The following is a 57,671-nucleotide window of genomic DNA, read 5'->3' as shown; positions in this document are numbered from 1 at the left end:
AGCTGCAGATGATCTTGCGCACACGGCCGGCCTTAAGCAGCGCGGACAAGCCCTTGTCGCCGTTTCCGGCATTGTTGTTAACAACGGTGAGCTCTTTCGCGCCCTGCTCGATCAGCCCGTCGATGAGTTCGCCCGGAATGCCAGCAGTGCCGAAGCCGCCAATCAGCACCGTGGCGCCGTCGTGTGTACCTTCCAGCGCCTCAGCCACCGAGCGCGCGATCTTGTTTATCATGAGTATGCCTACGGTTGAAACAGAAGAGAATTTGTCCCGAACAAGCGTTCGGGCGTTTTGCCGACCCCGTCGAGAACGGATCCCGATGCTGTTTCAGTTTTCGATGAGCACGCAAGAAGCGAGATCCTCGGCTGGTCGGCCAGGCGGCGTCGGCATCAGCTTCGTGCCAGGATCTGTCATTGCCGAAGGCGCGGTTGCCGCCGTTCCCGTTGTGAGATTCGGCGATGGGCAGGACATCGATGGCTGAAACGATCGGATGCTAGGGATTTGTCAGCTCGGCAATCAGCTCGTGTACTCGCGGCCACTCGCCATAGCCGGAGGCGGGGTTGAGGTGCCCCACGGTACCTAGGTCGACAAGGCGGCTGCCCCATTCGGATGCCAGCGTGGCAACACGGTCAAAACTGGCGAGAGGGTCATTTCGGCTCGCCGCCACAATACTTGGAAATGGCAGCGCAGTTCTGGGAACCGGCAGCCATCCGTTCTCGTCCAGAACCTCCATCGATGAATGGCCTGCGGGCATGGGGACCTCGAAATCCGGTGGTGTCGCGAGGAGAGCACCGTGAATTGCACGGTTGTGGCGCTTCGCCCACTGAACGGTGATCATCACGCCCGCACTGTGCGCGACAAGGACAATGGGGCCGCCGATGCGTGCGATTACGGCGTCGAGTGCCGCAACGCGCGCGCCGCAATTGAGTTTGTCCTGCTCCAGCGGTGGTACCGACACCGCATTCGGCAGGCTTGCCTCCAGCAGCGTTTGCCAATGCTGGGGAACGTGATCGCGCAAGCCTGGGACAACGAGGATGGTTGGCTTCATCTTGGCAATGATTGGGAGTTTGGATTGGAATTCGGCACGACGGGCATCGGCCAGCCGGCGCCCCATTGCTGCATAAGCGACTCCTTCTTGCCCTGAGTCCCCCGCGCGGCCACGCTTTTGTTACTCGTTCAAGTTGACATTAAATTGCTTGATAATCTTTCCAATCTTCTCAAAGCCATCTCTTTCGACTTTCTCCAGGGAGTCGATCGATTGCGGCTGCACTGGCTCCAGCCCCAAATCCGTCAACCGCTTTTGCACCGACGCGGCCGACGCGGCCTTGTAGATGGCAGTACGGATCTTCTCTGCCAATTCCATAGGAACACCGGATGGAACGATGGCCACGGCCAGGTTGCTAAAGTTGATCTCCGGGTATCCCAGTTCAGCGAAGGTCGGTACGTTAGGAAGACTTGGCGAGCGGTTGTTGGCGATCACTGCATAGGGCTTCAGCTTGCCGCCGCGAATCAGTGGCAGCGAGGTTGCGATACCGTCAACCATGATAGGAATCTGCCCACCCATGACCTGGATCAGCGCGGGAGGAGAGCCAACGAACGGCACGTGTTGCATCTTGAAGCCGGCATGCTCGCCAAGCATCAACCCGGCGTAGTGCGAAGCCGATCCGATTGCGTAGGAGGCGAACGTATCCTTTTGGGGATTGGCCTTGAGATAGGCGATCAAGCCTTTGAAGTCTGTCGCAGGCAGATCAGGACTTCCGACCAGGACGAAGCCGGACCGGGCAAATGCTGCAACCGGCTTGATGTCCTTGAGGGGCGAAAAGTTCTGTTTGATGACGTGCGGGATCTCCGTGAGAATATTGTCGTAGGCAATCATGATGGTCTGTCCATCCGCTGGCGACGACAGCAAGGATGCAACAGCGACATTGCCGCCAGCGCCGCGCTTGTTGTCCACGAAAAACGGGACACCGACATCCCTGGAGAGCTGATCAGCCAGAACGCGGGCAACTACGTCCATCGAACCGCCCGGGACAGCGGGTACCACCACCCTGACCGGCTTGTTAGTCCAGGCATAAGCACCACCTGCTGCCGTCAGGGTCAACGCAGCGCAGAGCACTGCTCGAGCGCACGCATTTCGGGAAAAGAACATCAACATCCAGGTCTCCTTTGATCTTTGATTTATAACGCCGCGCGCAAATAATCCACAGGTCATCCGGTCCGGGGGCTCCCCATAGGACGACCCGCGTCGACGCCAATCGCGCCTATGCAACGGCCCAGGTCGGCTGACCGCGCTCTTTTTCCCGGCGATTGGGTAGGTAGCCGACCTTCTGCAGCGTTTCGTCGATTGTCTTGTATTGTTCTCCGATTCGGTAGATGCGGCGTGCTTCATCGGCGGTGGCCACGTCCCGATACAGGCTACGAGACATGTTCACCAGGCGCTCGACCTGCTGGACGGAGGTAAGGTGCTCTCCCTTGCGGCCCCACAGCGTGTCCTCGATGCCGCAACGCACATGGAAACCCATGGCAATCGCCATCGTGGTCAGTGGGTGGACGTAGCGCATGAAGGATTCGACGGTGAAGACCGCGTTCTCCGGCAGACGGTTGACCATCTCCAGCAGGTTCCGCGGATTCGGTCCCTCGGATCCACCCCCAAGCTGAACCCAGTTCACCAGCAGCGGTCCCTTGTAGATGCCGCGGCGGATCAGGCGCTCGATGGACTCCAGCTTGCCGATTTGCCCAACCATGAAATGGGGTTGAATGCCGGCGGCCTGCAGCCGCTTGAGGTGCTCCTCCACAAACACAGGGCCAGCCTCATAGGACATGTTGCGATAGGCCTCGTAGAGGGCCGGCTCGGCGAGGGAAGTTCCCGCGAACTCTTCCTTGGGGTGAAGCTCCGTGATGTTCATCGTGGCGCTGTTGACCACGATCGTGACCTGGTCCGGCTTGGGATCAAGTTCGGCCAACATGTGGCGCGTGTCATCCGACAGCCACTTCGCGGCTGAGCCGTCTCCTTCGGGTGCAAACGAAATGGATCCACCCACCTGCAGAATCATTTTGGGCACAGCATCGCGGAGCCGGGCCAGCAGCTCATTGAACATCGAGAGCCGCTTGCTGCCCTTGCCATCTGCTTCGCGCACATGCACGTGCAGCACGGTGGCTCCGGCGTTGTAGCAATCCACGGCCTTCTGGACCTGATCGTCCATGCTAACGGCGATGTCATCCGAATCCCGGGGGAGGAATTGCGGACCGTAGGGAGCGACCTGAATGACCAGCGGCTCCTGGTTCTCGGGCAGCAGGGAGTCGTCAACAAATTGCATCTTCTTTACCTCGTTACGATGACAGGGAGGGCGGCTGCATGGCATGGATGGCTGGCCAAGGCTGCCTGCGCGCCAACAGGAGTGCGGACTTTGCTGAGTGGCTCAGCGGCCCGGAGACTCGACATGAGTGTGACCCCAAATCTTCCGATCTGATGTACATTACGGGACGTCATATATCCAGTTCGGGACATTTAGGGAAAACCAGATGACGTACCTCGTACGAGCCACGGCGCTAACGAACTACGTCCGAGTGGCTCGCGAAGTAGGGCTCGACCCCTACAAGCAGTTGACCAAGGCTGGTATTCGTCGGGCCACGCTGCTGGACCCCGATGCAATGATTGCCGCGGATGCACTGCGCAGTCTGTTGGCTGAGTCGGCGAGCGCTGCCGGTGTGGAAGACTTCGGTCTGCGCATGGCTGAAACTCGCCAGTTGACCGACCTAGGGCCTCTGGGCTTTGCGATCCAGGGTGAGCCTACGCTGCGCAAGGCACTGGAATCGATGATGCGCTACTTGCGGCTGCAGAGTGAGAGCGTCGTTATGGCCATCGAAGAACTCGACGAACTTGTCGTGATTCGTGAAAGTCTCCTGACGGATGGACAGGCGCCCCAGCGGCAGTCGATCGAGTTGGTCGTCGGTGGTGTGTATCGATTGTTGAGACGCTTCTTGGGGGATCCCTGGAAGCCACGCAGCATCTGTTTTTCACATGCACCGCCATCGGGGCCGACAGGACATGCGCGCGTCTTCGGCATGCCGGTGCTGTTCAACCAGGAGTTCGATGGCATCGTGTGTCGTGCCGCCGATCTGGATGCGCCGCTGGCTGCCTACGATCCCCTGATGGCATGGGAAGTGCGGCAGCATCTCGATACATTGCTGGCCGGTTCCAATCTTGCGTTCCCTGATGTCGTTCGTAGACTCGTGCTTGCCCTGCTCCCGTCCGGCAAATGCTCCGTTGATAGCGTCGCCCAGCATCTCAGAGTCGACCGGCGCACCGTACACCGTCGGCTGGCCAAGGACGGCGAGAGCTACTCTGGAATTTACAACGGGGTGCGAGCGGACTTGGCCGCGCGCCTTGCCAGATCGGAGGCTCGTCCCTTGGCCGAATTGGCGGCGCTGCTGGGTTTCGGCACGGCAAGCTCTTTCGCACGATGGTTTGGTGGCCACTTCGGTTGCACGGTGTCCGAATGGAGAGCACGCCATCGCGCGACATCGACAGCCCCCACCAGTCCGGACCAGCCCGAGGCACCGAGGTGAGATCCCGAGTCGCAGCGCTACTTGTGGATGGCTCGTCAAAGCAGAGGCTCTTACCTTGGGCTCTCTTCCCGACATTTGACTTTGCTGGCGGCTTGGTATCGGTCCCTGTCAGTGTTTACGCGTATTGGCACGAAAAATAAAAAATATGGCGCGAAAACTAAAGTCCGTTTTCAGCGTTGCCATATAGTGGTCAACAACTTCTCGATGTGCATTCACTCCCATCCGCAGAGGCCAGAGCGGTGAGGTAGCCAATCCCCGCGGAGGCCGGCTGCAGTCTTTCGCTGGCTCTCTGCACAGGGGGCTTGCGCGAATGCCAGCCATGCATGCGGGGAGCGCTCTTAGAGCGTATCGATAACAGACGTCATTTTCTTGGAGACATTCACATGCCAAAGGCAATCAGACTGTACGAAACCGGTGGTCCGGAAGTCCTGAAGTTCGAAGATGTAGAGGTCGGCGAGCCGGGGCCAGGGCAGGCCCGCGTCCGACATAGTTACATCGCAGTCAACTTCATCGACATCTACCATCGGACAGGCTATTACCCGCTGGCACTACCGAACGGTTTGGGCTCGGATGCTGTAGGTGTGGTTGAGGCTGTCGGGCCAGGCGTGACGGATATCCGCGTTGGGGATCGAGTCGGCTACATGTCGGGGCCACAGGGAGCATACTCAGAGGTTCGCGTGATGCCGGCGGACGTACTGATTCCGCTGCCGGACGGCGTTTCCGATCGCACGGCTTCCACGCTTATCATGAAGGGGATGACGGCGCAGTATCTGTTCCGCCAGGTCTATCCGCTCAAAGGTGGCGAGACGATTCTCTACCACGCCGCTGCCGGCGGCGTCGGCTTGATTGCCTGCCAGTGGGCCCGCGCCCTCGGTGTAACCATGATCGGCACGGTGAGCAGCGACGAGAAGGCAGAGGTTGCCAAGGCGAACGGTTGCACGCATACGATTGTCACAACTCGCGAGGACATCGCTAAGCGCGTACGCGAGCTCACAGACGGGAAAGGCGTTCCGGTCGTATTCGACTCCGTTGGAAAGGACACATTGCAAGCGTCGCTGGACAGTCTGCAAGTGCGCGGAACCCTCGTCACTAACGGAACCAGCTCCGGTCCAGTGTCCTTCGATGCGCTGACCCTCGCGCAGAAGGGCTCGCTGTGGGTCACCCGCCCAGCGATGGCGCACTACGCAAAGCCGCGCTCGCACGTGCAATCCATGGCAAAGGAGCTGTTTGATCTCGTCCTGGCCGGAAAAATCACGAGCGAGCCGAAGCAAACATACGCGCTGGCGGAAGCGGCCAAAGCGCATCGACTGCTGGAGTCGCGTCAGACTACCGGCGCAACTGTATTGGTCCCGTAAATCTCAAGGATCGCCATCCTGCGGGAAATAGAATCTTTGGGAGTTATTGCATCATGCAAGTTGAGCAACTAAATTACGCCCTTGGCGCCGAACTCAAGGGCATCAAGCTGGCTGACGCCATTCACGACGAAGGACTGTTCGCAGAGATTCGCGCTGCGCTGTTCAAGCACCGTGTGCTTTTTCTCCGCAATCAGGAGATGAGCCGCGCCGAGCACGTCGCGTTTGCACGCCGCTTTGGCGATCTGGAAGATCATCCAGTTGTGGGCGGCGATCCCGAGCATCCAGGACTCGCACGCATCTATAAGACGCCGGATCAGTCGCGAGATCGCTACGAAAACTCGTGGCATTCCGACGCGACCTGGCGCGAGGCGCCACCATTTGGCGCCGTGCTGCGCTGTGTCGAATGTCCTTCGATGGGGGGCGACACCATGTGGGCCAACATGGCGCTGGCCTACGAAAGATTGCCCGATTACATCAAGGAGAAGATCGCCGATCTGCGGGCACGCCACAGCATCGAAGCAACTTTCGGAGCGGCCATGCCGACCGAGAAACGCCTGGCACTCAAGGCTCAGTACCCGGACGCCGAACATCCGGTCGTGCGCACACATCCGGAGACCGGCGAGAAGATCCTGTATGTAAATGTGTTTACCACGCATTTCACCAATTTCCACACCGCAGCCCACGTCCGATTCGGCCAGGACGCCAATCCTGGCGCCGCCGACCTGCTGCGCTACCTGATCAGCCAGGCCTACATTCCCGAGTATCAGGTGCGCTGGCGTTGGGCGCCAAACAGCGTTGCAATCTGGGACAACAGTGCCACGCAACATTATGCGGTGATGGACTATCCGCCTTGTTTCCGCAAGATGGAGCGAGCGGGAATCATTGGAAGCAAACCGTTTTGAACACCGCCATGCAAGACAACCTGATCACGCCGACGCCGTCGGCCTACACGTACCCGCTCCTCGTCAAGCAGTTGCTCCTGAACGCGTTGAGCATTCATGGCGACCAGGAAATCACCTATCGCGGGGAATTGCGTTACAGCTTCCGCCAGTTTCGTGAGCGAGTCGGCCAACTCGCATCCATGCTGGCCGGGCTGGATGTCCGGCACGGCGCCACCGTGGCGGTCATGGACTGGGACAGCCATCGTTACCTCGAAAGCTACTTCGCCATCCCGATGATGGGCGCCACGCTCTTCACGGTCAATGTGCGGCTGTCGGCCCAACAGATCCTCTATACCCTGAACGACGCCCGGGCCGAGATCGTGCTGGTGCATGCGGACTTCGTCCCAGTGCTCGAAGAAATCAAGGCGGAGCTCAAGTCGGTGCGCAAGGTGGTCGTGCTGGGCGACGGCGAAGCCGTTCCCGCGAGCAAGTTGCCAGTGGCGGGCGAGTACGAGGAACTGATGGCGCGCGCTGCAGCGGACTTCGCGTTCCCCGACTTCGATGAAAGGACGCGCGCTGCTACGTTCTACACGACGGGCACCACCGGCGACCCGAAGGGCGTAGCCTACAGCCACCGTGACATCGTCATGCACGCCATGGCCACGGCGATGAGCCTGTGCGCGCCGCGCGACGGCCAGCGGCTGCATCGCGAAGATGTCTACATGCCGATCACGCCGATGTTCCACGTTCTTGCCTGGGGCATGCCGTATATCGCGGTCATGCTGGGGCTCAAGACCGTGCTGCCGGGACGTTACATCCCCGAGCGCCTGGTCAGGCTGCGCCAGTCGGAAAAGGTCACCTTCTCCCACTGCGTGCCCACCATCCTCCAGATGGTGCTCCAGGCAGCCGACGCGCAAGGGCAGGACCTGTCGGGCTGGAAGCTCATTACCGGCGGTTCCGCCTTGCCGCCCGCGCTGTGCGAGGCGGCACTCGACCGCGGCATGGATGTCTTCACCGCCTACGGCATGTCGGAGACGGGCCCCATCGTCTCCCTGGCGCAACTGCCGCCGGGATACAAGCCGACGGATCGCCAGGAAGAGGTGCGGCTGCGCTGCTCGACCGGCCGTCCGGTGCCGTTTGTCGACTTCCGGGTTGTCGACGAAAACATGAATGACGTTAAGCGCGACGGAAAGCAGCAAGGCGAGATCGTCCTGCGCTCGCCGTTCCTCACGCAGGGCTACACCGGGAAGCCCGAGGCGTCCGAAGAACTCTGGGCCGGCGGCTATCTGCATACCCAGGACATCGCCGTCATGACGCCCGATGGGTTCGTTCAGATCGTCGACCGCATCAAGGACGTGATCAAGACGGGCGGCGAATGGGTGTCCTCCATCGAGGTTGAGAGCCTGATCATGGACGTGGCCGGCGTGCAAGAGTGCGCGGTGGTCGGCGTGCGGGACGAGAAATGGGGCGAGCGGCCGATGGCATTCGTCGTTCGCACGGCGGACACGAGTGTCGGGGTTGAGGCGATCCGTGACCGGCTAATGCACCACGTCGAACTGAAACGGATCAGCAAGTACGCCGTTCCGGAGCTGAACCGCATCGCTTTCGTCGAGGAGATCCCGAAGACGAGCGTCGGCAAGATCAACAAGAAGCTGTTGCGCGAGCGCGTTGCGCACCTGCTGGACGAACTGGCCGGCACCGGGCAGGAACGTGCCGCAGTCGACCGGGCGGCAGCATGACGAGCCAACCTCAACCGGACGATATGACGAAGCTGGTACCGGTGGCGCAGACGGGCGAACTCCCGCCGGGCCAGCGCAAGCTGGTCTTCATCGACGGCAGGAGCATCGTCCTGTTCAACATTGATGGCGCTCTCCATGCCATCGACAACTCATGCCCCMATAACGGGGCGTCGCTGGCCAACGGTCGCCTTGAGGGAAGCGTATTGCAATGCCCGGCCCATGGCTTGCGCTTTGATCTGGCGAAGTCCTGCGAGCCCGGCTCGGCAAGCCTGTGCCTGCGCAGGTTTCAGCTTCGGGAAGCGGAAGGAAGCCTGATGTTGCTGGTGGAGTCCTCTACTGCGCCATAAAGGTGGCACCGGCGGCGCCGAGGCAGCTCTGCTTGATGTAATGCTCCTCGCGGCATGATTGCCGGCTCGGGCGTTGGTTGGCTTGACGGCGTGAGGGGCAGGGCCGGGAAGCCGTCGATGATGCCTTCACAGATTAAGGCGTACGTCAGTGTTCGGCGTAAGGCCACGGAGCCCGTGTCCCCGGGCAACCGGCCCAACCCGAGACAGCAATCATGCAAAGCCAAAGACAATCCGCTAGCGGGATGTTGTACTCGCTGACCCAACTCCACAGGGAAGTGCGTAGCATGAGCCAGCGATTGCATGAACAGGCGACTGCGCAGGCTCGTGGCGACAACAGCGACTACTTCGCTTATGTATCGGGGTTGGTCGATGATCTGATCTGTCGGGGGGATGCGCGCGAAAGAGTCGTGTGTTTCGCGTCGGCAGCGGAGTTCGGAATATCCATGCAGCACCAGAGCGAGCGCTGCCTGCTGGCCGCTATGCAGACGGGCTCGGATGCCATCAGGGTGTTGTACTGGACTGCAGTTCGTCGCCTGGCCAATTGCTGGACTCGGGTTTCCCAGAGCCCGAACTCGGAGCATTCCGAAACCGGTAACGAGGCGCATCATGCCGGCTCGCACAAGCTCCCTGCTGTCCACAAGAGCGGTGCCAGTATGGAATCGCGGAAAGCAGCTTTGTGCAGGCGGTGCGAAGAGCTTCGCATGGGTTCGCGCAACGCCAGCGGTCACTGCGCGCTGTACCCAATCTCGGAACGATATTTTCAATGCATTGGCGGGAGCGTGTTTTCCGAGGCAATCCAGCATCGATGCAGCATGTGCGCGACAGCGTGGACACAGCATCGGAACGCTGCCAGCCCATTCGTGAACTGGTCACAAGACAGGTAGTTTAACCACAAGCTGCTAGCGAGAAGCCGGTCCGAAATGCCGCCCGGCTCTGCTGCTGCGCTAGCTGGTGGCCGCTGGATACCTCGGCCCCAAGGCGGCGCGTGGCGTGTAGGTGCTCAGCAAACAGGATCGCGCGTGGGGCTGTTAGCCGCCGAGGTGCCGGCGGACAGCTTGAAATCCAAACGATTCGTTACCCCTCACTCACGCAACGCACCTCCGACAGCAAGCCACCACCGAGCCCCATGCAGGCACTGCCCTTGCCGGGGCTTCTGGCGTGACATCCTGCTCCAACCTTCACGGCAATACCCCCGCGCAGCTATGGACAAACTAGCCACATCAGGCTTCCGCGGACGAGAGCCAAAGCGCATCCAGCAGTTGCTGCTACTATGTGGCAACGCAGAAAAATGACTTTAGTTTTAGCGCCATATTCTTTAGTTTTCATGCCGCTGCGCGTAAACACCAAGAGGGCCCTATGCCGATCCGCCAGCGAACTCAGATGCCCGGAAGCGAACCCAAGGCGAGAGCCGCCGCTCTGACGAGCTACCCGCAGGTAGCGCTGCGACTTGGGCTGAATCCCAACGAGCTCATGCGCCGGTTCGGGCTGAATCCGGCCATCTTGATGAACCGGGAACAACGTATCCCGTTTGCGGCTGTGTGTCGCTTGCTCGAGGCGACTGCCCGTGAGGCATCTACACCATCTGTCGGCATTCAAATGGCCGAGGCACGCACGGCCTTCGATTTCGGGGTTGTCGGGCTTCTACTAACGCACAAGCGCACATTGCGTGAAGTATTGCTAGCCATGGTCCAGTACCGGCATTTGTTAAACGATGCCTTGGGGCTCTACATTGAGACTTCGGGCACGCAGGTGATCATCCGCGAAGAGATTCTTGGCGAGATTGGTGAGTGGCCGCAGCAGACCATCGAACTTGCGATAGGGGTCCTGGCGCGTACCTGCGCATCTGTGCTTGGCGCTCACTGGCGACCAGTTAGCGTGCACTTCACACACTCCGCGCCGCCAGACCTGCGCGCTCACCGGCGCCTCTTCGGTTGCCCGCTGGTCTTCAAGAGTGATTTCAACGGATTCATTTGTCTCGTCAGCGATCTCGATCAACCGAATCCGATGGCAGATCCCGCGTTAGTGCGCTATGCGGAGGGCCTCGCGAAATCTCTTGGTGCTGCCGGTCCGCAAGCTATTGCGGCCGAAGTGCGCAACGCGATCTACTTGCTGCTTCCTGTTGAGCAGGCAGCGATAGAACACGTGGCGGGTCAACTCCATACTAGTGTGCGCACTCTGCAGCGGCATCTCGAAGAGGCAGGTACGACTTTCTCGAATCTGGTAGAGGAAGTGCGGCGGGAGCTAGCGATCCGCTACATGAGCAACGAGCGTTACTCGATCGGCCGCGTGGCCACATTGCTGGGTTACACGCAGCAGGCATCCTTCACACAGTGGTTCTCGCGCCATTTTGGAATGGCACCCAGGGCTTGGCGGGCAGGAAGACGGAAGTGACGCGCTCCTATCCTGATCCCATCCCGATCTGCGCAGTCCTGCAGCGAATACAGCTATAGAGCGCTAATCTCTGGGCGTAAAATGCGGCACGCATGCACATGCCTGCCGGTGGGAAGCCGAAGACGCCTTGTCGCGAGCACCGCCGGTCAGTCCTCCCCACCTTTGCCTTCGTTACCCCCATGAGCAATGTCGTCGCCAGGCTAGCGATCAATCAGTCTGAACTCTTTGTCAATTGGCCCGCCGAGGCCATCGCCAGATTGGTCGATGCCGCGGATGTCGTGACGATGGAAGCGCATGCTTGTGTCAAGCGGTCCGGCGAATCTGCGGACTATCTCTACCTTCTCGCGACCGGGTCGATGCAGCTTTCCCGTGTGTCGTCGACGGGGCGGGAGTTCACTGCATGGCTGTATTTCGCAGGCGATTTCCATGGTATCGGGCCCGCCCTGACGGATACGCCCTTCCTATACACCGCAACCTGCAAGGAGCCGACGACGCTTGTCCGGATTCCGGCAACGGTGCTGCGCGAACTCGTCTACAGCGATGGACGGCTTGCAGCCGCGTTTTTCGCCGTGCTGGACCGCCGGTACCGCGAGACACTCGCTCGCCACGAGAGCGCGACCATGCATTCCACGCGGGAGCGGATCGGCACCCTGCTGTGCTCGTTCCTCGCGCGCAACATCCGTTGCTATGCCGCTGGCGAGGTCAACCTGTCGCAGGATGAGATCGCGACGATGCTCGGCACACGCCGACAAGTGGTGAACCGGGCGCTACGAGAGTTGGAGGCCGAGGGCATCGTCCGTGTCCAGTATGGCCGCGTGACAGTGCTGGACATGGCGAAGCTGTCGGGGCTGGCGCAAGAGGGCGAGTGACCCGGCGCCGTCGGCAAGGGGTGCAGCGTGACGTTTCAGAGGTCCAACGTCAGTTCGCGTGACTGTGCGCGCGAGCAACAGATCATCATCGTAGATCCGGCTGCGCGCTCCGCGTCCGAAAGGACGAGGTCCCTATGATCGGGAATGCCGGCGAGAATGCCTGTCTCGCAGGCGCGGCAGACTCCGCTCATGCATGAGTAGGGGACTTCCACGCCCGCGTCGAGCACGGCTTCGAGGATATTGGTGCCGGGTCCAATGACAAGTCTTTTCTGCGTGCGAGAGAGAATGACCGTGAACGCATCGCCGGCCCCGGCACCCGCTTCAGGTGGCGTGACGGGCTGTGGCGCGGCGAAGTATTCGCGATGCACTCGGGCTGGATCGCGGCCCTCGCATGCCGTTTCGAAGGCCCGCAGCATCGGAACGGGACCGCAGCAGTACAAGTCGACGTCGTTGGCGCAGGAAGCGACGATGCCTGGGATATCCAGCATCTTCTCCTTGGCGCCACCATCAGAGTTCAGGTGGACGGCGTTGCCCGTTTCCTTGGCGAGCGCAACAAGTTCGTCGGCGAATGCGGCGTTTTCGCGTGCGCGTACAGCGTAGTACAGCTCCCACGTGCCGCCGCTGTACGCCAGGCGCTGGGCCATGCTCCACAGCGGTGTAATGCCTATGCCGCCCGCGAAGAATACGGTATGCCGGGCCGATTCGCGCAATGGGAAGCTGTTTCGTGGCGCGGAGATGGCGATGGTTGCGCCCACACGCAGCGTTTCATGCAGGTAACGCGAGCCGCCGCGGCCGGCAGGATCCAGGCTCGCCGCGATGACATAGCGGTGACATTCGCCCTGCAGGTTAACGAGAGAATAGCTGCGCACAAGCCCATTCGGCAGGAACAGGTCGATATGCGCGCCCGCGGTGACGGCGGGCCATGTCTGACCGTCGGAAGGCCGCAGTTCGAAGCCATGGATACCTTCGGCAAGCCAGTGGATCGCGTGTAGCCGGGCGTTTAGTCGTTGCATGATGTCTCCGGGATCGGGCGCCCATGTGCAGATGATCTTATGCACGCCCTTGTACGACGATTCTCTGTTCGAGTGACCCACGCAACAAGCGCCGGTGCGCCGGGATTGTCCGCAAAGTTGCACTCCCCCACTCCCAATGTGGCCGGCAGGCGCCGGGAGGGCCGACACCCGCCCGCATCGGAGACCGGGCGCCGGTGAAAGCAACAATCAATACAGTTCGCCGGTTGCGCGCCTCGACTGCGATCGCGGGCAGATCCAGAATTCTCCCAATCGCGTTGACGGTACTGGAGGCAGAAGGATGAACGAAGACTACATCAGGCTTGGACGGTTCCAGGTCGGCAACCGGATCGTGACCGGTTGCGTGGAAGGGGACGAAATCAACATCTTGCACGACGGCGACGCGCTGGCGGCAGTGCTCGCAGCGGGCATTCCTGCCGGCCTGTCGCGCGTGCCATTGCGCGATGCGGTGATGCTGCCGCCGGTCGATCCTGCCGCGCGCATCTTCGCGGTGGCGATCAACTACCAGGCGCATGGCGTCGAGTCGGCGGCCAGGCCGCCGGAGCGCCCGCTCATTTTCTACAAGGCGCCTTCGAATTTCGTAGCGCACGGCGGCGTGCTGAATCCCAACCGGGACGTCACGGCGCAACTCGACTACGAAGGCGAGATCGCGGTGGTCATCGGCCGGCCCTGCAAAGCAGCGAAGCCGGAGACCGCACTTAGCTTTGTCTCCGGCATCTGTGCGTTCAATGACGGGTCGGCCCGCGACCTGGTCAAACTGCCCGCCGGCAACAGCTTCTGGCCGGACTGGACCGCAGCCAAGGGGCTCGACGGCGCTTCCGCGCTTGGTCCGACGATCGCGTGCGGCAAGGGGCTGGTCGATGCCCTGCAACGCAGGACGCTGACCATCACCACCCGGCTCAATGGCGATGTGGTGCAGCAAGGCGCCATGTCGGACATGATCTTTTCGACCGAGCAGATCATCGCCACGCTGTCTTCCTACATGACCTTGCTGCCCGGTGACGTCATCGCGACCGGGACGCCGGCTGGCGTCGGCGCGACCACCAACCGTTTTCTGAATACAGGCGACGCGCTCGACATCGAGGTCAGCGGCATTGATACATTGCGCGTGAAGGTAGGCTAACCATGAATCCACACAACACCAGTCCGGTGGAACACAAAATGATTCGGGAAACCCGGGTAGCGCAACTGGCGCAAACCGGGGCGGGCACCCCCATGGGGCAACTGCTGCGCCGTTTCTGGCATCCGGTGGCGCTGTCGCGCGACGTAGCCACGGGCAGCGCCAAAGCGGTGCGGCTGCTGGGCCAGGACCTCGCTCTCTATCGCGGCGAGAGTGGCGAGCCGCACCTCGTGGCTGGGCGCTGCGCACACCGGCTGACGATGCTGCACACGGGATGGATCGAAGGCGAGGAGATCCGATGCATGTACCACGGCTGGAAGTTCGACGGCAGCGGACGCTGCGTCGAGCGGCCCGCGGAGCGGCATTGCCGCGAGGCGAACATCCGCATCGGGGCATATCCGGTCCATGAATACTGCGGCGTGATCTTCGCGTACCTTGGCGAAGGCGAGACGCCGGCCTTCGACCTGCCCCGCAAGGCAGTATTCGAAACGCCCGGCATGCTGCTGTTCCAGCGCAAGGAGATCTGGCCGTGCAACTGGTTGCAAAACGTCGAGAATTCGCTGGACGCTGTGCATGTCAGCTTCGCGCACCAGATGGGCAAGGTCGGCGCCTTCGGAGAGGCCATCACCACCGAAGTGCCGGCACTCAGCTACCGTGAAACGGAAGCCGGCATCTGCCAGACGGCCGTGCGTGGCGGCTCGCAAGTGAGGGTGAGCGACTGGACGTTTCCCTACGGCAACCACGTCAACATTCCCGGCGTCGACCCCCGTGATCCGTGGACCGAGGTATCGCACTGGATGGTACCCATCGACGACACACGAACGATGCGGCTTGCATTGTTCGCGACACCTTCCACCACGCCCGAGGCGGACAGCAAGCTCGTCAGCTATTACCGCGAATGCGAAGGCTATAACTCCGCGGATCATCACGACGACCTGTTCGCCGGGAGGTATCCTACCGATCCGCTGATCCGACTCACGAGCGCGCAAGACTATGTGGCGCTGATTGGCCAGGGCGTCATCGCGGACCGCATGAACGAGTGCCTGGGCGCTTCCGATGTCGGCATTGCCATGCTGCGACGAATCCTGACGCGAGAGATCGACTTGGTGGCGGCCGGAGCTCCCACCAAGGCATGGCGCCGTCTCGACCGCCCTTCGGCGCTGTTCACCGAGGCCGGCCCCCAAGTCACGGCGTAGCCACCGCTGGAGGCCGTCTAGCGCATCCAGAAGAGCAAGAGGAGACAAAGTGTCCAATAGAAGAAACGTGATGAAGGCGGCGTGTGCCTTGCTGCTGGCCGGTGGCGTCTGGTGGCAAGATGCGCTCTGCACGCCGCTGTATCCCGCCAAGCCGATCACCCTGGTACTGCCGGTTGCCGCCGGCAACGGCGCGGACATCGTGGCTCGCTTGCTCGCGCATCAGATTGGCATGCAGATCGGGCAGGCGGTGGTCGTGGAGAACCGGCCCGGCGCGGGCAGCGTTGCCGCCATCAAGTACGCGGCGAACGCCAGCCCGGACGGCTACACGCTGGTCTTCATTGGTAGCGCTAACGCGCTGAGCCAGTCGCTGTACAAGTCGCCACCCTACGACGTGCTGCACGACCTGGTACCGGTGTCGGATATCGCGAGGACCGACATTGCGATCCTGACTGGCAAGCGGTCGAAGTTCAATAGCGTCAAGGACTTTATCCGCGCGGCGCGCGAGCAACCTGGCCGCCTGACGGCGGGGATCAGCCTGCTGGGCACGACCGGGCACCTGATGGCCGAGCTCTTCAAGGCCAGGGAGAAGCTGGATTTCTCGATCGTGCCGTTCAAGACATCTTCCAATCTCCACACCTCGCTGATGAATGGCGATGTGGATGTGGCGTTCGATCTCGCGCCGCCAGCGCTGGCACAACTGCGCGCCGGCGGGCTGCGCGCGCTGGCCATCGGCTCGGGCACCCGTTCGGACATCCTGCCGGATGTGCCCACGCTGAAGGAACTCGGCTATGAGAACTACGAGATCGTATCGACCATGCAGATCGCCGCGCCAGCACGCACGCCCGTGCCGATCGTCGAACGGCTGAACCTGGAAATCCAGCGCGCACTGAGTCAGCCCGAGTTGCAGAAGCGGTTCAGAGACCAGGGATTCGCCACTGCAGGCGGCACAGCCACGCAAGCGCGCGAGCATGTCGCTGGAGAAGTGGAGAAGTGGCGAAACGTGATTCGAGCGACCCAGATCGAACTGCAATAGGGCAGCGTATTGCGGTGAAGGCGGGGCGCAGCATATCAGGAGCGACGAGTCACAGGCTCTTCATCGCGCCGCTGGCGGGAAGCGTGTGACGCTACCTCCGCCAATCTGATACGAAAGGCGCAGGCCCCAATAAGCGCTACCGTCCCGCCGCTGTCCACCCTCCATCGTGATACCCCACGTGCCTGGCGCACGTGAGGGGGCGCTGCGACTTCTCGCTGGGAGCCGACGGCTCCTGCCACGAGGTACCGGCTTGCTGCCTGCTGTATTTCCGCGCTCCGCGCCCCCACGCAGAGTCTGCCAATCAATCCCCATTACAGGGTTTCAGGCCCGCCAAAGAGATGAATAACGCCCTTGCCCGTACCGGAACAACGCTTGACGACAAGTATCAGGCCCAGGAGGGCTGGCTCTACATGACCGGCATGCAGGCCTTGGTGAGATTGCCCATCCAGCAGCGCCTGCGCGACACGGCAGCGGGATGGAACACCGGTGCCTATATCTCGGGCTATCGCGGATCGCCCGTCGGTCGCTACGACATGGAACTCTGGGCGGCAGAAACACTGCTCAAGGAACACAACATCCAGTTCCGTGCCGGTCTGAACGAAGACCTTGCCGCCACGGCGATCTGGGGTGCCCAGTATGTGGGTAGCTTTCCGGGCGCCAGGGTCGATGGCGTGTTCGGCATCTGGTACGGCAAGGGACCTGGCGTGGACCGCTCGGGCGACGTCTTGCGTCACGCAAATCTCGCTGGCACATCGCCCAAGGGCGGCGTCGTGTGTCTGGCGGGCGACGATCACGGCGCCAAGTCTTCCACGGTGGCGAACTTCTCGGACCAGATATTCATCGCCGTCGGGATGCCGGTGCTCTATCCGTCGAACACGCAAGAACTGCTGGACTATGGCCTGCACGGGATCGCGATGTCACGCTTCAGCGGCTGCTGGGTCGGCATGAAAGTGGTCACCGACGTGGTGGAGGGCGGCGGCTCCGTCTACGTGTCGCCGGATTCGCCGCAGATCCGGATGCCAGAATCAGCACGCGACGCCGCTGACATGCTGGAGAGCGACGGATACCATATCCGCAGCGTCGACGCGCCGCTGCCGCAGGAAGAACGGCTGTATCACCATAAGCACCAGGCGGTGATGGCGTATGCGCGTGCCAATGGGCTCAATCGCGTGACCCTGGACCCGGACCATGCCAAGATCGGCATCGTTTCCGCCGGCAAGTCCTGGCAGGACGTGCTCGAGGCCATGACCAGCCTTGGGCTGGATGAGGCGCGTGCCGCCGAACTGGGCATCCGTCTGCTTAAAATCGGCATGATCTGGCCGCTGGATCCCGCAATCGTCCGCGAGTTCGCGCAAGGCCTCGAAACGATCATCGTGGTCGAAGAGAAGCGGCCGGTGCTCGAGGACCAGTTGCGAGCGGCGCTCTACGGCGGAGCGGCGCCGCACATCGTCGGGAAGCACCAAGCCGGCGGTGTGTTCGATCCGGCGCGCGGTCCCATGGCTTTCCCGAACGCCGGGGAACTGAGCCCACAGCGGATCGCGGCCGTGATCGCTGATACGCTGCGCCTGCACAATCCGGCCTGCGGACTAAATCCCCTTACCGCGGCCGCCGCGAAAGCGGACGCCAGCGGCACGCCGTCGCGCATGCCGGGATTCTGCTCCGGCTGTCCGCACAACCGCTCCACACAATTGCCGGAGGGCAGCCGCGCACTGGCTGGCATCGGTTGCCATACCATCGCCGCCCGCGCCAATCCGCTCCGCACCACGACCGTGTCGCAGATGGGCGGCGAAGGTGTAATGTGGCTGGGCCAGCAGGCGTTCACCGATGAGAAGCACGTCTTCGCCAATATCGGCGACGGAACATTCGCCCACTCCGGGTTCCTGGCGGTGCGCCAAGCCATCTCGGCCGGCGTCCCGATGACCTACAAGATCCTCTACAACGGCTTCGTGTCGATGACAGGCGGGCAACCAGTGGAAACGGAACAGCCGCCCCAGCAAATTCTTCACGGACTGGCGGCGGAAGGCGTGCGCAAGATGGCAGTGGTGACCGACGAGCCGCAGAAGTACCGGGATATTTCCTTGCCTCCGGATACGCCGGTTCACCACCGCAGCCAGATGGACGCGGTGCAGCGCGAGTTCCGGGAATATCCCGGGGTCTCCGTCATCCTGTATGACCAGGCTTGCGCCACGGAGCGCAGGCGCTTGCGCAAGCGTGGCAAGCTGCCCGACCCGGCGAAGCGCGCCTTCATCAACCCTGCCGTGTGCGAGGGGTGCGGCGACTGCGGCAAGGCGTCCAACTGCATGTCGATTGAACCGCTGGAAACCGAGCTCGGTCGCAAGCGTCGGATCAACCAGGGTAGCTGCAATAAGGACTACTCTTGCGTCGACGGCTTCTGCCCGAGCTTCGTGACCGTACATGGAGGCAAGCCCAGGAATCCGAAGGCGGGCGATGGCGGCCCGCGCCAGCCCGAATGGACTCAGGCGCTGCCGGAACCTGACATCGCCTCCTTGACGGACATCCGCAGTGTCATGATCGTCGGCATCGGCGGGACCGGCGTGGTCACGATTGGCCAGACCCTGGCAATGGCCGCTCACTTGCAGGGCTACTACACATCGAACCTCGACATCACCGGCATCAGCCAGAAGTACGGGGCGGTGAATTCCCATGTCCGCATTGCACCGCGCCCGGGCATGCTGCACGCCACCCGTATCGGCGCCGGCGATACCAGCACGCTGGTCGGCTGCGACCTGGTGGTAGCAGCCGGCGACGAAACGGTCTCGACGTTACGCCTGGGCACCAGCCAGGGCGTCATTTGCACGGATCTCATTCCTACGGCGGAGTTCGCCGGTAACCCGGACTGGAACATCGATGCCGACGTACTGATCCAGCGTCTGCGGCATGCCTTGGGCGACGATGTGCTGCTGCTCGAAGGACAGCGCCTGGCGATCGAACTGATGGGCGATGCCATCGCCGCCAACATGCTCATGCTGGGGGCCGCGTGGCAGCGTGGACTGGTGCCCATATCGCTGGCAGCGATGCATCGGGCAATCGAACTCAACGGCGTGGCTGTGGCGATGAACAAGGACGCATTCCTTTGGGGCCGCCGCGCCGCGCATGACTTGCCGGCGGTGGAGCGGTTCGTCCGGGAGACACGTGCGCCCGCGAACCAGGTCATCAATTTCGTGCCGCGGACCAGGCGCAGCGTGGCAGAAATCGTCCGCAGCCGAGGCGAACACCTGAAAGCGCACGGCGGCCAGGGGCCCGTGCGGCGCTACGAGCAACTGGTACAGCGCGTGGCCGATGCGGAACGGCATGCGGGCCTGGGCGATGCGCTCAGTCGTGCTGTGGCGACCAGTTACCACAAGCTGCTGGCAGTGAAAGATGAATGGGAGGTGGCACGTCTCTATAGCCATCCCGACTTCCAGGCGGCGCTGAGGAAAGAGTTCGAAGGAGAGTACACGCTGCGCTTCCACGTTGGCGCGTGGCCCTTCTCCACCACCGACGACGCGGGAAGACCGGTCAAGGGCGAAGTTGGCCCCTGGCTGATGACCGCGTTCCGATGGATGACGAAATTCCGGTTCCTGCGCGGCAGTGTGATGGATCCCTTCCGGAACAACGCCGAGCGCCGCCTGGAGCGCCATCTTGTCTCCCAATACGAGCGCGATATCGATCGTCTGCTCGACGGCATCAATGCACAGACGTATGACGTGGCCACGCGCATTGCCGCGTTGCCGGAGTCAGTGCGCGGCTTCGGGCACGTCAAGGAAGCCAGCGCGGCCAAAGCAGGCGAAGCCCGTGCAGCGCTGATCGCCGAACTGGAGGAGCGACGGGCAGGGCCTGTACCGCTACAGGCGGTACAGGCCAGGGTGTACGCCGTCACCTGAACACCCGTGCCTCGCCGCATCCATTGCGGTAATACACGGGCTGCCTGATGCGTATGGGACCGCGCCGCAGCCTGCGCACGCCACATCTGGAGATCACGGTACGCGCAGCGTCCCGCACCGTGTAGGTACGCCTGCGCGGTGCCGTTCCGTACGGTCCGACTCACCTGCACGATCCGTAACGGTGCGGCGTGGGAGCGCTCGCACCCGACCTGCGCCGGTGAGAAGCAGCGCCAGGCCTGGGATTGCAACAAGCAGGACAATCGCGCGCCTTCTTCGTTCGACTGTTGTCCCGCCCCGACACAGAATCAAGACGCCCTTCAGTGACCGCCCCGACATCACGCACCGCGGCCCCGGCAGACGGCATCACAGCGGCGACCTGACGGACGTCGCCGAGCCACAAAAAAAACTCAACGAGGAGACCATCAGTATGAGAAGGACGCTTTCTATTGCCCTGGTTCTGGGCGCGGCAGGCAGCACGGCAGCCAGCGCGCAATCCGGTGTGACTCTCTATGGTGTCATCGACGCCCCGATCGAGTATGTCAACAAGATTGCACAAGGTGCGCCGTCGGTCGTCAACGGGCAGTTAGTCCAACAGCCTGGTGGCAACCGCTTCGGCATGCCTTCCGGCGGAGGACTGGCGGGCGGACGTTGGGGCCTGCGTGGCACGGAAGACCTCGGAGGTGGAATGTCTTCGTTGTTCGTGCTGGAAAGCGGCTTTGCCGAAGATAGCGGCGCGTCATTGCAGGGCCGGTTGTTCGGGCGGCAGGCCTTCGTTGGCATCCAGAACCGCTTTGGGCAACTGACGCTTGGCAGGCAGTATTCGTCGATGTTCAATGCCTTCTCCAATTTCGCTCCGCTGCGCTATGCGGTGATGTATGAACCGGTTGGCGCCATGCTGGGTGGTAGCGCCCGTTCGGACAACACGGTCAAGTACACCGGTTCGTTCGGCTCGGTGACGGCGGTAGCGCATTACTCATTTGGCGTCGGAACTCCTACCATTGGTGTTTCTCCGCTGCTAAATGGCGGCGCGGGCGAGGTGCCGGGGCATGCGGGAAACAACGCTGGGTGGGGGGCCGGGGCCTATTACCTAAGTAACGGATTCGGCGTGAGCGTGGCCTACGATGAATGGAATCCGACGATGGTCGTCGGCCAGGCCGGCAAGTCGCGCAAGGCTGGCTTGGCGGCCAGCTACAGCATCGGTCCAGGTAGCATCATGGCGGCCTATCGTTGGGGGAACACCGACTACGCCAACCACGTAACGCTGGCGAAAGAGAATTTCTTGTGGGTGGGCGGCACTTACCAGGCCACGCCAGCAATTGGCCTGACGCTGGCCTATTACTACTGGGACATTAGCTCGGTGCGGGTATCGCCGACGGCGACGGCCACGAATCCGGCCAAGCCGTGGCAGGTTGCCTTCGTGTCGACCTACAGCCTTTCAAAGCGTACCGATGTGTACCTGACCTCCGCGTACGCGAGAAATGCCGCGCTGAACTTCGACACATCGCTCACCGGTTTTGGCAGCGGCTACTATCCCACGCCGGGGCAACGCGGCATGCTTGGCGTGGCGTTGGGTGTCCGTCATAGATTCTGAAACACAACGGAGGCGGGCGGGTCATCAGGGACGCCGGAACCTTGCGGTGCGGGCTTCGATCCGCCGGGTCCCGGTCTTTGCGATCTGGCCAGCGCCAGAAAATCCCGGTTAGTTCCAGACAATAAAACGCCGTTTAGCGCCGCCCCAAGCGAGGCCGTAGGCGGCCACGTCTTCGAGTGAAGAAGCCGGCCGCCGATTCAGACCACGAGTATTCGATTTTCCCGACGAGTGGCCTGGCCTTGCCAAAGTAACAACAGTAGCCGCGCGCGCAACTGGTCGCAGACAGGTGTGGACGTCGGATGGGCGTCGCCTTTCATACAGGTTTCCAGCGAATGGATCTATAGTGCAACCCGCTCAAGCAGCAGTCTCTTGTTGGTCTTGCCGACGCTCGTCTCGGTTACCGGCCAGCCGCAGCGCGGTCGCGGGCGAAGCCGGCGAACCAAGCCAGGCTCGCAGGATTGGCCATGGTGTCGGGATTCGCCACGTTCTCCAGCGGCTGTCCCAGCAGCAGCTTCTTGATCGGCAGCTCCATCTTCTTGCCCGACAATGTGCGGGGAATGGCAGCCACCTGGAATACTTCGTTCGGTACGTGCCGGGCCGACAGCGCCACCTTGATACGGTCGCGGATGGTGGCCGTCAGTCCTGGCGTCAGTGCAATATCGGGCCGCAGGACGACAAACAGCGGCATGTAGGATTCGCGCCCGAGGTATTCGAGATCGACGACCATGCTGTCCAGGACTTCAGGCAACGCCTCTACGGCCCGGTAGAGCTCGCTCGTACCCATGCGGATGCCGTGGCGGTTGATGGTGGCGTCCGAGCGGCCATAAATGATGGCACCGCCACGCGGCGTGATGCGCACCCAGTCGCCGTGGCGCCAGATGCCGGGATAGGTATCGAAGTAGCTGTCTCGATACCGCAAGTTGTCCTTGTCGTTCCAGAAATAGAGGGGCATCGATGGCATCGGCGCCGTGCAGACGAGTTCTCCTACCTCGTCAATCACGGATTTTCCGGCGTCGTCGAAGGCCTCTACCCGCGCGCCGAGGCAGCGGCACTGCATTTCCCCGAGGTAGACCGGCAGTGTGGGAACGCCGGCGACGAAACAGCCCGCGAAATCCGTCCCGCCCGACAGCGCATTGATCCACACCGGTCCGACGCGGTCGAGAATCCAGCGGTAGCTCTCGGGCGACAGTGGCGATCCCGTCGACCCGATCGCGCGCAGATGCGCGAGATCGGCTGCCACGCGCGGCTCGACACCGGACTTGAGGCACGACTGGAAATACGCCGCGCCAGCGCCGAAGAAGGCGACCTTCGCCTCGTCGATGAACCGCCAGAGCGTCTCCATGTTCGGGTAGCCCGGATTGCCATCGAACAGGCACACGGTGGCCCCGGCCAGCAATCCGCCGACCTGCAGGTTCCACATGATCCAGCCGGTGCTGGCCTGCCAGCAGAAGCGGTCGCCCGGATGCAGGTCCAGATGGAGCGTGGTGAGCTTGACATGCTCGAGGACGATGCCGCCTTGCGAATGGACAATGGGCTTCGGCAGGCCGGTCGTGCCCGAGGAGTAGACAATCCAGAGCGGATGGTCGAACGGCACATGCTCGGGATCGAGCGGGACGTCCAACGAAATCGCTTCCGCCCACGCGACGCCGCCGCGAAACTCGTAGCACGACGATTCATCGGCGAGCCCGGGCACCAGCACAACCCGCTCCACGCTCGGCAACTGCTCCAACAGCGAGTGCAGGAGCGTGCGGCGGTCGAACGCCTTGCCACCGTAGTGATAGCCGTCGACCGCGATCATCACCTTGGGCTCGATCTGACGGAAGCGATCCAGGACCGCCAACTCGCCCATGTCGGGCGCACATGCCGACCACACCGCACCGATGCTTGCCACCGCCAGGAATGCAACGATGGCCTGCGGCGTATTCGGCAGGTACGCTGCCACGCAGTCGCCGCAGTCCACGCCCATGCCGCGCAGCGATGCCGCCACCGACGCGACCTGCTGTTCGAGTTCGGCCCAGCTCATCTCGCCGGTTTCACCGACCTCATTGCGATAGACGATAGCGGGGTGATCCGTCGTGGCATGGCGAAACACCTGCTCGACGTAGTTCATCTGAACGCCCGGGAACCACGTGGCGCCCGGCATGCTGGCCTCGGCAAGCGCGACTATGGGCATCTGCGGTGACACAATGTCTGCCCATTCCCACAGTGCCAGCCAGAAGTCGCCGATATGGTCGACCGACCATTGCCACAGGGCGTCGTAGTCGGCGAAGGACAGGCCGCGCTCCCGCTCGAGCCACTGCATGAACGCCGTGACGCGTGCGCGGCGGATGGTTTCGGATGACGGTGACCATGCGGGCACGGCCGTTGCTGTGGCGTCCGGCAAGCCGGCAGCAGATATCGAAGTGCTGGAAATGCTCATTGCTGGGTACTCATCTTGGCTGCGTGCTGTAACGACGCAGCCTGGAGGTTTGGATGCTGCGCGAGGTCAGGCGGCGAGGTCAGGCGGATACCGCCGCAGGCGATGCCGCAGTGGAAGCGACATCCAGCCGGATATTGGCGAAATTTGCCAGTTCCGATTCGTAGGTGCGCATGGCGCGCAGGAAGCACAGTGCGGCAAGCAGGCCAAACGCGGGCATGACAGCGAGCGCAGTCTGCAGGCCCCAGGCATCGGATACGAGGCCGCCCACGAAGGGCCCGACAGCGAGGCCAAACAGGTTCTGGAACAGGGACAGCATGGCCGCGCCAGTGGAGCGCACGCCCGGATGGATCACGTTGAACACCACACTCGAAGCCGGCGCTACCGAGCACATCATCATCAGGCCGCCAAGCGCGATCAGCAGGAACTGCTGGTTGGGGGCCATCGAGCTGCCAAACGCGGTCACGAAGACCACCAGCGTCGCCGTGGCGAGCGTGGCCATCATCACGAGCTTGTTGCGAGGCCGGCGTACCGCGACGGCGTCTGCGGCCACGCCCCAGATGAAAGAGCCCGCCGCGCCGCAGAGCACGATGACCGCGGCTTGCATGGCCGCCTTGTCCGCGGCGACGCCATGGTACCGGTGGAAATAGCTGGGCAACCAGGACCATATCGTCGACACGACAATGAGCTGGAACGCGGCGCCGAGGCAAGTCCACCAGACGGCAGGCGAACTGGTCAGGGTCGTGGCGATCTGCCTGGCGAACCCCGTCACCGATTGCCTCGCTTGATCCATGCGCGGGGCGAGCGCAACAGTCTTGTAGTCCGGCACCAGCAGGTACAGAAAAGCCAGGACCAGCCCCGGGATGCCCACCACACCGAACGCCGCCTGCCAGCCCCAGCGGGCTGCGATGACGCCGCCCAGCACCACGCCGAGCACGGAGCCGATCGAAGCAGCAGCGAGAAACGCGCCGAGCAAAGTAGCGCGCAGGCGCTTCGGAAACAGGCTCGCAATCAGGGCGCCGCCCACTGAGCCGTAGCCGGTCTCGCCAGCGCCCACGAGGGCCCGCGCGAGGAAGAGCTGGCTGTAATTGCGCGTGAACATGCAGGAGATCGTGGCCAGGCTCCACACCGTGGCCATGATGAAAATGCTCTTGACCCGGCTGTAGCGGTCAGCAAGCAGCGCGACGGGAAGGCCGCCCACGGCGACGACGATGGAAATGATCGACACCAGGCCGCCGAGCTGCATGTCGGACAAGCCCCAGGCAGCCTTCATGTGGGGGAACAGCGAAACGATGACCTGGCGGTCAATGTAGTCGAACAACATCAGCGCAAAGGTCATCGCGAAGGCGAACCAGGCCTTGGGCCGGCCGACGAGATAGCCATCGTTGCCTTCTGTACCCGAGGCGGCGGAATGCGGGTTCATGGTCTGTGTCTCCAGCGCGGAAGCTTTTTCATGGAAAGCTACCTTTGATGTGTTCCGACTTCGCATCGGCGGGGGCGGCTTCTCAGCCTGAATACGGCCCAGCCCCTTCGGATGCGGGGCCGGGCGACGCCGGGATCAGGCCGCGCGCAACGGAACGCCTCGTACACCGGGCTGGCGGTTGGGCGCCATGCCGTTGGCCGCGAGCGTCTCGTCGATGCTGTCGTACCAGGTACCGATGCGGTAGATCTCCCGCGCTTCCTTGCCGCTGGCGATCTCGCGACCCAGTTCGTTGGCAACGCGCACGCACTGCTGCACTTGCTGGACCGACGTCATGCGATTATCGCGCTGGTCGGTCAGTGTGTCTTCGGTGCCCACGCGTGGATGGAAGCCCATCGCCAAGGACATCATGTTGAGCGGAAGAACGTTCCTGAGAAGGGACTCCGAGGTGATGCAGATGCCGTCAGCGGCGCGCTGTATCAGGTTCATGAAATTGAACGGGTTGGGGCCGTCGGCACCGCCGGCGATACCGATCCAGGTCAGGTTCACCGGGCCCTTGTAGATGCCGCGGCGGATCATTCGCTCCAGCGTGTCATAGGAGTGAATGCCGGCCAACTGAAAATGCGGTTGGATGCCGGCGGCCTGAAGGCGCCGAAGGTGTTCTTCGACCCAGCCCGGACCTGCCGGCACGGTCATCTCACGGTAGGCTTGCGCCAAGGCCGGCTCGGCGAGCGACGTTCCCCTCACTGCCTCAGGCGTCATCAACTCCATGATATTCATCTGCGTGGTGTTGATGGCCACCGTGACCTGGTCCGGCTTGGGATCCAGTTCGGCCAGCATGTGGCGGGCGTCGTCGGAGAGCCACTTTGCGGCCTGACCATCGTCTTCGGGAGCAAAGGAGATGGAGCCGCCCACCTGGATAATCATGTCCGGCACGGCCTTGCGCACGCCGGCGATCAATTCATTGAACTTGGAAAGGCGCTTGGAGCCCTTGCCGTCCAGTTCGCGCACGTGCAGGTGCAGCACCCGGGCGCCGGCCTCGTAGCAGTCCACGGCCTTTTGGATTTGTTCCTCCATCGTCACGGCGATGTCTTCAGGGAAGTCGGACGGCATCCATTCCGGCGCATATGGGGCGACGGTGATGACCACCTTCTGCTGGTTTTCGGGGTGCAGCGAGTCGTCGAGGAATTGCATGGTTTGTCTCCTTCGGGGTCTGGTTGGGTATGGACTCAACTTTAGGTCGCCGGTGCGGTAGACTCTTTCGTTCAGGCGCCAAATTTTTTCGTTTTGGCGCCACCCCGGGGAATCCCCTACGACGCCGTGAGAGGATCCCCCGGGCAACCCGATGCAGTGCACTGGAGCACAAAGTGACGGAACCGATGGTTCGGGCAAGAGCCTTGAGCGGCTATCTGCAGGTGGCCCGGAGGTTTGGGCTCGCCCCCCAGGAATTGCTGCGGCAGGTAGGGCTCGACGCCACAGTCTTGGCCGATCTGCAGCGTCGTATTCCTATCTCGGCCGTCTGCCAGTTGCTGGAAGCGGCCTCTACCAGCGCAAAATGCGCGACATTCGGCCTACAGATGGCCGACACGCGCCAGCCATTTGACTTCGGCGTTCTCGACCTGTTGCTGTCGCACAAGCGAACCCTGCGCGAGTTGCTCCTGGCGGCCGTGCAATATCGGCACCTTCTCAATGAAGCTCTGGCGATCCACGTCGAAGATGGCCGGGAAATGGTGGTTGTGCGTGAGGAAATCACTGCCGAACCCGGAACTTCGACCCGCCAGGCAACGGAACTTGCCGTTGGGCTATTGGCGCGAACCTTTGTCGGTCTGCTCGGCGAGCACTGGAAGCCGAGGAGCGTCAACTTCGCCCACTCTGGCCCGCCGGATCTGAGCTTCCATCGACGTTTCTTCGGATGTCCGGTTGTCTTCGACAGCGATTTCAACGGCATCGTTTGCGCCGCCGAAGACCTTGACCGCCCAAATCCGAATGCCGATCCGGAACTGGTCAGATATGCGGAAAGCTTGGCTAAGCCGCTCAACGTATCAGGGCCAGGCTCAATTGTCCTGGATGTGCGCAAGGCAATTTACCTGCTTCTGCCGATCGAGCAAGCTACGGTCGACGAGGTAGCCAACCACCTGCATCTGAGCGTCCGCACGATGCAACGTCAGCTTGAGCTGGCAGGCACGACGTTCTCGAATTTGATCGAGGAGGTGCGCCAGGAGCTTGCCGTGCGCTATCTGAGCAACTTGCGCTATCCGATTGGGAGGGTGGCAACGCTGCTTGGATACTCTAGACAGTCATCGCTCACCCAGTGGTTCACTGCACGGTTCGGCATGAGTCCTCGCGCGTGGCGATCTTCACAGGAGAATAAACTTTCGTCTCCAATGAGCTAACTCACTACGATCCGGAGACCCCCAGACGCCCGGGAAACCCTTGTCCCCGGCTAACACTTCCCCTTACCGGGTGTGTAAGGGACTTGCACCCTCAAGGGAGTGCGCCCTGCAGGGTGAACCAAACAAAAACCCCGGACACCTTACGATTCCGGGGTAAAAAAAGACAGTGAAGTCAACACACTGGCGCGATGCCGGCACCACCTCATTGCGCGCCAAAAGCAATGAGACCTAACGGCTCACGTAAAACGCACCACTTGTATCAAACTTTATTCAGTGTGGGCAAACCAATTGATTCAAAGTTTATTCCTTGTTTCAACCTTTATTCCCACAAAACAACAGCGTGAAATCAACCAGCGAAGTTCTTGCTGGCGAAGTCCCAGTTCACYACRTTCCAGAATGCCTCSACGTACTTCGGACGGGCATTGCGATAGTCGATGTAGTAAGCGTGTTCCCACACATCGCAGGTCAGCAGCGGCTTGGCGTCGGTGGTGAGCGGGGTGGCGGCGTTGGAGGTCGAGACCAGGTCCAGCGAACCGTCGGTCTTCTTCACCAGCCAGGCCCAGCCCGAACCGAAGGTACCGACCGCGGTCTTGGTGAATTCTTCCTTGAACTTGTCGAAGGAGCCGAACTTGGCGTTGATGGCATCGGCCAGTGCGCCGGTCGGCTGGCCGCCGCCGTTGGGCTTCATCGAATCCCAGTAAAAGGTGTGGTTCCACACCTGGGCGGCGTTGTTGAAGATGCCGCCGGAAGACTTCTTGACGATCTCTTCGAGCGTCGAGTTTTCGAACTCGGTGCCCTTGATCAGGTTGTTCAGGTTGGTGACGTAGGTCTGGTGATGCTTGTCGTGGTGGAACTCCAGGGTCTCCTTGGAGATGTGCGGAGCGAGCGCATCATGCGCGTAGGGCAGCGGGGGGAGAGTATGTTCCATTGTTCTGTCTCTGTCTGTGGGGTTGAAGATCAGGAGTTGTCGATTGTAGGGGACTTGCCATACCCGCGCAAACGCGGCAAACAAAGCCCCTTCGATCATATTAGTTTGATTGATATGCCAGCGCTGTCGGCGGCCCGCCGACGCGCGCCAGGCCTACCGTTCCGCCAGCCGCGGCTGCACGCTGGCGATGCTGGCGTCGGCCACGCCCTCGGCCAGATGCACCTCGATGACGCTGCCCGCGCGCAACTCGGCCGGCGAGCGCAAGGCGCGTCCACGCTGGTCCAGCAGCACGGCGTAGCCCCGCTCCAGGGTGCGCTGCGGCGCCAGCAGCTCCAGCGAGCCTGCGGCGCGCTGCCAGCGCTGTGCGGCACGCTCGTGCTGGCGCTGCGTCGCATCGCGCAGGCGCAGCGCCGCGCGGCGCAACTCGGCCTGCGCCAGCGCCACACCGGGACGCCCGGCCGCCCAGCGCATGGCTAGCACCTGCTGCCGGTGCCGCTGGGCCGCCACCGTATCGCGCAGGGCGGCACGCAGATGGCGCATCAGGTTGTCGACCTGCAGGCGGCGCTCCTGCAACTGGGCCTGCGGGCTGCGCAGGCGGCGGGCCAGCCAGTCCAGGTTCTGCCCGCGGCGGTCGATCTGGCCCTGCATGTTCCGGGCCAGCGCGTCGCGCGCGCGGTTGGCCTGCATCAGCATGTGGGCGCGGTCCGGACTGACCAGTTCGGCAGCGCCGGTGGGTGTGGGAGCGCGCACGTCGGCGACGAAGTCGGCAATGGTGAAGTCGGTTTCATGGCCAACCCCGGAGACCACCGGCACGGCGCAGCGCGCGATCGCCTGTGCCACGCTTTCCTCGTTGAACGACCACAGGTCCTCGATGCTGCCGCCGCCGCGGCACAGGATCAGTACATCGCATTCGCTGCGCGCGCTGGCGGTATCGATCATGGCGGCGATCCTGGCCGCCGCGCCGGCACCCTGCACCGGCACAGGGTAAACCACGACCGGCACATGCGGCGCGCGCCGGCGCAGCGTGCTGAGCACGTCGCGCAATGCCGCGGCCTGCAGCGAGGTGATCACGCCGATGGTGCGCGCATGGGCGGGCACGGGCCGCTTGCGCTCGGGCGCGAACAGCCCGGCCTGCGACAGTTTTTCCTTCAGGCGCAGGAAGGCTTCGTAAAGATTGCCGAGGCCCGCGCGGCGCATTGCCTCCACGCCGAGCTGCAATTCGCCGCGCGCCTCGTACATCGACACCAGCGCCCGCACCTCGACCGCCTCGCCCTCGCGCGGCGAAAAGTCGACATGCTGGTTGCGGCCGCGGAACATCACGCAACGGATCTGGGCGCGCGCGTCCTTGAGCGAGAAGTACCAGTGACCGCTCGCGGCACGTGTGAAATTGGAGATTTCGCCCCGGACCCAGGTAAGCGGAAAGCTGCGCTCCAGCACTTGGGCGATAGCGTGGTTGAGCTCTCCGACGGGGATCGCTTCGCGCGTGCCGGGAGGTGCCATAGGCTGCGGTTCACGCGAAAAGTTCAATGGTTCTGACATGGCTCACGGCCGGGCAAGCGGCGTGCAATTGACATGTCCACAGCATAACCCGTCTGTCAAGCCTCCCTGCACTCGCAGGGCAGCCACCACACCATTCCCCTTGATTTGATACAAGCCTTTGATTCTTATGCCCTTTCCACACTCATATTTTTTAGGCAATGTAAGCAAACCCCTTATGCGTCAACGACTTACCGACTGCGCCCCCGGCTTGTTCACAAAGTTATCCACATCTTTTCTGGACAACCTTGCTTGAGGCACCCAGCCTGTGGATAAGCAATCAAAGGCCATTCACAATGGAACCCGGATCGCTAAAAAGAGCGCTTAAAGCAACTTATTCAACCCTGCGCACCGCGCCACCGGGGAAATCAGCCGAACAGCCGGAAAGGCCCCCGAACCCGGGTGCTGCCCGTTTTTTAATCAACCGCGATGGAGCGCTTTCCAATCAATGACTTAGGCCGCTTCTCAGATAGTTTTCCACAACCCATCCACAAGACTGTCCCGGAGGAATGTGGAAAGGGAGAGACTTGGCAGGATTTTTCTCCTTCCGGGGTGCGTAAGCCCTCTGCGGGCCCCATCTGGCGTGTTCTGCACATAATTTAAGCAGTCAGGAAACATCATTTTAAAATCAATAACTTAGCAATCCTTTCAGGCTTCTGTCCACAACCGGTCCACAGCACTGTCCTGTTTTAATGTGGATAGCTGGCGCATGAATTCTGGCCGTTCCGTTGCTGGCCGGAGGGTGTCCTCGCCACTCACGGGCTGCCCATTTTTTAAGCTGCCCACACTTTGTCCTTTTGAATCAACGACTTGACCTCATTGTCAGCCTACTGTCCACAATTCATCCACAGCACTGTCCCTGTTCCATGTGGACATCCCGCCTGTAGACACCCGGACGCCCCCGCGCGCGATGCGCTTCCGATACACCGCAGTGCTGCGTCTTGCCGCGCCCGGTGCTGCGGGTTAGAGTGGCGCCTGATTTTTTCAAATACAGCCAGCGCGCAAACGGCCGCGGCGGCTGGCATGAGAGACAAGCTGTCGAATCGGGGTCCCACGTGTTTTCTATCATTCAAGCGGCCGGCTGGCCGATCTGGCCCTTGTTGCTGGCTTCGGTCATCGCCCTGGCGTTGATCGTCGAACGTTTCCTCAGCCTCAAGCGCAGCAAGGTGCTGCCGGCCAGGCTCTACGATGAAGCCCTGTCGGTGGCGCAGCAGCGCCGCGCCACGCCGGAGGTGGTCAATACGCTGGAGCAGAATTCTCCGCTGGGCCGCGTGCTGGCCGCCGGCCTGCGCCATGTGGCGCTGCAACCCCAAACCTCGCGCGATGCCGCCAAGGAAGTGGTGGAAGAGGCCGGCCGCGCGGTGGCGCACGAACTCGAGCGCTACCTGAACGCCCTCGGCACCATTGCCTCGGTGGCGCCGCTGATGGGCCTGCTGGGCACCGTGATCGGCATGATCGAGATCTTCGGCAGCCAGGGCGGGGCCGGCGCCAGCCCCGAACAACTTGCCCACGGCATCTCGGTGGCGCTCTATAACACGGCATTCGGCCTGATCGTCGCGATTCCGGCACTGATCTTCTGGCGCTACTTCCGCCGCCGCGTGGACGATTACGTGGCGGAACTGGAGTTCCGCGCCACCGCCTTCCTGGACGCCATCCTGCCGCAGCGCCGCGCCTGACCCGCCATGCACTTCCGATCCCGCCAGCGGCGTGAAGAACCGGAGATCAACCTGATCCCGTTGATCGACGTCCTGCTCGTGATCCTGATCTTCCTGATGATCACGACCACGTACTCGCGCTATACCGAGCTGCAGATCCAGTTGCCGACCGCCGACGCCGAAAAGGCGCAGCAGCGGCCCGGCGAGATCGTGGTTTCGGTCTCGGCCAAGGGCGTGTACTCGATCAACAAGCAGATCATGGACCAGCAGGACGTGACCAGCCTGGCGCAGCGCCTGCGCGAGGTTGCCGGCCCGGCCGACGGCCAGCCGCCGGTGCTGATCGTCAATGCCGATGCGCAGGCCACGCACCAGTCCGTGATCAATGTCATGGAAGCCGCCCGCCTGGCCGGGCTGCCCAGGCTGACCTTCGCCACGCAAAGTTCGCAGGCGCGCTGACCTGCCGGATTCACGCTCCGCGCGAGCCGCACCTTGCAGCGGGCGCCGCAAGGTGCCCATAATGACTGGGTAGCATGCGGGTCCTGCCCGTCCGCGGCGCCAGCGCGCCGCCATGCTGTCCCCGGCCCGCCCCTGCCCTTCACAACGCAACACGCTTGCCCAGCCCGGCCAACCACGCCCATGCCCGCTCCCCGCCACGCCCTTGCCGACTTCGTCACCGCCCAATGGCAGCGCCGCGGCTGGTTCGCCTGGCTGATGCTGCCGTTCTCGTGGCTATTCGGGCTGATCAGCGGCTGGCGGCGGCTGGCGTACCGGCGCGGCTGGTACCGTTCGACGCGGCTGCCGATGCCGGTGATCGTCGTAGGCAATGTGACCGTGGGCGGAACCGGCAAGACCCCGGCGGTGATCGCGCTGGCCCACGCGCTGGCCGAAGCGGGCCTGCGCCCGGGCGTGGTTTCGCGCGGCTACGGTGTTACGCTCAAGCATCCGCGCCGGGTCAAGCCGAACTCCAAGGCCAGGGACGTGGGTGACGAACCGCTGCTGATCGCGCGCGCCACCGACGTGCCGGTCTGGGTCTTCCCCGACCGCGCGCTGTGCGCGCAGACCATGCTCGTCTCGCATCCCGGCGTCAATGTGCTGCTGCTCGACGACGGCCTGCAGCACTACAAGCTGCAACGCGATTTCGAGATCGTGATGTTCGATACGCGCATGGGCGGCAACGGTTTGCTGCTGCCGGCGGGTCCGCTGCGCGAATCGCTCTCGCGCCGGCGCGATGCCACCCTGATCAACGACCCCGACTTCCGCGCCAGCCCGGACAAGCCGGATGTCTATGGCATGCGCCTGGTGCTCGACGACGCCTGGCAACTGGCCGACCCGACCATGGCCAAGCCCTTGTCCACGTTTGCCGGGCAGCGCGTGCTGGCCGCCGCCGGCATCGGCAACCCGGAGCGCTTCTTCGCCAGCCTGCGGGCCGCCGGACTGGCGCCCGACACCATGCCGCTGCCGGACCACTACGACTTCGCCGATGACCCCTTTGCCGGCGATCCTGTCGCGCAGGCTGCCGACGCCATCCTGATCACCGAGAAGGATGCCGTAAAATGCGAGCGCTTCAGTGACCCGCTGGACCCGCGGATCTGGGTCGTCCCCACCACGCCCGTGATCGACGCGGGCCTGATCGACAAAATTCGCCGCGCCGTCGCCGCGCATGCCCAGGCCGCTCCCACGGCGGCGGCTGCCGCGACCGCTGCCGGCCACATCAAGGAAACGCAAGATGGACAACCGGCTGCTTGAAATCCTGGTCTGCCCGCTGTGCAAGAGCAAGCTGGAACATGACCGTGCCGCCCAGGAACTGATCTGCCAGGTCGACAAACTGGCCTACCCGATCCGCGACGGCATCCCCATCATGCTTGCCGACGAAGCACGCCAGACCGTGCCCGGCACACTGGTTTCGCCGGAATAAGCGGAGCGCATCATGTCGCTGCCCGCTTTTACCGTCGTCATTCCCGCCCGCCTTGCCTCGACCCGGCTGCCCAACAAGCCTCTGGCCGATATCGGCGGCAAGCCCATGATCGTGCGCGTGGCCGAGCGGGCTCATGCCTCTTCGGCGCAGCGCACGGTGGTGGCCACGGATGCGTCCGAAGTCGCATTGACCTGCGCGGCGCACGGCATCGAGGCCGTGCTCACGCGCGCCGACCACGCCTCGGGCACCGACCGCCTGGCCGAAGTGGCCACGCTGCTGGGCCTGCCGGACGACGCCATCGTGGTCAATGTGCAGGGTGATGAACCCTTGATCGAGCCTGGCCTGATCGACGAGGTGGCCCTGCACCTGGCGCATCACGCCGATTGCGCCATTTCCACCGCCGCCCACCCAATCGGCGACATCGCCGAGGTCTTCAACCCCAACGTGGTCAAGGTGGTGTGCGATGCCGCCGGCCGCGCGCTGTATTTCTCCCGCGCGCCGATCCCCTGGGCGCGCGACGCCTGGGCCGGCGTGCCCACCGCGCCGGCCGCCACTGCACAGGTGGCACTGCCCACCATGCCGGTGCTGCGTCACATCGGCCTGTACGCCTACCGTGCCGGGTTCCTGCGGCGCTTTCCCACGCTGGCGGCCGCGCCGCTGGAGCAGACCGAGGCACTGGAGCAGTTGCGAGCGATGTGGCATGGCGAACGGATCGGCGTGCTGGAGACGGCCGCCGCGCCCGCGCCGGGCGTCGATACGCAGGCCGATCTGGAGCGCGTGCGCGCATTGTGGGCGCAAGTCATGGCGCAAGAAGGCCCTTGAGCGCACTTGCAGGTGGCCGCCAAGTGTCGCGGCCATCATGCAAGCCACAACAAGTCATGACACATGTCACCGCTGCGGCAAGCCGAAATCACGCCGCCTCATGGCATAATGCTTGACGATACAGAGCCGTCGGACGCCCGGGCGTCCGGCCAAGGCTCGGTGGGGAGATGAAAAGTGAGCCCGTTCGGCACCCGCCCGCCCGCAGAGGCAGTGGCTAAAGGCGTGCCGGCCGTCAACAGACCAGACTCCGATCCGAGGCGCGCCATTCCTGATGGCGCGGTAAGCCTCGCGTCAAGTTTCGGCGTTACCCTCCTTCCATTCCCCCTGCCACACCAGATTCAAAACTCTGAGGACCCGTAATGCGTTTGATCCTGTTGGGCGCACCTGGCGCCGGCAAAGGCACGCAAGCCCAGTTCATCTGCGAAAAGTTCGGCATCCCCCAAATCTCCACGGGCGATATGCTGCGCGCCGCGGTGAAGGCCGGCACGCCGCTAGGCGTGGAAGCCAAGAAGGTGATGGATGCAGGTGGACTGGTGTCGGACGACATCATCATCGGCCTGGTCAAGGACCGCCTGCAGTCGGCCGACTGCAGGAACGGCTACCTGTTCGATGGCTTCCCGCGCACCATTCCGCAGGCCGAGGCCATGAAGGACGCAGGCGTGGCGATCGACTATGTGCTGGAAATCGACGTGCCCTTCGACGCCATCATCGAGCGCATGAGCGGGCGCCGCGTCCATGTGGCGTCGGGCCGTACCTATCACGTCAAGTACAACCCGCCCAAGACCGACGGCGTGGACGATGTCACCGGCGAACCGCTGATCCAGCGCGACGACGACAAGGAAGAGACCGTCAAGAAGCGACTTGACGTCTATTCCCAGCAGACCCGCCCGCTGGTGGACTACTACTCCAGATGGGCCGCCGAAGGCGATGCCGGCGCCAAGGTCGCGCCGCCGCAATACCGCAAGATCGCGGGCGTTGGCAGCGTGGAGGACATCACCGCGCGTGTGTTCGACGCATTGAAGTAAGTCACGCACGGCAAGCCATGCGCAGAAAAGCGACCCTCGGGTCGCTTTTTTTGTTTCTGCGCCATGCGCCATGTGCGTCGCGTCCAGATTGACGTTTACGTAAACGTTATGCCACCATCCAATATCCGCGGCACCGGAACATCACAAGCACTCAAGCAGGCACTCAAGCAACCACACAAGCAGGTTCGAGCGAGGAAGACAAACATGGAAATCCGAGACAACGTATTTATCATCACCGGCGGCGCCTCCGGGCTCGGCGAGGGCAGCGCCCGCATGCTGGCGGCCGCCGGCGGCAAGGTAGTGATCGCCGATCTCAACGAGGCCGCCGGCACCGCGCTGGCCGCGGAACTGGGCGGACAATTCGTGCGCTGCGACGTCAGCAGCGAGGCCGACGGGCAAGCCGTGGTGGACGCCGCCATCGCTTTGGGCCGCCTGGCCGGGCTGGTCAATTGCGCCGGCATCGCTACCGCCAACAAGACGGTCGGCAAGAACGGCCCGCACCCGCTGGACGCCTTCGACAAGACCATCCGCGTCAACCTGATCGGCACCTTCAACATGATCCGGCTCGCCGCCGCGGCCATGGTGCGCAACACGCCGGATGCCGAAGGCGAGCGCGGCGTGATTATCAACACCGCCTCGGTGGCGGCGTTCGAGGGCCAGATCGGGCAGGCGGCCTACGCCGCCTCCAAGGGCGGCGTGGTTGCCATGACCCTGGCCATCGCCCGCGACCTGTCGCGCGACGGCGTGCGCTGCATGACGATCGCGCCGGGCCTCTTCGAGACACCGATGCTGCTGGGCATGCCGCAAGAGGTGCAGGACGCGCTTGGCAAGATGGTGCCGTTCCCGTCGCGCCTCGGCCGCCCGGCGGAGTACGCGAAGATGGTCGCCGCCATCGTCGGCAACACCATGCTCAACGGCGAGGTGATCCGGCTCGACGGCGCCATCCGCATGCAGCCGAAGTAAAGGCGCCGGCGGGCGGAGGCGCGCTGGAGCAACGTCCGGCCGCCGCTGGACTCACCGCTCAACCCGCCACGTACGCCGTCTTTACCGTGGTATAGAACTCGGCTGCGTAACTGCCCTGCTCACGCGACCCGAGGCTGGAACCCTTGCGGCCGCCGAAGGGGACGTGGTAGTCGACCCCGGCCGTCGGCACATTGACCATGACCATGCCGGCTTGCGCATGCCGCTTGAAGTGCTGCACGTGCTTCAGCGAAGTCGAGCAGATCCCGCTGGCGAGGCCAAACTCGGTGTCGTTGGCCAGTTCGAGCGCGTGCTCGTAGTTCCTGGCGGGAATCACGGTGGCGACGGGTCCAAATATCTCCTCGCGGCAGATCCGCATGTCGTTGCTGCAATCGGCGAAGATCGCCGGCGTCAGGTAGAAGCCGGGCGTGGCGCGTGTCGCCTGTTCGCCGCCGCACACCAGCCGGGCGCCCTCCTCGCGCCCGATGGCGAGGTAGCGCAAGTCCTGCTCCAGCTGGTCGCCACTGGCCACCGGGCCGATGTCGGTGCCGGCGTCGAGGGCGTGGCCGATCCTGAGCGCGGCCGTGCGCTCCTGCATCCGTTCGACGAAACGGCCATAGACGCCCTCCTCCACGATCAGCCGGCTGGATGCGGTGCAGCGCTGCCCTGTGGAGAAGAATGCGCTTTGCACGGCGCACTCCACCGCCAGGTCGAGGTCGGCATCGTTGAGCACCACCATCGGGTTCTTGCCACCCATTTCGAGCTGGACCTTGGCCAGCCGTTGCGCGGCTGCCTGGGCCACGCGCCCGCCAGTGGCCACGGAGCCGGTGAAGGAGATCGCGGCGATGCGCCTGTCATCGAGCATGGCCTGCCCCACTTGCGAACCGCGCCCCATCGCCAGGTTGAATGCCCCCGCCGGCAATCCCGCGCGGCTGATGATCTCCGCCAGCGCCCAGGCGCAGCCCGGCACGAGTTCCGCGGGCTTGAACACGACTGTATTGCCGTACGCCAGGGCCGGCGCAATCTTCCAGGCGGGAATCGCCATCGGGAAGTTCCATGGGGCAATGATGCCGACCACCCCGACCGGCTCGCGCGTGACTTCGATTTCCACGCCGGGCCGTACCGAGGCCAGCTTGTCGCCGCGCTGGCGCAAGGCCTCCCCGGCGAAGTACTTGAAGATATTCCCGGCGCGAGCCACCTCGCCGATGCCTTCCGGCAGGGTCTTGCCCTCTTCCCGCGACAACAGCAGGCCGAGCTCCTCGCGCCGCGTCAGGATTTCGGTACCGATCCTGTCGAGCGCATCGGCGCGTTGCTGTGGCGTGCTGGCGCCCCACAACGGCGCGGCGGCCTGGGCGGCGGCGAAGGCCTGGCCGGCCTGGGCGGCATCGGCCAGCGCGTAGTGGCCGATGATGTCGGTGGTGTCGGACGGATTGACGTTGGCAGCAGCGGATGCGCCGTCAAGCCATTGGCCGTTGATAAAGTTCTTGTACATGGTCATGTCGGGTTCAGGTATCGAGCAGTGAGAGTTCTACTTGCTTGAGGCGGTGGACAATGCCTTTGACGAATTCCAGCGTGACATGGGACAGCACGCGCTGGCATGGCGTAATGACGCCGACCGTCAGCGCATTGACGTTGGGCTCATCGAACGGACGCCACACCACTTCGCCGCTTTCGATCTCATCGAGGAAGGCCAGTTTCGAGAAAAAGGAAATGCCCCGCCCGGAGGCGACAAGGCGCTTGAGCAGGGTGGTTGAGTTGCACGTGACGCTGGGCGTCAGCAAATCCCAGAATTCGGCGAACTTGGGCGAAACCACGCCCTGGATGGGCGAGCGGCCCTCCAGGCGCAGGAAGGCATGATTGCGGCAGTCCGCGAAGCTGAGCCGTTCTTTCTTCGCGAGGGGATGGGACGAGGCCATGACAACGCCGGGCGGCAGCGAAACCTGTGCCACCACCTCCAGCCCGGCAGGCAGCTTGGCGATGTAGGTGACGCCCACATCGTACTCACCGCCCAGGATTTTCGGCGCGACGTCCCACGGCGTGACGGCGGTGATAGCGTATGTCACTGCCGGGTACAACTCGGAGAAATCCTCCACGGCGGAGGGAAGGAAGTCGAGGAACATGGAATCCATCGCCGCTACCGACACATGCCCCTTGCGCTCGTCCTTGAGTTCATCCAATTCACTGCGCATCACATGGAAGTCGTTGAGCGTCGCACGGATGTGCTGGAGCATCCGCTCACCGGAAGCATTCAGGCGGATGCCGTTGGGTAGCCGGTCGAACAGCTCGGTGCCCATCTCGGCCTCGAGCTTCAGGATTTGCCGATTGACCGCACTGGATGCGACATAGAGATTCTGCGCCGCCTTGCGGATCGATCCGCATCTTGCGACCTCGACGAAGTACTTCAAAATGCTGGCGTGCATGATCTGCTCTATCCATTCATGGCGTGCGCCGTCCGGCTGGCCAGCGCACAAGCCTAATGTTCGCTCCGGACAGGATACGCCGCAACCAGAGGGTGATCGCAGGCCAGCGGCCCGACGTAATCGGCACCGCCCGGCGAGCCGACACCGCTCACATGCTGCGCAAAGAACTCCCGGTTCACGGCGGCAAACACCGCCTCCGCGGGCGGCAGCTCCGCTTCGTCATGGATGGCTTCAGTCGGACACACGGAAACACAGATGCCGCAGCTGATGCATTCATCGGGGTGGATATAGAGCGTGCGTGCGCCCTCGTAGATGCAATCGACGGGGCAGCATTTCACGCAGGCGCCGTCCTTGACATCGATACAGCCGGAGGCAATGACGTAGGCCATCAGCGCCCGCTCCACTGCGGCTTGCGCTTCTGCTGGAAGGCCAGCACGCCCTCGTGCGCATCCTCGGACTGCAGCGCGTTGACCAGGGCAGGCAGCCGCAGCGCCTGGGCATCGGCCGGCGACAGGGTCGAGGTGCGGCGCACCACCTGCTTGATCGCCTGCTGCGACAGCGGCGCGCAGGCCAGCAGCGCATCGATCCAGACTTGCACCGCCGCATCCAGTTGCGCGCGCGGCACCACTTCGTTGATCAGGCCGATCTCGGCGGCCTCGCGTGCCGGCATGCGGCGCCCCGTCAGCAGCATGGCCATGGCCTTGCGGAACGGGATCTGACGCTGCAGCAGGGTCATGCCGCCGTCGAGCGGCATGCGTCCCACCAGCGCTTCGGGCAGGCCGAAACTGGCGTCCTCGCAGGCGACCACGATATCGCAGCCCAGCACCATCTCGAAGCCGCCGCCGAGCGCGAAGCCGTTGACGCGGGCGATGACGGGCACGTTCAGCGTCTCGCGCAGCGCGATGCCGCCGAAGCCGCCGGGACGCGCTGCACCCCAGTATTCCAGGCCGGTGGTGGACGGGTTCTTCAGATCGGCGCCCACGCAGAAGGCGCGGTCGCCCTCCCCCGTCAGCACGACGACGCGCACGTCGTCGCGGCGCTCAAGTTCCGTCCAGATGCGTTGCAGTTCGGCCTCGGTGGCCAGATCGACCGCGTTCATCACCTCGGGCCGCGACAAGGTCACCGTGGCGACGAAATTCTCGATTTGCAGATGGACGCTCATTCTGCCTCCCCATGCACGGCCGTGGTTGCCGGCATGCCCGACAGTTCACGCAGCACATCGTCGTTATGCTGGCCGAGCCGCGGCGGCGGGCGGCGCAGGCTGACGCGGGCGCGCGACATGCTGATGGGGCTGCCGACGAACCTCACTTGCTGGCCCTCCCCCGGGCCTTCCAGTAGCAGCTGGTTATGCAAAGTCTGCGGATCCACCAGTGCTTCACGCAGGTCTCGCACCGGCGCGCAGAGGATGTCCTGCGCTTCCAGGCGGGACAGCCAGTGTTCGCGCGTGCCGGCGCCAAAGCGATCGCGGAACGCCGCCTGCAGCGCGGCCTTGTTGCGGAATTGCTGGTTCAGGTCGCAGTAGCGCGGATCGGCGGACATATCCTCGATCTCGAGCGCCGCGCAAATGTCGCGCAGCGGGTTCTGCTTGAATGCGCCCACCATCACCAGCGGACCCGTTTGCGTATCGAATACGCCGGACAAGGGCATGGCCGCCCAGTTGACCTCGGAATCCTCCATCATGATCATGGCCGCTTCCTGCATCTGCATGGCAAGCATGGAGTTGTACAGCGACACGCTGATCTTCTGCCCCTCGCCGGTGCGGGCGCGGTCCAGCAGAGCCAGCAGCACGCCCTGCACCATGTGCATGCCGGCGGAATAATCCGCCAGCGCGGTCGGGTAGACCGAGACCGGCACCGAATCGTCGGAGCGGCGCGCCATCACGCCGGTGACGGCCTGGGCCAGCACGTCCTGGCCGCCCTTGTGCGCATAGGGACCGGATTCGCCGAAGCCGGTGCCGACCGCGTAGATGATGCGCGGGTTCAATGCACGGCAAGCCTCGTAGCCCAGGCCCATGCGGTCCATCACGCCCGCGCGGAAATTATTGACGACGACGTCGGCGCCCGCGATCAAGGTCTTCACGTGCGCCATCTGCTCCGGATCCCGCAGGTCGAGCGCAATGCTGCGCTTGTTGCGGTTCAGGCTGCAGAAGATGGGGTTGTCCGCGCCGGCAACCGGCGCGAAGGTGGAGCGGCTCAGATCGCCCGAACCGTTGCGCTCCACCTTGATGACGTCGGCGCCGTAGTCGGCCAGCGTCTGCGTGCACACCGGACCCATCATGACCTGGGTGAAATCGATGACCCGGATGCCGCTCAGGGGCAGGTCTTGCGCCATATTGTTGCTCTCCATTGTATTTACGCTGCCTCCGCCTGCCGCACGTAGGCGGCCAGTGCAGGAATATCGGCGTTGCGGCCGGCCTGGTCGCCGGGATCCGCGCCCTGCGCGCGCAAGGTCTTCTGCACCGTGCGCACGTCGACGTCGCGCACGGAAACATTGGCGCTGAGCGCCAGCGCGGCGGCGACGCCGGCGGCTTCGCCCATCGCCATGCAGGGCGGGATCTCGCGCGAGATCTTCTGCGCCTGCGAAGTGGCGGAGTAGTGGCGGCCGGCCACCAGCAGGTTGTCCACCTGCTTTGGCAGCAGCGCGCGATACGGCATGTAGTAGTCACGGCCGCGCGCGATGCTATCGTCAAAGCGCACCCGCTGCGCCACGTCTTCCTTGGACATCACGTACTCGCCTTCGAGCAGGCGGGTCTGCCGCACGCCCGTCTGCGGTGCGACGTCGATCACATGGCACTGCTCGAAGCCAGGCAGGTTCTCGCGCACGAACTCGACCACGGCGTGGATGTGCTGGCGCCCCTGGATTTCGGCACGTGTCAGGTCTTCCGCCTTGAGGCCGTCGATGCCCGCCATGTGCGGGCAGTTGCACCACACCACGCCAGGCAGCGGCGTCTTGAGCCACCACAGGCCCCACGAGCCGCCAAGGATGCGCTTGACCTGGCGGTCGAGTTGCGCGTAGGCCTCCGGTTCTTCGTGCTCGAAGCGCTCGGCGGCTTCGGTGTCCACGCCGCCCAGGCGGAACACCGTGGTGGTGATGTAGCTGCCGCCGGCATGCGGCGCGCCCGCGGAGGCCGCGACATCGAGGTCGCCGGTGGCGTCGATCACCACGTCGGCGAGGATGGCTTCGCGCCCGCTCTTCGTTTCGCAGATCACGCCCCTGACCTGGCCGTCCTCTACCAGCGTCTGCGAGAACCAAGAGTGCAGCCGCAGCTTGACGCCGGCTTCCTGCACCATGTCGAGCGCGACGCGCTTATAGGCATCGGGGTCGAAGGCCGCGGCGAAGCACACCGGGTGCGGCGTCTTCTGGCTGTGGAAATCGAACGTGCCCCAGCGGCCCCAGCGCCGATAGGCGGCAGGATCCTCGCCCCACTCGTTCGCGCGGGGGAAACTCGCCAGGCCCAGCGCCGCCATGCGCTCGATCATGGTCATGCAGTTGCCGCGCACGGAGATCTCCTGCAGGTGGCTGTCCCACATATCGTCCAGCACCAGCACCATGCCGCCCGAGGCAAGGCCGCCCAGGTGGTTGTAGCGTTCGAGCAGAATCGTTTCGGCGCCGTTCCTTGCCGCGGCAAGCGCGGCCGACAGGCCGGCCGGGCCGCCACCCACCACCACCACGCTCGCCTTGGCCGCGACGCGCACATCGCGCGCCGGCTGATGGATCCAGTCATTGATCTTGTTCATTTGCATCTTCTGATTTGTATCTTCTGAATGGTTGTTGTCACGCGGCGCTCAATGCGATTGTTCAGGCTGCCACGTGATGAGCCAGCGTTCGACCAATGCGATCACCAGGAAGAAGGTGCCGGACAGCGCCGCGCACATGATGATCGCCGCGTAGAGCAAGGCGGAGTCAAAGGCGTAAGTGGCCTGGATGATCATGGCGCCGACGCCTACCGTGGCCCCGACCCATTCTCCGACCACCGCGCCGATCACCGACATCGACGCCGCGATGCGCAGGGCGGAAAAGAGATAAGGCAGCGAGTTGAGCAGGCGCAGCTTGAAGAAAATCGCGCGCTTGCTGGCCGACAGCACCCGCATCAGCTCCAGCGATTGCGGATTGACGGCTTCCAGCCCGCGCACCATGTTCACCAGTGTGGGGAAGAAGCACACGATGGCGGCGATGGTGATCTTCGGCTCGATCCCGTTGCCCATGATCAGCACCAGGATCGGCGCCTTGGCCACCACCGGGATCGAGTTGATCATGACCGCCACCGGGTAGAAAATCTCCTGCAGCGTCTTGTTATGAACGAACACGGTCGCCAGCAGGATGGCGAGCAGGTTGCCAAGCAGGAAGCCGCCTGCCGCTTCGATGGCGGTGGGAACCAGGTTCTGCAGCAGGACATCGCGCTTGTCGAAGAATGTCTGCAGCACCAGGCCAGGAGATGGCGCGATAAAGGGCTTGACGTTGAACCCGGCCACCACGGCCCACCAGGCGAACAGCAGCCCCGCGATGCCGAGCGCGGGCAGGACGCGGGCGCGCCAGATGCGCCGCCGGCGGCTGGCGTAATAGGCGTCCGCCTCCGCGTCCGCGCCGACAGCGGGCAGGTTCAGCTTCATTTCCGATGTGCTCATCAGCAAGTCTCCAGCACGCGGCGCAGATGCGCGGATAGTGTTACGAACTCGGGGGTTTCGCGCACATCCAGGGTGCGGCTTTCAGGCAGCGCCACCGGAACGATCTCCTTGACCCGCCCGGGATTGGCCGCCAGCAGGAGCACGCGCTGGCCGAGGAATGCCGCTTCATGGATGCTGTGCGTGACGAACAGGATCGTCAGTCCCATTTCTTTCCAGACCCGCCGCAATTCCTCGTTGAGCCGGTCGCGGGTGATTTCGTCCAGCGCGCCGAACGGCTCGTCCATCAGGAGCACCTTCGGATCGCTGACCAGCGCGCGGGCGATCGCGACGCGCTGGCGCATGCCGCCGGACATCTCGTGAGGCAAGGCGTCCTCGCGCCCTTTCAGGCCAACCAGCTCCAGCAGCTCGCGCGGCGTTGCCTTGCCCGCGCGCGTCTTGCCGTTGCCGACTTCAAGCGGCAGCTCGACGTTCTGCAACGCCGTGCGCCAGGGCAGCAGCGCCGCATCCTGGAACACGAAGCCAATATCGCGACGGGCCCGTGCAACCGCCGGGGGTTCGTTGAGCACGCGGATGTCGCCGCGGCTGGGCTTGACCAGGTCCGCCACCACGCGCAGGAAGGTGGACTTGCCGCAGCCGGAAGGGCCGAGCAGCGTCAGGAATTCCCCCGTTGCCACATCGAGGCTCAGGCCTTCGATGGCTGTGGTGCTGCGGCGGTCGGTAAAGAAGCGGACGTTGATATTGCGGCAGCTGATCGAAAGCCCGGTGGCCGCGGCTGCGGGAACACCGGCGCGTGCGGCGGGCCGTGGATTGCGTAGCGTGGCTTGCATTGGCTCAGACCATCAGTCGTGACGATTTGGTGGCCTGCAGGATGTCCAGCGTCATGACATCCTCCACCTTGGGCGTGTGCGCGCGGAACTGGCCGAGTTGGGTGTACAGGGAGATCTGCTCCTGCCACACGGCAGGGTCCATCGTTCCCCAACCCTGCATGCCGCTCGCTTTGTTGAAGGCGTAGCCCATCAAGACGTCGATCGACCCGCGCTCGTCCGCAAGGTTCAGGCTCGGGAATTCCTTGAGCAGCAGATCGACTGCCTGGTCCCGGTTCTTATTGGCATAAAGCCAGCCGCGTGCCGTCGCGCGCAGAAAGCGCTGCAGCACTTCCGGGTGATTACGCAGCGTGTCGGTTTGCGCGTAGTAGGGCAGCGCGTACAGGCGAACGCCGGAATCCCAGAGGCTCAGGTCGACGCGGTCCGCGCCCAGGGCCTTCAGCGCGGACAGGTTGGTCTGCCAACCCGCAACGGCATCCACCCGACCGCTGAGCAGCGGCATCATGTCGGTGCCGATCGGCACCACGTTGACGTGGCTCTCCGCGATCTTGTGCCTGGCCAGCAGCGCCTTGAGCAGCACGTGACCGGTGGGCTGGATGCCGATACGCTTGCCGATCATTTCCTGCGGCGTGCGGATAGGCGTCTTCTTTAGCGAGAAGAAGGCGTAGGGGTGCTGCTGCAAGCCTACGGCAAAGCATTTCACCGGCAGCCCTTCCGATACCGCCAGCATGACGGATGGGCTCGATGAGATCTGCCCGGCCTCGCCGCGCCCCGAAGCCACGATGGCCACGCCATCGACATTGGGGCCGCCGGGCTGGATCTTGAAGTCGATTCCTTCCTGCTCGTAGTAGCCAAGCCGCTTCGCAACCACCTCGCCCACCTGGTTACCGCCAGGTATCCAGCCCAACTGCATATTGACCGCCGCGCGATCGGCGGCAAACGACTTGACCGACAGCAGCGCGCCGGTAGCCGAGAGCCCGGCTGCCACGAGGGAAGCCTGCAGCACGCGCCTGCGATTCGGATTTTCTAACCGTGACATCTTGATTCCCATGGTCCCCAGCCTCGTTTTCCAGACCTGGCCGCAAGCGGTCGGATCTCGTGATTGCTGTATTTTGATGACGAGGGGGTGCTCTCACAAGAATTGTTTTTAGAGCATCGGCGATGCCAGAATTAGATCGCACAATGTCAGTGCAACGCGCCCGAATGGGGTGCCCGCGGCGCGCTATTGCGGTGCAAAAAGAAGGGCGCATGCCGCCAACCCGAGCGAATATTTCGCTCGGAGGTAGCAAAAATCTATGCTTCCCGCCGCGGTTTTCCTGCGTCGACAATCAACTCAAATCTCACCGATAAAGAGATCCATTGAGGAAGCAGGGAAGCCGACATGCACGTTAGCCGTTACGCAGACCGTTACGCAGACTGTTACGCAGACCGTTCGTGGGACTTACTTCACGCTGAAGTGGGCTCAGGCGCCATTGCGCGCCAAAGTTACCCCAACGCAACGGTTACGCCGCTGCCGGCAATCCCTGCCAGAGCGTCAACTCCCGCGGGCGTGGCCCGGGTCGGCTTCTAGCGACGCCGCCAGCGCCCCATCCCATCCAGCTCTTGTCTTTTCCGGATCCCTGTGCACCACGGTGCACGCGGGGAGGGGCCGCTTTTTATCTCTTACATGACAGGAAGGTCACTATGAAGCGAAGTGCCATCGTCGCTACGACGGTATTGCTGGCGTGCTCGGCATCCCACGCAGAAAGCGGGGTCAATTTGTATGGGTTGATCTCGACCGGCATCGTCTATGCCAACAACCAGAACAGCCATTCGAGCTTCCAGTTGGTCAACGGGCCGATGCAGACACCGCGCTGGGGGATAAGGGGAGAGGAGGATCTGGGTGGCGGCACCAAGGCGCTCTTCACGCTGGAAAGCGGATTTTCCATCACCAGCGGCACCGCATCGCAGAATGGGCGCATGTTCGGCCGGCAGGCCTTTATCGGCCTGTCGTCGCAGGATCTCGGCACGGTCACGCTCGGCCGGCAGTACGACCTCTCGGCGGCAACGTTATGGGCCTATGAATCAGCGACGCAGTTCGCCGCCTATGGCACGCACATCGGCGACAGCGACAACGTGTTCGACACGTTCCGCGTCAACAACACCCTCGCCTACAAGAGCCCTTCATACGGTGGATTGCAGTTTGCCGGCATGTTCAGCCTTGGCGAGAAGCCGGGCGACTTCCAGTCGAACAATGCGTATAGCCTTGGCATCTCGTACAAGCGCAACAATCTTTCGCTGGGCGTCGCGTACGAGGAACTGAACACGCCGAACAGCCCGAGCAACCAGCAAGGTGCGGTCGTTGGCGACTACGGCTTCACGTCCCCCTTCGTCACCAGCCTCTCCACCGGGGCCAAGGTTGACCGGCAGCGGATGTTCGGTGCGGGGGGTGCCTATCAGTTCGGTCCGGTGGGCGTGTCGGTGCTGTACACCAACGTGCATTTCAACTACCTCGACAATACAAGGCTGACGGTCAACAACGGCGAGATTTCCGTTACCGACTACATCACGCCCAACCTGATGGTGGGCGCGGCCTATATCTACACCTGGGGCGAATACCGGCCCATGGACAACAGCCCGAAATGGCACCAGGTCAACCTCGGCGCCGACTATTTCCTCAGCAAGCGCACCGACCTATTCCTGGTCGGCATCTACCAGCACGCGGCGGGCGACGCCACGTACGCCCAGATCTACACGCTCTCGCCGTCGTCGACCAAGACCCAGGTGTCGGCGGTGGCGGGGATCCGGCATAAGTTCTGAGCCCCTCAGGCCGGCATCAGCATCACCAGCGTCAACCCGTCGCGGTGGCCGGCACCGGCGTGAGCTGCTCGAAATGCAGCAGCCCGCGCCGCGGATGGCGCAAGCCGCGGCGGCCGCCCTGGCGGTCTTCCACGTCCTGCGAAAAGACGCGTCTTGCCCTTGCCGATCTAATTCTTATGTACAACATCCTTGAAGCCGATCGTTCCCGCGTTAGCCAGCAGTCTGAGACGCGCTGACCGCCATTCGGCCAGGGCTCTCACTCTTTCCTGTTGGGCATCTGCAAGTGCCGCTTGCACGCTGAGCATTTCCACGATGTCTGCAATGCCTTGATCGAACTTGCGCCGCACATTCTCCAAGGCGTCGTGGGCCGCGTCATTCAAGCGCCGGGACGACTCCAGGTTGCGTAGCGCGGCGACGGCATCGGCATATGCCTTGGCAACCTCCCCGAGCACCCGATTTCGGATATCCCGAAGTTCAGCCTCCCTGATTTCGATTTGTGCCTGAGCACCGCGCACCTTGTAGGTTCGCCCAAATCCCTCGAACAACGGGAAGTTCACGCTCAGTCCAACGACGGATTCCCTCGTCTGTGCCGCGGATAACCCTTGATTGGGACGGCCATTGATGTATCTGCTGAGCGTGGAATCCAGTGTAGGCAGCCCTTCCGAGCGAGTGACGGCCAGTTTCTCTTTTGCCGACTCCAACTGGGCATGTGCTGCAAGCAAGGCGGGGTGTTCGTCTCGGGCGAGCTTGAGCCAGGTTGCAAGATCCTGCTGCAGTGCGTTGTCTTCGTCCAGATAATCTTGAGCCAGCACGAGTCCGTGTGACTCGACTGTCTGGGTTGGCAGTCCCAATGCCACGACCAAGGCCGCCAGCGATTTTTCGTAGGCACCGAGAGCACGAGCATTCTCCAATTCAGCCTTGGCCTGGGAAGTCGTTGCCTGCAATGTATCGGACTGCGCTCCCGCGCCGCGTGCTTCACGCCTGCGGGCTGTCTCCAGAGTCCGCTTGGCCAGAATTTCGCTTTTCTCTTTCGCCTCGCGGTTGGCCTTTGCCGCCTGTGCATCGAAGTACAGGCCAATCACGCTGGCCATCGTCTTTTGCAGCGTCGCGTCGTGGCTCGCCAAGGCGGCTTCCAGCAAGGCGTTTGCCGAACGGCGGTTTGCATTGCGCCCGCCAAAGTCCAGCAACCGCCATGTCACCGTTGCATACCGTGCGTCGCTGGTGCGCTGCGTGTTGACCTGGAACCGTGCTTCCGGGTGTTGGGTTTTCTGGCTCAAGCGGCTCGCACCGATGTTGACAGTCGGCAGATAGGCCGCTCGAGCTTCCCCGACTTGCGCCGCCTGCAGCTTGATGGTCGCCCAGGCACCTTGCACCTGGGGGTTATGGCACAAAGCCAGATCAATCGCCTCCGGCAGGGTCAGCGGTTTTGCATGGTCGTAGGCACTGTCGTCGCAGGCATGGGCCTGACCGTCTCCAGGTAGCGTCTTGCCAGTGTCCAGTTGAGGCGGCCGCGCCAGCAGAGGGTCAGCCAAAGGGGTCGTGGCGATGTCCAGCCAATCCCATGCTTGAGCCGCCTGCATGGGGAGCAGGGCTGCCAGCAATACCGACAGGTAACGGCGAACCCCATGGCTAACGCTCACGCAACGCCTCCCTTTGGTGCTGGACCAAGGGCGACAGAACGTATTCGATGACACGCCGGGTGCCGGTCTTGATTTCCACGTTGACCGACATCCCCGCCGACAGTGGCATTGTCTTGCCATCGACCAGGATGCCGGTTTTGTCCAGGACGATCCTGGTGGCGTAGATCAGGCCCCTCTTTTCGTCTTGAATCGCATCCTGGGAGACATGTCTGACCCTGGCCTTGATGGTGCCGTACCTGGTGTACTCGAAGGCGTCGATCTTCACCTCCGCGTCCTGCCCCACCTGCACAAAGCCCACGTCCTTGTTCTCCAGAAAGGCTTCCACTTCAACCACATTCTCTTTGGGCACAATCTGCATCAAGGGTTGCGCGGCAGGCACCACACCGCCGATGGTATGCACCATCAGTTGCTGCACGGTTCCATCAACGGGCGCGGTGAGCTTCAGGAGCTTGCTGCGCTCACCCGCACGGCGCTGGTCCTGCTGTCCGGCAGCGACGGTCTTGTGGCCCTCCGTGGCTGCATCGTGCGCTTCCTTGCGGGCTTGGGCTATCAATGCGGCACGTTGATTCGTCGCATCCAGCAACTGCCCCTGCAGATCCACCCTGGCCTGTTCCTTCTCCAGCCAGGCATGGCGGGAAACCGTGTGGTCGGCCAGGAGTGCCTTGAAGTCTTCGGCCCGTTGCGCCGCCAGCGGCAGGGCGGCGCCATAGCGGGCAATCTCTCCATCGAGCCGGGTGAGCTTGGCGTGGAAGTCCTTGTATTGCCCTTCCAGTTGCTGTCTGGCGGCCTGCCATTGGGCACTTGTCGCGCCCTCCACGGCTCCCAATTGCGGCGCTCTGAGCCGTGCAAGGGCATCAATCATGGCCAGCGAGCGCGCCACCTGCAATCTGGCCTGCGCCACGGCATCGGCTGCCTTGTCATGCTCGGCATCGCTGCTGCTCGAATCCAGCTCGATCAGCAGGTCGCCTGCGCGCACCTCCTGCCCTTCAGTCACATACAAGGCCCTCACGCTGGCCACATCCACCGAGCCGATGGTCTTGGTTCGCGCCGACGGGATGATTTTCCCCACGGCGTTGACGATGATGTCGACCCGGCCGAAGACTGACCAGAGCAAGACGAACACCACCATCGCCATCAGGATACGTCCAGTCCAGCGCAGCGTCGCAGAGTCTGGGGCCTCCTGCAACGACAGACCGGCGGGCAGGAATTCGGCCTCCTGCCTATTGAAGAAGTCCGTGCGAAGCGTATGGCGCAGCTTCCAGAAATGGGCGAATGCAGCGCGGTAGCGACGGCGCAGTTCCCCCCAGGCTTGCAAACGGTGACGAATGCGCATTACCCCGCCTCCGTCGCCTGGGCATGCGAGCGCTGGACGGTTTGCAAGTCGTAGAGGTGGCGATAGATGCCTTGCGGGTGCTTGAGCAGCTCGTCATGGCTGCCAGCCTCGGCGATCTGCCCTCGCTCCATCACCACGATCCGGTTCGCGTCGCGCACGGCACTCAAACGATGCGCGATGATGAGCACCGTGCGGCCCGCGCAGATTTGCCGCATATTGTCCTGGATCATCTTCTCGGACTCGTAATCCAGGGCGCTTGTGGCCTCGTCAAAGACCAGGATGCGCGGGTTGGCAATCAAGGCTCTTGCAATGGCGATGCGTTGACGCTGCCCGCCCGACAAGCCCGTGCCATGCTCGCCCACCGGCGTGTCGTAGCCCTCGGGCAGCTCGCAGATAAAGTCATGCGCTCCGGCCAGTCTGGCTGCCGCAATGATGTCTCCGATGGACAGCGATGGGTCGGACAGGGCAATGTTGTCGCGTATCGAACGCGAAAACAGCGTGCTTTCCTGCAACACCACGCCAATCTGCTGGCGCAGCGATGCCGTATCGATGATGGCGATATCTTGCCCGTCGATGGTCACGCGTCCTCGGTCGGGCACATACAGGCGCTGCACCAGTTTGCTCAGCGTACTTTTGCCGGAACCCGATCGCCCGACGATGCCAATGACTTCCCCTGGCTGTATCTCCAGGGAAACGGCGCGAATGACATCCGGGGCATCCGGCCGGTAACGAAATGACACCTGGTCGAACGTGATCGAACCGGCTATCCGCGGGATGCGCGTCTTGTTGCCCGCCACCTCGGTACGGGCATCCAGAATGTCCCCCAGGCGGCTCATCGAAATGGCAACCTGCTGAAAGTCGTTCCACAGCTGGGCAAGGCGCAGGATCGGCGAAGACACCTGGCCAGCCAGCATATTGAAGGCAACCAGTTCCCCCACGGTCATTTTGTTATCGATCACCAGCAAGCACCCCAGCCACATGATGCCCGCCGTCACCAGCTTGCTCACCAGGGTGACGCCGCCGCTGGCCACCAATGCGATATTGGTGGTGGACAATCCAGCCGACACATAAGCAGCAAGCTGCTTGTCCCACTTTTGCTGCCAGCGCGGCTCCACGGCCATCGCCTTGATGGTGTCCATGCCGGTCAAGGTTTCCACCAGAAAGGACTGGTTCTCCGCACCCCTGTTGAATTTGTCGTTGAGCCTGGCCCGCAGAATTGGCGTGAACACGAACGACAGCGCCAGATAGGCCGGAATGGAGGCCACCACGATCAACGTCAGCGTGGTGCTGTACCACAGCATCACGGCGAGGAATACGAACGAGAACACGATGTCCAGCACCAGGGTCATGGCGTTGCCGGTCAGGAACGCGCGGATGTTCTCCAGTTCGCGGATGCGCGCCACCGAATCGCCCGCCCGCCGCACCTGGAAGTAGCTGATGGGCAGGCTCAGCAGATGCCCGAACAGCCGGGTGCCCAACTCCACATCGATCTTGCTGCTGGTGTTGGCGAACACCGCTGTGCGGATGCCCGTCAACACGGACTCGAACAAAGTGGCAGCAATCAGGCCGATGGCAATGACGTTGAGGGTCTTCATGGCATGGTTGACCAGCACCTTGTCCATCACCACCTGAAAGAACATCGGCATCGCCAAACCGATGATCTGCAGCACCAGGGAGATCATCAGCACTTCGCCCAAGGTCTTGCGGTACTTGATGACTGCTGGAATGAACCAGGTGAAGTCGAATTTGGCCATTTCCCCCGCATAGCTGGCCTTGCTGGAGAAGAAGATCAACTCGCCTGTCCACTGTGCCGTGAAGCTATCGAGGCCGAGTACTTCAGGTGCCTGGCCGGGGCGCTGGATCAACACCCGCATCGGCGCTTGTGCGGTATCCACCTTGCCGACCAGAAAAAATTGGCCCGCTGTGTCGATGGCAATGGCAGGCAAGGGCGCACGAGCCAGGCGTTGTGGGTCCTGCCGCACGCGCTTGGCCGTCAGGCCCAGCTTCCTGGCCGCCAGCAAGATGGTCTGGACGGTGAACGTTTCGCGCCCGAACTGGTGCAGCAACTGCGCGGCATCGGCGGCGATGCCGTGCAGCCTTGTCATGAGCATGAGGCACTGCAAGCCGGTGTCGATGTCCGCCGTCTCGGCCATGCTCGCGGAATCAGAGGTGTCTGACGTGGTCACGATGGAACAGAACCCAGCTAGGGTAGGAAGAATCGAATGGCTCACGCATCAAGGTGAGCCATTCAAGGACTGACCCGATAAAGCAGGGCAATATCCGCCGTGGACCGCCTTGCCTGCGCGCTGGCGGCCCATTGGCATTGGCAAAGTTCAATGCGTTACCGTGAGCAGCACATTGCCGTTGCTGGTCTGGCCATTCGTCCAGTTGGTCTGTGTCGCGCCCGGTGGGGCGAATGCCGCCATCGCCTGCACGAATTGCTCCACGTCGGTGTTGTACAGGGTCAGGCCATCCGCTGTCCTGATGCGCTCCACCTGGTTATCCGCGCCGCTGGTGCCCGGGACATACCAATCCTTGACGGTGATTTGGTCGGCCGTGCCCATCACGCTGATCTGCAGGTCGTTGCCCGATTGGCGGAACCACAGATTGGTCTGGTCGATACCATCCAGTTGCAACACGTCCGTGTTGCCCGCCGTCGCATCGCGATCGACCACCGTATCCTGGCCATCGCCCCTGGCAAAGACATAGGTGTCGTTGCCGGCTTGCCCGATGAGCGTATCGTTGCCCTTTCCGCCCGCGATCACATTGTCGCCACGGTTGCCGGTGATGATGTTGTCCTGCTCGTTGCCGGTGGCGTTGATGTTCTCTTCCCAGAGCTTGATGGGATCCATGGTGTAGATGGTGTAGGCGTGGGCGACATTGGCATTGGCGCGGAAGTCGGCAAGCGAGACGTAGCGCGTCATGTCGCTGACCAGGCCGCGGCCGGAGTCGGCAATGTAAAACCCGTTGATGGCCCCGCTCGCCGCCTCGCAGGCAACGCCCGTGACGGTCACGACGTGGTTGACCCCACCGTTGTCAAGGTAGGCGTTGTCTCCCCACAGCTTGCCCGAGTTGAGGCCGATGATGACGCCACGCCCGCTCTTGATCAGGTTGGCAATGGCCTGCTCGTTGTAGCCCATGATGATGCCGTTGCGGATGCCGAAGCCGTCGAGCAGGGCTTGCTGCCCGGCGTAGTTGGAGCCGCCGCGCTGGTGGTCCGGCTTGCCGGGGTCCGTGACGCACCAGTTGTTGTCGATGGCGGCCTGCACCACCTGCGCTTCGGACAAGTCCTGGCTGGCCTGGGTGCCGAGGTTGGCGATGGCCGTCAGCGCGCAGGTGCCCTGGTAGCCAGCCACGGCATTGCCCTGCATGTAATCCAGCTCGAAGGCTTTGGGATAACCATACACGAGGATGTCGACGCCGTCGGCAAGGCCCTTCTCCGCCTTGGAGAAATCCAGCAGGGTGAGGTTTTCCAGATTGGCGCCCAGTGTGTAGCTGATGCTGGCATTCACCGTATCCGTGCCTTCCCCGGCCAGCTCGATGGCCTGGTCCCCCACGTTGTCGACGTAGTAGGTGTCGTTGCCCGCGCCGCCGATCATGGTATCCGCCCCGGTCACGCCATCCAGAACGTTGTCCTGGCTGTTGCCGATGATGCGGTTGTCCAGGCTGTTGCCGGTGCCGTTGATGGTGTAGCCCTCGACCAGCCGGAGTTCCTCGATATTGGCGTTCAGGATGTAATTGGCACTACTGACCACCGTATCGTAGCCTTCGTGCTTCTGCTCCAGAATCACATCGTTGACGCTATTGACGATGTAGGTGTCATTGCCCTTGCCGCCCTCCATGTGGTCCGCCCCGGCCCCGCCATCCAGATAGTCGTCGCCCAGGCCACCCAAAAGGGTGTCATTGCCCGCGCCGCCATAGAGGAAGTCATCGTCTGTCTCGCCGGCGGCCAGCGTCTGCTTTGCTTCATTGTTGCCCGTGAAGCCGACAATCAGATCATCGCCGTCGCCGCCATAGATGATGTCGTTGCCGACACCGCCGAAGATCCTGTCGTCTCCAGCCTCGCCATACAAGACGTCGTTGCCTTCGCCGCCCTGGAGTTCGTCGTTGTCGACGCCGCCCCAGAGCTGGTCGTTGCCAAGGCCGCCCAACATCAGGTCGTCACCGGCGCCGCCGTACATCACATCATCGTCGGTTTCCCCTGCGGCCAATGCCTGTTTGGTGTCGTTGATCGGGGTAAAACCCATCATGATGTCATTGCCATCGCCGCCCCACATCCGGTCGTTGCCGACGCCGCCAAACATCTTGTCGGCACCGGCGCCGCCGTCCATGATGTCGTCGCCGCTGCCACCGTCGACCTCGTCGTCTCCTGCCCCGCCAAACAGCGTATCGTTGCCGTCGCCGCCAATCACCAGATCATTGCCGGCGCCGCCGTCCATGTAGTCATTGCCCGGACCACCGTACATCTGGTCGGCACCATTGCCGCCGAACATGATGTCGTCATCCGTCTCGCCCGGGGCCAGCGTCTGCTTGACCTCGTTGCGGCCGGTGAATCCCCACATGAGGTCGTTGCCGTCGCCACCGTTCATGATGTCGTTGCCGACCTGGCCAAAGAGCCTGTCGTCGCCCGTGCCGCCATCGAGCCGGTCGTTGCCGGCACCGCCCTGGAGTTCGTCATGGCCGCTGCCGCCGACCAGGATATCGTCGCCATCCTGACCCAGCAGAAGATCATTGCCGGCGCCGCCAGCCAGCGTGTCGTTGCCGGCACCGCCCTGCAGTTCGTCATCCCCGTCTTCGCCGTAAAGGTTGTCGTCCCCGGCATAGCCAAGCAGGAGGTCGTTGCCGGTTCCACCCCACAGGTTGTCGTTGCGGCTGCTTCCGCCCATCACGTCGTTGCCGCCGCCTGCGTAGAAGTTCCTGACAAGGCCCAGGTTGAAGAATTTCCCATCGTAGCCGGCGTAGTACCCGATATCGAAGGTATCGTTCCCCTCGGTGCCGACCATGTTCTGCTGGTTGCTGGAAATCTTGACCTGGGAAGCGAACCAGTCAATCCATGTATGCGGACTGACGTAAAAACGGTTATCCCCGGCACGCAAGATGGCATAGTGGCTGGCCAAGGCTACGGGCATGCCCGGTGCCACCAATGTGCTCACCGGAGCCGAAGCCGTGCTTTGCGCGGTGGTGCCGTAGTTCGCGTTCCCTGACGTATAGAAAGCGTAGTCGCGGGAGCGGATGCCGCTCAGGCCCGCGGCGGCCAACGCCGCGCTCAGCGCGGTGCGCTCGTTGGCAGGGGTCGCGCTTTGATGCAGGACACCATCTTCATCGAGGTCGCTCCAGGCGAAGAGGCCATTCAACTCGGCGCCGCTGAGTTGCCCGTCCCTGTTGGTGTCGTAGCTGCCAAGTTGCGCGGCCGTCAGTCCGATACCTGCGCTGTCCAGGATGCGGAATGTCCTGCTGGCGATGGACACGGCCGTATCCATCCCCGCGCTCTTGCTCTCATAGAACGCCCCGATGGGGGCAAGGTCAAAGTAGCCCAAACCACCGATTGGCTGAGTGGACCCTCCATTGACCAGGGCCCCTGACATCCAGTCATTCCAGGCAGCGGTGTCGCTGCGGCTGATCAAGCCCTGCCTGGTCCAATCGCGCACCAATCTATCCTTGTCAAAGATTGTCGGATTCAGGCAGGCCTGGTTTCGCTCCAGAAGTACCAGCCCGCCATCAGGGAATGATGGGTTCCTCAGGACACTTAAACCCGCCACATTACCAACTGGCGTCAATCTGCCTTCGTGCCCGCCTGGACTCATTCCGATGGCGCGCAGCCCAGTCCAAATGAAATCCACACAACTGTTGGTCAAGGCCCAATAGCTGTCTTTGTTGAAACCGTAAGCCTCTGGGGTATTGGCATAGCTTTCCAAAACAGCGGATTGGCTTTTGGTAATTTTGTATGTGGCGGTGAAATAGGCATTGCCCGCATAAGCCTGACCATCATTATTAAAGATTCGACCCGGCACAGGACCCAATGTGGTCTTATCATCTCGCGGCGCAAATCCGGCCTGCAGCACCGTCTTGCCATTCGAGTCAACGATTTCATACCAGATATGACCAGTCCTCGAAGGTTGACCTACATAGTTGGTACCGGGTTGCTCGACGTGAAGCTTCAAAAGATAGTGATTTCTCATGCCTCTCTCCTAGAACTTTCGACCAATACGCAAAAACTCAAACAACGTCTCTATCCAGGCAATATCCGGACAAGGACTGAGGTTTTCCACCCGCACTCGATAGATGCCCTTCTCCAGCCTTGGAAAATAAATATTGTTCGCTCTCCAATCGGTATCTTTTGATCCAGAGAATGTGAGGTACCCCCCATTCCCTCGGTCCGCTATGATTTCGTCTATGTGAACGTTGGTTTTTCCGTCAATAGAATCCAATTGAAAACGCAACTTAATTGGATAAGTCCGTTGATTATTAAATTCACCCAACAATGCCCAACCTTTGAATACCCTCCTCAACTCATATTTCTTTTCTTCCGACCAATCCCTTCGCTCGACAAAAACGAGATTGAAGTGATGATAGTCAGCCTTTGTCACCCGAATCACCACATCAACTCTTTCCCCTCCGTGCGCCAGCGGGAATGGTGTCACGTAAGGACTTTCATGAATTTCCGTCGGCATCCCCCGCTCCTTTGCATGGACAAAGGTCTTATTCGGCGAAAAAGCAAAAATCACCAAAACCACAATGCCTAAGATATACTCCCCGGTCTTCATACCATCACCCCACTACCGAAAATCACGGCGTTGTTGCATTAATCGAATCTGAAGGCAAAGTGGCTCCCGTGATCCAAAAATCAGGCGATGCGGACGGAATTCGGGCGTGCGAGAACCGCCATGCGGTTAAGCACGCCTACGCGGATCGCTACTTCTGTCGCTTGCGAGCCGATGGTCGCTTGCGAGCCGATG

General features: G+C 62.7%; 45 protein-coding genes and 1 pseudogene (1 of these 46 running past the window's edge). 21 read left to right on the top strand and 25 right to left on the bottom strand.

The window, feature by feature from the left end; translation table 11 throughout:
• From AC1DQ3_RS09030 to AC1DQ3_RS09015, 4 genes are all read right to left on the bottom strand, one after another.
• Positions 1 to 232 carry the beginning of a 3-oxoacid CoA-transferase subunit A gene (locus tag AC1DQ3_RS09030; protein WP_477119848.1) on the bottom strand. It extends 470 nt beyond the left edge of the window, so 232 of the gene's 702 nt are visible here — the first part of the coding sequence; its start codon is at positions 230 to 232; its stop codon lies off the left edge, out of view.
• A gap of 259 nt (positions 233 to 491) precedes the next feature.
• Positions 492 to 1,046 (bottom strand): RBBP9/YdeN family alpha/beta hydrolase, encoded by a 555-nt coding sequence (locus AC1DQ3_RS09025; RefSeq protein ID WP_477120027.1) that lies wholly within the window; start codon positions 1,044 to 1,046, stop codon positions 492 to 494.
• Positions 1,047 to 1,166: 120 nt separating this feature from the next.
• Entirely contained in the window at positions 1,167 to 2,153 is a 987-nt protein-coding gene (locus AC1DQ3_RS09020) for a Bug family tripartite tricarboxylate transporter substrate binding protein (RefSeq protein WP_477119847.1), read from the bottom strand.
• A gap of 106 nt (positions 2,154 to 2,259) precedes the next feature.
• Positions 2,260 to 3,315: a beta-keto acid cleavage family enzyme gene (locus AC1DQ3_RS09015; protein ID WP_477119846.1), complete on the bottom strand. Its 1,056-nt coding sequence runs from the start codon at positions 3,313 to 3,315 to the stop codon at positions 2,260 to 2,262.
• A 205-nt stretch (positions 3,316 to 3,520) separates the two neighbouring features.
• Here AC1DQ3_RS09015 and AC1DQ3_RS09010 point away from each other — a divergent pair, with 205 nt between their 5' ends.
• The 7 genes from AC1DQ3_RS09010 (at position 3,521) to AC1DQ3_RS08980 (ending at position 12,149) form a co-directional block, all read left to right on the top strand.
• Positions 3,521 to 4,567 (top strand): AraC family transcriptional regulator, encoded by a 1,047-nt coding sequence (locus AC1DQ3_RS09010; RefSeq protein ID WP_477119845.1) that lies wholly within the window; start codon positions 3,521 to 3,523, stop codon positions 4,565 to 4,567.
• A gap of 383 nt (positions 4,568 to 4,950) precedes the next feature.
• Positions 4,951 to 5,922 (top strand): quinone oxidoreductase family protein, encoded by a 972-nt coding sequence (locus AC1DQ3_RS09005; RefSeq protein ID WP_477119844.1) that lies wholly within the window; start codon positions 4,951 to 4,953, stop codon positions 5,920 to 5,922.
• A gap of 53 nt (positions 5,923 to 5,975) precedes the next feature.
• A complete protein-coding gene (locus AC1DQ3_RS09000; RefSeq protein WP_477119843.1) occupies positions 5,976 to 6,824 on the top strand; it encodes a TauD/TfdA dioxygenase family protein in 849 nt (282 codons plus the stop codon).
• Positions 6,825 to 6,832: 8 nt separating this feature from the next.
• Positions 6,833 to 8,542, top strand: coding sequence for a fatty acid--CoA ligase (locus AC1DQ3_RS08995; protein WP_477119842.1), 1,710 nt, complete (start codon positions 6,833 to 6,835; stop codon positions 8,540 to 8,542).
• Entirely contained in the window at positions 8,539 to 8,889 is a 351-nt protein-coding gene (locus AC1DQ3_RS08990; protein WP_477119841.1) for a Rieske (2Fe-2S) protein, read from the top strand. Before AC1DQ3_RS08995 ends, AC1DQ3_RS08990 begins: the two co-directional genes overlap by 4 nt.
• Positions 8,890 to 10,245: 1,356 nt before the next feature.
• On the top strand, positions 10,246 to 11,280 hold the full coding sequence (locus tag AC1DQ3_RS08985; protein ID WP_477120026.1) for an AraC family transcriptional regulator: 1,035 nt from the start codon (positions 10,246 to 10,248) through the stop codon (positions 11,278 to 11,280).
• A gap of 179 nt (positions 11,281 to 11,459) precedes the next feature.
• On the top strand, positions 11,460 to 12,149 hold the full coding sequence (locus AC1DQ3_RS08980; RefSeq protein WP_477119840.1) for a Crp/Fnr family transcriptional regulator: 690 nt from the start codon (positions 11,460 to 11,462) through the stop codon (positions 12,147 to 12,149).
• 35 nt (positions 12,150 to 12,184) lie between these two features.
• On the opposite strand, the gene AC1DQ3_RS08975 is transcribed toward AC1DQ3_RS08980, so the two are convergent.
• Entirely contained in the window at positions 12,185 to 13,162 is a 978-nt protein-coding gene (locus AC1DQ3_RS08975; protein WP_477119839.1) for a PDR/VanB family oxidoreductase, read from the bottom strand.
• Between the two features lie 298 nt (positions 13,163 to 13,460).
• Here AC1DQ3_RS08975 and AC1DQ3_RS08970 point away from each other — a divergent pair, with 298 nt between their 5' ends.
• The 5 genes from AC1DQ3_RS08970 (at position 13,461) to AC1DQ3_RS08950 (ending at position 22,004) form a co-directional block, all read left to right on the top strand.
• The gene (locus AC1DQ3_RS08970) at positions 13,461 to 14,303 is read left to right on the top strand and encodes a fumarylacetoacetate hydrolase family protein (RefSeq protein WP_477119838.1); all 843 of its coding nucleotides are present in this window, start codon (positions 13,461 to 13,463) and stop codon (positions 14,301 to 14,303) included.
• Positions 14,304 to 14,341: 38 nt separating this feature from the next.
• Positions 14,342 to 15,496 (top strand): Rieske 2Fe-2S domain-containing protein, encoded by a 1,155-nt coding sequence (locus AC1DQ3_RS08965; protein ID WP_477119837.1) that lies wholly within the window; start codon positions 14,342 to 14,344, stop codon positions 15,494 to 15,496.
• 49 nt (positions 15,497 to 15,545) lie between these two features.
• On the top strand, positions 15,546 to 16,529 hold the full coding sequence (locus AC1DQ3_RS08960; RefSeq protein ID WP_477119836.1) for a Bug family tripartite tricarboxylate transporter substrate binding protein: 984 nt from the start codon (positions 15,546 to 15,548) through the stop codon (positions 16,527 to 16,529).
• 338 nt (positions 16,530 to 16,867) lie between these two features.
• Complete coding sequence (locus AC1DQ3_RS08955; protein WP_477119835.1) at positions 16,868 to 20,413, top strand: indolepyruvate ferredoxin oxidoreductase family protein; 3,546 nt, start codon at positions 16,868 to 16,870, stop codon at positions 20,411 to 20,413.
• Between the two features lie 427 nt (positions 20,414 to 20,840).
• A complete protein-coding gene (locus tag AC1DQ3_RS08950; protein ID WP_477120025.1) occupies positions 20,841 to 22,004 on the top strand; it encodes a porin in 1,164 nt (387 codons plus the stop codon).
• 397 nt (positions 22,005 to 22,401) lie between these two features.
• Here the strand turns inward: AC1DQ3_RS08950 and AC1DQ3_RS08945 are convergent, their stop codons facing one another.
• The 3 genes from AC1DQ3_RS08945 to AC1DQ3_RS08935 all read right to left on the bottom strand — a co-directional run bounded on the left by AC1DQ3_RS08945 (position 22,402) and on the right by AC1DQ3_RS08935 (position 27,034).
• Positions 22,402 to 24,423 carry an acetoacetate--CoA ligase gene (locus AC1DQ3_RS08945; RefSeq protein ID WP_477119834.1) on the bottom strand — a complete coding sequence of 674 codons (2,022 nt, stop codon included), beginning with the start codon at positions 24,421 to 24,423 and terminating at the stop codon, positions 22,402 to 22,404.
• A gap of 79 nt (positions 24,424 to 24,502) precedes the next feature.
• Positions 24,503 to 25,843 (bottom strand): MFS transporter, encoded by a 1,341-nt coding sequence (locus AC1DQ3_RS08940; protein ID WP_477119833.1) that lies wholly within the window; start codon positions 25,841 to 25,843, stop codon positions 24,503 to 24,505.
• A 135-nt stretch (positions 25,844 to 25,978) separates the two neighbouring features.
• Positions 25,979 to 27,034, bottom strand: coding sequence for a beta-keto acid cleavage family enzyme (locus AC1DQ3_RS08935; protein ID WP_477119832.1), 1,056 nt, complete (start codon positions 27,032 to 27,034; stop codon positions 25,979 to 25,981).
• Between the two features lie 185 nt (positions 27,035 to 27,219).
• Here AC1DQ3_RS08935 and AC1DQ3_RS08930 point away from each other — a divergent pair, with 185 nt between their 5' ends.
• The gene (locus AC1DQ3_RS08930; protein ID WP_477120024.1) at positions 27,220 to 28,233 is read left to right on the top strand and encodes an AraC family transcriptional regulator; all 1,014 of its coding nucleotides are present in this window, start codon (positions 27,220 to 27,222) and stop codon (positions 28,231 to 28,233) included.
• A gap of 346 nt (positions 28,234 to 28,579) precedes the next feature.
• On the opposite strand, the gene sodB is transcribed toward AC1DQ3_RS08930, so the two are convergent.
• Entirely contained in the window at positions 28,580 to 29,161 is a 582-nt protein-coding gene (sodB, locus tag AC1DQ3_RS08925; RefSeq protein ID WP_477119831.1) for a superoxide dismutase [Fe], read from the bottom strand.
• A gap of 153 nt (positions 29,162 to 29,314) precedes the next feature.
• Complete coding sequence (gene xseA, locus AC1DQ3_RS08920; RefSeq protein WP_477119830.1) at positions 29,315 to 30,700, bottom strand: exodeoxyribonuclease VII large subunit; 1,386 nt, start codon at positions 30,698 to 30,700, stop codon at positions 29,315 to 29,317.
• A gap of 1,052 nt (positions 30,701 to 31,752) precedes the next feature.
• Between xseA and AC1DQ3_RS08915 the strand changes: the two genes are divergently transcribed.
• From AC1DQ3_RS08915 to AC1DQ3_RS08885, 7 genes are all read left to right on the top strand, one after another.
• Positions 31,753 to 32,373 carry a MotA/TolQ/ExbB proton channel family protein gene (locus AC1DQ3_RS08915; RefSeq protein ID WP_477119829.1) on the top strand — a complete coding sequence of 207 codons (621 nt, stop codon included), beginning with the start codon at positions 31,753 to 31,755 and terminating at the stop codon, positions 32,371 to 32,373.
• A 6-nt stretch (positions 32,374 to 32,379) separates the two neighbouring features.
• Positions 32,380 to 32,808: an ExbD/TolR family protein gene (locus tag AC1DQ3_RS08910; RefSeq protein WP_477119828.1), complete on the top strand. Its 429-nt coding sequence runs from the start codon at positions 32,380 to 32,382 to the stop codon at positions 32,806 to 32,808.
• 180 nt (positions 32,809 to 32,988) lie between these two features.
• On the top strand, positions 32,989 to 34,098 hold the full coding sequence (gene lpxK / locus AC1DQ3_RS08905) for a tetraacyldisaccharide 4'-kinase (protein WP_477119827.1): 1,110 nt from the start codon (positions 32,989 to 32,991) through the stop codon (positions 34,096 to 34,098).
• Entirely contained in the window at positions 34,079 to 34,267 is a 189-nt protein-coding gene (locus AC1DQ3_RS08900) for a Trm112 family protein (RefSeq protein WP_477119826.1), read from the top strand. Before lpxK ends, AC1DQ3_RS08900 begins: the two co-directional genes overlap by 20 nt.
• A gap of 12 nt (positions 34,268 to 34,279) precedes the next feature.
• Positions 34,280 to 35,089, top strand: coding sequence for a 3-deoxy-manno-octulosonate cytidylyltransferase (kdsB, locus tag AC1DQ3_RS08895; protein WP_477119825.1), 810 nt, complete (start codon positions 34,280 to 34,282; stop codon positions 35,087 to 35,089).
• Positions 35,090 to 35,448: 359 nt separating this feature from the next.
• The gene (adk, locus tag AC1DQ3_RS08890) at positions 35,449 to 36,114 is read left to right on the top strand and encodes an adenylate kinase (RefSeq protein WP_477119824.1); all 666 of its coding nucleotides are present in this window, start codon (positions 35,449 to 35,451) and stop codon (positions 36,112 to 36,114) included.
• Positions 36,115 to 36,318: 204 nt separating this feature from the next.
• On the top strand, positions 36,319 to 37,077 hold the full coding sequence (locus AC1DQ3_RS08885; RefSeq protein WP_477119823.1) for a 3-hydroxyacyl-CoA dehydrogenase: 759 nt from the start codon (positions 36,319 to 36,321) through the stop codon (positions 37,075 to 37,077).
• A 58-nt stretch (positions 37,078 to 37,135) separates the two neighbouring features.
• On the opposite strand, the gene AC1DQ3_RS08880 is transcribed toward AC1DQ3_RS08885, so the two are convergent.
• From AC1DQ3_RS08880 to AC1DQ3_RS08840, 9 genes are read right to left on the bottom strand one after another with little or no spacing between them, the layout of a single operon-like run.
• A complete protein-coding gene (locus AC1DQ3_RS08880) occupies positions 37,136 to 38,566 on the bottom strand; it encodes an aldehyde dehydrogenase family protein (protein ID WP_477120023.1) in 1,431 nt (476 codons plus the stop codon).
• 13 nt (positions 38,567 to 38,579) lie between these two features.
• Positions 38,580 to 39,494 carry a LysR family transcriptional regulator gene (locus AC1DQ3_RS08875; RefSeq protein WP_477119822.1) on the bottom strand — a complete coding sequence of 305 codons (915 nt, stop codon included), beginning with the start codon at positions 39,492 to 39,494 and terminating at the stop codon, positions 38,580 to 38,582.
• A gap of 53 nt (positions 39,495 to 39,547) precedes the next feature.
• Positions 39,548 to 39,883, bottom strand: a complete 336-nt coding sequence (fdxA, locus tag AC1DQ3_RS08870) for a ferredoxin (protein WP_477119821.1) — start codon at positions 39,881 to 39,883, stop codon at positions 39,548 to 39,550.
• Positions 39,883 to 40,656 (bottom strand): enoyl-CoA hydratase-related protein, encoded by a 774-nt coding sequence (locus AC1DQ3_RS08865; protein ID WP_477119820.1) that lies wholly within the window; start codon positions 40,654 to 40,656, stop codon positions 39,883 to 39,885. The genes fdxA and AC1DQ3_RS08865 overlap by 1 nt, the downstream gene beginning before the upstream one ends.
• Positions 40,653 to 41,840: a CaiB/BaiF CoA transferase family protein gene (locus AC1DQ3_RS08860; RefSeq protein ID WP_477119819.1), complete on the bottom strand. Its 1,188-nt coding sequence runs from the start codon at positions 41,838 to 41,840 to the stop codon at positions 40,653 to 40,655. Before AC1DQ3_RS08860 ends, AC1DQ3_RS08865 begins: the two co-directional genes overlap by 4 nt.
• Before the next feature lie 5 nt (positions 41,841 to 41,845).
• Positions 41,846 to 43,231, bottom strand: coding sequence for an FAD-dependent oxidoreductase (locus AC1DQ3_RS08855; protein WP_477119818.1), 1,386 nt, complete (start codon positions 43,229 to 43,231; stop codon positions 41,846 to 41,848).
• Between the two features lie 48 nt (positions 43,232 to 43,279).
• Entirely contained in the window at positions 43,280 to 44,119 is an 840-nt protein-coding gene (locus AC1DQ3_RS08850; protein ID WP_477119817.1) for an ABC transporter permease, read from the bottom strand.
• Positions 44,119 to 44,946 (bottom strand): ABC transporter ATP-binding protein, encoded by an 828-nt coding sequence (locus tag AC1DQ3_RS08845; protein WP_477119816.1) that lies wholly within the window; start codon positions 44,944 to 44,946, stop codon positions 44,119 to 44,121. The genes AC1DQ3_RS08850 and AC1DQ3_RS08845 overlap by 1 nt, the downstream gene beginning before the upstream one ends.
• Positions 44,947 to 44,950: 4 nt before the next feature.
• On the bottom strand, positions 44,951 to 45,982 hold the full coding sequence (locus AC1DQ3_RS08840; RefSeq protein ID WP_477119815.1) for an ABC transporter substrate-binding protein: 1,032 nt from the start codon (positions 45,980 to 45,982) through the stop codon (positions 44,951 to 44,953).
• A gap of 644 nt (positions 45,983 to 46,626) precedes the next feature.
• Here AC1DQ3_RS08840 and AC1DQ3_RS08835 point away from each other — a divergent pair.
• Positions 46,627 to 47,742, top strand: coding sequence for a porin (locus tag AC1DQ3_RS08835; RefSeq protein ID WP_477119814.1), 1,116 nt, complete (start codon positions 46,627 to 46,629; stop codon positions 47,740 to 47,742).
• Positions 47,743 to 47,747: 5 nt separating this feature from the next.
• On the opposite strand, the pseudogene AC1DQ3_RS08830 reads toward AC1DQ3_RS08835, so the two are convergent.
• The 6 genes and pseudogenes from AC1DQ3_RS08830 to AC1DQ3_RS08805 form a co-directional block, all read right to left on the bottom strand.
• A pseudogene (locus tag AC1DQ3_RS08830) lies at positions 47,748 to 47,884 on the bottom strand (XRE family transcriptional regulator); the annotation flags it as partial.
• A gap of 25 nt (positions 47,885 to 47,909) precedes the next feature.
• Positions 47,910 to 49,382, bottom strand: coding sequence for a TolC family protein (locus tag AC1DQ3_RS08825; protein ID WP_477119813.1), 1,473 nt, complete (start codon positions 49,380 to 49,382; stop codon positions 47,910 to 47,912).
• Positions 49,372 to 50,715, bottom strand: a complete 1,344-nt coding sequence (locus AC1DQ3_RS08820) for an HlyD family type I secretion periplasmic adaptor subunit (RefSeq protein WP_477119812.1) — start codon at positions 50,713 to 50,715, stop codon at positions 49,372 to 49,374. The genes AC1DQ3_RS08825 and AC1DQ3_RS08820 overlap by 11 nt, the downstream gene beginning before the upstream one ends.
• Positions 50,715 to 52,826 carry a type I secretion system permease/ATPase gene (locus AC1DQ3_RS08815; protein ID WP_477119811.1) on the bottom strand — a complete coding sequence of 704 codons (2,112 nt, stop codon included), beginning with the start codon at positions 52,824 to 52,826 and terminating at the stop codon, positions 50,715 to 50,717. The genes AC1DQ3_RS08820 and AC1DQ3_RS08815 overlap by 1 nt, the downstream gene beginning before the upstream one ends.
• A gap of 222 nt (positions 52,827 to 53,048) precedes the next feature.
• Positions 53,049 to 56,894 carry a calcium-binding protein gene (locus tag AC1DQ3_RS08810; protein ID WP_477119810.1) on the bottom strand — a complete coding sequence of 1,282 codons (3,846 nt, stop codon included), beginning with the start codon at positions 56,892 to 56,894 and terminating at the stop codon, positions 53,049 to 53,051.
• Between the two features lie 9 nt (positions 56,895 to 56,903).
• The gene (locus AC1DQ3_RS08805; RefSeq protein WP_477119809.1) at positions 56,904 to 57,479 is read right to left on the bottom strand and encodes a DUF5625 family protein; all 576 of its coding nucleotides are present in this window, start codon (positions 57,477 to 57,479) and stop codon (positions 56,904 to 56,906) included.
• Positions 57,480 to 57,671: the final 192 nt, after the last annotated feature.

The sequence above is a fragment of the Cupriavidus sp. 01T418 genome (assembly GCF_056398885.1).
Note: the sequence above shows the minus strand (reverse complement) of the source record. Positions and strands in the feature narration are given on the sequence as shown.

What these genes read in the sequence shown, in the direction of transcription:
- AC1DQ3_RS08950 (WP_477120025.1), top strand. Translation starts at nt 20,841, where the DNA reads ATGAGAAGGACGCTTTCTATTGCCCTGGTTCTGGGCGCGGCAGGCAGC.
- AC1DQ3_RS08880 (WP_477120023.1), bottom strand. Translation starts at nt 38,566, where the DNA reads ATGTACAAGAACTTTATCAACGGCCAATGGCTTGACGGCGCATCCGCT.
- AC1DQ3_RS08980 (WP_477119840.1), top strand. Translation starts at nt 11,460, where the DNA reads ATGAGCAATGTCGTCGCCAGGCTAGCGATCAATCAGTCTGAACTCTTT.
- AC1DQ3_RS08935 (WP_477119832.1), bottom strand. Translation starts at nt 27,034, where the DNA reads ATGCAATTCCTCGACGACTCGCTGCACCCCGAAAACCAGCAGAAGGTG.
- AC1DQ3_RS08995 (WP_477119842.1), top strand. Translation starts at nt 6,833, where the DNA reads ATGCAAGACAACCTGATCACGCCGACGCCGTCGGCCTACACGTACCCG.
- AC1DQ3_RS08860 (WP_477119819.1), bottom strand. Translation starts at nt 41,840, where the DNA reads ATGGAGAGCAACAATATGGCGCAAGACCTGCCCCTGAGCGGCATCCGG.
- AC1DQ3_RS08985 (WP_477120026.1), top strand. Translation starts at nt 10,246, where the DNA reads ATGCCGATCCGCCAGCGAACTCAGATGCCCGGAAGCGAACCCAAGGCG.
- AC1DQ3_RS08940 (WP_477119833.1), bottom strand. Translation starts at nt 25,843, where the DNA reads ATGAACCCGCATTCCGCCGCCTCGGGTACAGAAGGCAACGATGGCTAT.
- AC1DQ3_RS08865 (WP_477119820.1), bottom strand. Translation starts at nt 40,656, where the DNA reads ATGAGCGTCCATCTGCAAATCGAGAATTTCGTCGCCACGGTGACCTTG.
- adk (WP_477119824.1), top strand. Translation starts at nt 35,449, where the DNA reads ATGCGTTTGATCCTGTTGGGCGCACCTGGCGCCGGCAAAGGCACGCAA.
- xseA (WP_477119830.1), bottom strand. Translation starts at nt 30,700, where the DNA reads ATGTCAGAACCATTGAACTTTTCGCGTGAACCGCAGCCTATGGCACCT.
- AC1DQ3_RS08885 (WP_477119823.1), top strand. Translation starts at nt 36,319, where the DNA reads ATGGAAATCCGAGACAACGTATTTATCATCACCGGCGGCGCCTCCGGG.
- AC1DQ3_RS08850 (WP_477119817.1), bottom strand. Translation starts at nt 44,119, where the DNA reads ATGAGCACATCGGAAATGAAGCTGAACCTGCCCGCTGTCGGCGCGGAC.
- AC1DQ3_RS08955 (WP_477119835.1), top strand. Translation starts at nt 16,868, where the DNA reads ATGAATAACGCCCTTGCCCGTACCGGAACAACGCTTGACGACAAGTAT.
- AC1DQ3_RS08970 (WP_477119838.1), top strand. Translation starts at nt 13,461, where the DNA reads ATGAACGAAGACTACATCAGGCTTGGACGGTTCCAGGTCGGCAACCGG.
- AC1DQ3_RS09010 (WP_477119845.1), top strand. Translation starts at nt 3,521, where the DNA reads ATGACGTACCTCGTACGAGCCACGGCGCTAACGAACTACGTCCGAGTG.
- AC1DQ3_RS08855 (WP_477119818.1), bottom strand. Translation starts at nt 43,231, where the DNA reads ATGAACAAGATCAATGACTGGATCCATCAGCCGGCGCGCGATGTGCGC.
- AC1DQ3_RS08930 (WP_477120024.1), top strand. Translation starts at nt 27,220, where the DNA reads ATGGTTCGGGCAAGAGCCTTGAGCGGCTATCTGCAGGTGGCCCGGAGG.
- kdsB (WP_477119825.1), top strand. Translation starts at nt 34,280, where the DNA reads ATGTCGCTGCCCGCTTTTACCGTCGTCATTCCCGCCCGCCTTGCCTCG.
- AC1DQ3_RS08845 (WP_477119816.1), bottom strand. Translation starts at nt 44,946, where the DNA reads ATGCAAGCCACGCTACGCAATCCACGGCCCGCCGCACGCGCCGGTGTT.
- AC1DQ3_RS08805 (WP_477119809.1), bottom strand. Translation starts at nt 57,479, where the DNA reads ATGAAGACCGGGGAGTATATCTTAGGCATTGTGGTTTTGGTGATTTTT.
- AC1DQ3_RS08810 (WP_477119810.1), bottom strand. Translation starts at nt 56,894, where the DNA reads ATGAGAAATCACTATCTTTTGAAGCTTCACGTCGAGCAACCCGGTACC.
- AC1DQ3_RS08815 (WP_477119811.1), bottom strand. Translation starts at nt 52,826, where the DNA reads ATGCTCATGACAAGGCTGCACGGCATCGCCGCCGATGCCGCGCAGTTG.
- AC1DQ3_RS09015 (WP_477119846.1), bottom strand. Translation starts at nt 3,315, where the DNA reads ATGCAATTTGTTGACGACTCCCTGCTGCCCGAGAACCAGGAGCCGCTG.
- AC1DQ3_RS09020 (WP_477119847.1), bottom strand. Translation starts at nt 2,153, where the DNA reads ATGTTGATGTTCTTTTCCCGAAATGCGTGCGCTCGAGCAGTGCTCTGC.
- AC1DQ3_RS08910 (WP_477119828.1), top strand. Translation starts at nt 32,380, where the DNA reads ATGCACTTCCGATCCCGCCAGCGGCGTGAAGAACCGGAGATCAACCTG.
- AC1DQ3_RS08975 (WP_477119839.1), bottom strand. Translation starts at nt 13,162, where the DNA reads ATGCAACGACTAAACGCCCGGCTACACGCGATCCACTGGCTTGCCGAA.
- AC1DQ3_RS09025 (WP_477120027.1), bottom strand. Translation starts at nt 1,046, where the DNA reads ATGAAGCCAACCATCCTCGTTGTCCCAGGCTTGCGCGATCACGTTCCC.
- AC1DQ3_RS08875 (WP_477119822.1), bottom strand. Translation starts at nt 39,494, where the DNA reads ATGCACGCCAGCATTTTGAAGTACTTCGTCGAGGTCGCAAGATGCGGA.
- fdxA (WP_477119821.1), bottom strand. Translation starts at nt 39,883, where the DNA reads ATGGCCTACGTCATTGCCTCCGGCTGTATCGATGTCAAGGACGGCGCC.
- AC1DQ3_RS08965 (WP_477119837.1), top strand. Translation starts at nt 14,342, where the DNA reads ATGATTCGGGAAACCCGGGTAGCGCAACTGGCGCAAACCGGGGCGGGC.
- AC1DQ3_RS09000 (WP_477119843.1), top strand. Translation starts at nt 5,976, where the DNA reads ATGCAAGTTGAGCAACTAAATTACGCCCTTGGCGCCGAACTCAAGGGC.
- AC1DQ3_RS08900 (WP_477119826.1), top strand. Translation starts at nt 34,079, where the DNA reads ATGGACAACCGGCTGCTTGAAATCCTGGTCTGCCCGCTGTGCAAGAGC.
- lpxK (WP_477119827.1), top strand. Translation starts at nt 32,989, where the DNA reads ATGCCCGCTCCCCGCCACGCCCTTGCCGACTTCGTCACCGCCCAATGG.
- AC1DQ3_RS09005 (WP_477119844.1), top strand. Translation starts at nt 4,951, where the DNA reads ATGCCAAAGGCAATCAGACTGTACGAAACCGGTGGTCCGGAAGTCCTG.
- AC1DQ3_RS08835 (WP_477119814.1), top strand. Translation starts at nt 46,627, where the DNA reads ATGAAGCGAAGTGCCATCGTCGCTACGACGGTATTGCTGGCGTGCTCG.
- AC1DQ3_RS08840 (WP_477119815.1), bottom strand. Translation starts at nt 45,982, where the DNA reads ATGTCACGGTTAGAAAATCCGAATCGCAGGCGCGTGCTGCAGGCTTCC.
- AC1DQ3_RS08820 (WP_477119812.1), bottom strand. Translation starts at nt 50,715, where the DNA reads ATGCGCATTCGTCACCGTTTGCAAGCCTGGGGGGAACTGCGCCGTCGC.
- AC1DQ3_RS08945 (WP_477119834.1), bottom strand. Translation starts at nt 24,423, where the DNA reads ATGAGCATTTCCAGCACTTCGATATCTGCTGCCGGCTTGCCGGACGCC.